Below are 57,671 nucleotides of genomic sequence, written 5' to 3' on the forward strand. Positions count from 1 at the left end.
CGTGGGACAACTTTGACAAGTTCCAGCCCGGCACCAACCTGCGGGCATGGCTTTTCACCATCCTGCGCAACACCTATTACTCCCAGCACCGCAAGCGCCGCCGCGAGGTCGAAGACCCCGAGGGCATGATGGCGGCCTCGATGTCGCAAAAGCCCGACCATGACGGGCGTCTCGCGATGACCGATTTCCGCGAAGCCTTCGCCCAGCTCACCGCCGAACAGCGCGAGGTTCTCGTCCTCGTCGGTGCCGAGGGGTTTTCCTACGAAGAGGCGGCTGATATGTGCAACTGCGCGGTCGGCACGATCAAGAGCCGGGCCAACCGGGCGCGCAAGCGCCTCGCGGAACTGATGCACCTCGACGATGACAGCGAACTGGAAATGACGGATTCTGCAACATTGGCGGTGGTCAACGGGAAACCATCGGTATGAGTGAGAAGCCGGCGGCGCGGCACCGGGGCTTCAAGCCGGGCCTCGCCTTCCGGCTTGCGATCGTCCTCAGCCTTGCCATGCTGCCGCTTGGCCTGATTTCCGTCTTCCAGACCATGAAGGTTCTCGAAGAGCGCCGCACGCTCTCCGAAACCGCCCTCCTCGAACAGACCCAACAGGCCGTCTCCGAAACCCGCGAGGTCATCCGCTCGGCCGTCAGCACCGCCCGCACGCTCGCCATTTCCGTCGAATCGGTCGCCGCCACCGATCAGGGCTGCGACCTGATCATGTCCCGCGTCGTCGACAAGACCGAACTCTACAGCTTCGCGGGCTTCGTCGACGCCAACCAGCAGCTCATCTGCGCCTCCAACGGCGAGCGGCAGGATCTCACCGAACTCGACATCATCCGCTCCGATCTCGAAAGCCTCGAACCGGGCATCATCGTCCAGCCGCTCGAATTCATCGGCCCCGGCTCGGCGGTCATCGTCACCGTTCCGGTCATTGACGAGAACATGCACCGCGGCACCGCCTGGGTCGCGATCCCGGTCGAGGCGATCAACGAGATCCTCGCCGATGTCGACACCGAGGCCGACCTAGTGGTCTTCCAGCAGGATGGCGACATCATCGCGACCGAGCATTTTGTCGACGACCGCCGCTCCGTCCTGCCCGAGAACAAAAGCCTTCAGGACCTCGTCGACGAGGGCAGGCAGACCTTCCGCGACACCAACCGCCAGGGTCTGCGCCGCCACTTCGCGGTGGTCCCCATCGTCGAGGGCCGCGTCTTCGCCCTAGGAAGCTGGCGCCCCAGAAGTCAGAACTCCTACCTCCCCGGCTACGAGGGCGCCATCTCGCTCTACTTCCCGCTGCTGATGTGGCTGATCGCCATCGCCGTGGCCTATATCGGCGTCCACCGCCTCGCCATCCGCCATGTCTGGCGCCTGCGCTCGTGGATGCGCCTCTTCGCCGCCGGCCGCACCGACCTCGACAGCGCCCGCCTCGACAACGCGCCCGAGGAATTCGAGGTGCTGGCCGACGCCTTCCGCGCCATGACCCGCCGGATCTCCGAACAGGAACGCCGCCGCGACGAGGATCTCAAGGAAAAGACCGTTCTGCTGCGCGAGGTCCACCACCGGGTCAAGAACAACCTGCAACTGATCTCCTCGATCATGAACATGCAGATCCGCAACACCGAAAGCCCCGAGGCCCGCCACCTCCTCCGCCGGGTGCAGGACCGGGTGATGGCGCTCTCCGCCATCCACCGCTACCTCTACCTCGCCCGCAAGCTCTCCAAGGTCCGCGCCGACTCCCTGCTCGACGACATCATCAAGCAGCTCGTCACCATCGGGGCGCTCGACGAGGTCGACCACCGCATCGACATCTCCACCAGCTTCGACCCGGTCGAGATCAACCCGGATCAGTCCGTCCCCCTCTCGCTTCTGGCGACCGAGGCGGCGATCAACGCGGTCAAGCATTGCGGCGTCGAACGCGGCTCGCCCTGCTGGATCAACATCGCGCTGAAACAGACCGGCACCGACACGCTCTGCCTCAGCATCGTCAACTCCCGCTCCACCGACGAGGGAACCGAGACCGACACCCGCGACACCGACGGCTCCGGCCTCGGTTCGCGGCTCATCCAGTCCTTCGTCTCGCAGCTCGACGGCACGCTCGAGACCAGCATGACCGACGACCGCTACGAGCTGCACGTGACCTTCCCGCTCTCCTGGCCCGAAGTCGATGAAGACGACGCCCTTCCGGCGAAATGAAGCGTTAACGGGAACCGTTCGGGAATTCAGGCGTTCTTAATACAGAACAACAGCCTGGAGGTATGATCATGAGACGCAAGCACTTCTCCTTGATCTCCCTGTTCGCCGTGATTGCTGTGGCAGCCTGGGATTTCACGAAGCGCATCGGCGCAAACTTCGATGGCGTACAGCCCGTAGCCGCCGGAGCAAAGGCCAAAAGCTGAAGGCCAGCGCGGTGCGAAGGTACCCGGTTTCGCGCCGCGCAAGGTTCTCCCGAAACGACCCGATTTCAAGACTGCTTTTCAAGACTCAGATCGCCGCCGCGATCGTCCCCACGGCCCCGGCCGCCCCCATCATCCCCAGAATCACCAGCAGCCCGTCGGCCATGAACATGCCCGTCGCCACCACCGCCACGACCAGCCCCAGCACGGACGAGGTGAACGGGATGAACTCCAGCACCGGCATCACCACCCCGCAGATCAGGCAAAGCCCCTGCGGCAGAACGGAGAACGGCGGATAGGTCAGCCACTGGATCCGCCGCCGCGTCACCCGATCCAGCCAGCCCGCGGGCTTGCGCAGCCAGGCCACGCCATCATGCACCCGCTTCGACGGCATGCTTGCCCGCCGCAGCCACCGGGGCAGCCACAGCCCCGGCCGGCGCACGATCTGCTGCGCCGACACCGCGGTGATCAGCACGCCACAGGCCGCCGAGAATCCCGGCACCCCGCTCAGCGGCGACGCCAGAAGCAACCCGGGCACCACCAGAAGCGGCGTATAGCTGGCCTTTCCCAGATGCGTCACCACATCATCCACCGTCACCCTCTCGCCATCCAGCGCGTCTTCCGTCGCCCTGACGATATCGACGGCCGCCATCGGCCTGGCTTTTGCGGTTGATGTCATCCCTGCCCTTTCTTCGCCGGCGCCCCCAGACCGGTAAACAACGTACGATCCACGCCCCTGTTCCGCCGGTCGCGCCGGAAACAGGCGAAAACCCGCGCGTTCCCGAGCCGGCTTTGTGCGCGGGGAACAGTTTCGCGCCCCGAACGTTGTCCGACCCTGTTCAACTGCCTTTCAAAGGACCCTGTTATGAAACATCACGTACTGAGTGCCGCCGCTGCCGTCATGCTGTTCACCACGCCCCTCGCGGCCCAGGCACAGGATGTCACCCTGTCGCGCATCGACGTCCAGACCGACCTCTCGGCCTACGCCGACAGCAACGCCAGCCAGTTCTGGCCCTCGCTCGAGGCCGATCTCGGCCGCGCCATCGCCTCGCTGGTCGAGGTTGATGAAACCGCCGAGGCCCCGGCCATCCGCGTCGAGATCAACAAGATCGCCATCTCGGGCAACACCGTCCTTCCCGACACCGGCGAATTCAACGAGATGGAAGGTACAATCGCCGTCTTCCGCGGCCTCGAGGAAGACGTGACCTCCGGCTCGCCCGAAGATGCCACCCCCAACGAGATCGAGCGCAGCTTCCCGATCAAGGTCAGCGCCGTCACCGGCGAGATGATCGTGCCGGAAGACTACATCGCCGTGCCGCCCTCGAATGAAGATTTCTACGCGGCCATGGTGGGCGGCTTCGCCCTCGAAACCGTCGAACGTCTCGACCAGTAACCGCCACTCACGACACCGGCGCGCCCCGGTCCAGACCGGGGCGCGTGTCTCAGAACGACTGCGCCTTAGTCCGCAGCGCCACCCGGTGTTCCATGAAGGCCGACACCTGGTTGCAGAACAGCCGCGTGTGCTTCTGGCTCACCTCATCCAGCCCGTCCGCATCCCGCGCCGCGATCAGGTCGATCATCTCGTCATGCTCGTTGTAGATCCGGTCGTAATAGCTGTCCGGCTCCTGCGAGGTGCGGTCCTCGTTCTCAAACATCAGGTAGGTCAGCCGCAGGCTGAAATTCAGCACCGTTTCGTAGCCTTCCTTGATGAACTCGTTCCCCGCCATCAGCGCGATCTGCTTGTGAAACTCGTGGTTCCGCTCGGTCATCGCCTGGAAGTCGCCCGAGGTCGCGGCGGCCTTGTAGCCCTCGTTGATCTCCCGCAGCACCACCAGCTGGTCCTCGGTATGCCGCCCCGCCGCCAGCCGCAGCACCGCCGCCTGGTACAGGTCCATCGCCTCGAAGATCCGCGGCACGTCGTTGAGGTTGATCACCTCCACGAAATGCCCCCGATTGGCCGAGAACCGCACCAGCCTGTCGGCCTGCAACCGGATCAGCGCCTCGCGAATGGGCGTGCGCGACACCCCGAACCGCTTCTCCAGCGCCGCCTCGTCCAGGTGGTCGCCGGGCTTCGCCACCAGCGTCAGGATCTCCTTGCGCAGCGAGTCATAGACCACCTGCGTGCCCTTGCCCCGCGGCCGCCCCCGCTTGGCCCGCTTCTCGAAGGCCTCGACATCTCCGCCGCCCAGTACCCAGGCGTCTTCTTTCTTCTTTGCCATGACGTGCTCTCAGTCCTCCCAGCCGCCCGAGATTGTCAATCTGACACTTTATCGCGAATGTCTGCAACCAATACGGGCTTGATGATTTTCTTCGTCGGCGTCATCGGCATCTCCGGAATGATCTCCAGCCGCTCGGGCCAGCGCATTTTCGCAACCCCCTGGCCGTCAAGAAAGTCGCACAGATCCTCCAGCGTCAGCGCCGTATCTGGCCTCAGCACCGCGTAAACGCAAATCCGCTCGCCCAGCACCGCATCGGGCATCGGCACCAGCGCCGACTGCACGATATCGGCATGCCCGTCCAGGATGCTCTCGATATCCGCCGGATTGATCTTGATCCCGCCGCGGTTGATGATGTCCTTGCTCCGCCCGGTGATCATGATGTTCCCGCTCTCGTCGATCGAGGCCAGGTCGCCGGTGCGAAACCAGCCATCGTCGGTGAACGAGCTCGCATTGGCATCGGGGTTGTCCAGGTACTCGGGCAAGATCGAATACCCGCTCAACTGCAATTCCCCCTCGCCGCCCTTCGTGACGTCCTCGCCCTCCAGCGTCATGATCCGCGCGGTCAGCCCCTCGGCCAGCTGCCCCACCGTCGCATGCCGGATCTCGGGGGCATCCGTCACCACCGTCTGCGTCGCCAGCAGCGCCTCGGTCATCCCGAACAGGCACCCGACCCGGCCATTGGGCAGCCGCGCCTCGAACTGCGCCGCCACCTCCGGCGGGCAGATCGAGCCGCCCACGATCACGTCGCGCACCGTCTCGGGCGGCGCCGCATCCATCACCCCGCTCTTCAGCGTCGCCGCCAGATGCGCCGGCGCCGAATACACCACCGTCGGCCGCATCGCCGTCAGGTACTCGCCGTAAGTGGGCGGCGTGAAAATGGGCACCGGCACCACCGTCGCCCCCGACATCAGCGCATTGCCCGCACAAAGCAGCCCGAACACATGCGTCAGCGGCGGCGCGATCATCACCCGGTCAGCCGGGCCCATATCCAGCATCTCGCCGAAACGCCGCGCGTTCTGCGCCATCAGCGTCTGCTTGCGGATCACCCCCTTCGGCGCCGCCGAGGTGCCGGAGGTAAAGCACAGCGCCACCTCCGCATCCGGCCCCGCGCCCTCGATCTCCGGCGCATCGACATTCTCCGCCACCAGCGCGCCGAAATGATGCTGCCCGGCGATCGTCGGCTCCGTCACGCTGATCACGTGCTCCAGGCTCCCGATCTCGCCCTCGAGCGCCTCCATCACCTCCGGCCCGTCGTATTTCCCGACCTCCGCCGTCACCACCGCCCTCGCCTTGGCAAAGGCAATCAGCGGATGCAGCTCTTCCTGCCGGTAGGGCATATGCAGCGTCGTCAGCACACAGCCCGAAATCGCACAGGCCATGTAGGTCGTCACGAATTCCGGCGACGACGGCAACTGAATCGCCACCCGGTCCCCGGGCTTCAGCCCCAGCTTCCCGAACGCCGCCGCCAGCGCATTCGCATTCCTTGCCAGCTCCGCATAGGTCAACTTACCATGGTCCGTCGTCTCGACGGCCAGCTGCTCCGGCGTCTCCGCCGCCCAGAACCGCAGGCAATCCAGGATCGTCTCCTTCCCGCGGGCCTTCGTCAGGTTGTCTTGTGCCATTTCCAGGTACCCCTCTGTCGTTGAAGGCGCCGCTCAGGCGGCGTTGTTTTCCGATTTGGCCGTGGCAAACCGCACGGCATGTTCCGCACACCGGTGCGGTCTTTGCATCTGCATCAGGTGGCCCCCGCCCTCGACGGCGGCGCACTCGAACCCGAAGGTCTGCGCAAGAAACCCCGCCGACCGGATCAGCCCCGGCAGGTCATGGCCCAGCGTCGTGCCCACCACGACCTGCACCGGCACCGTCACGGTGCCGATCGCATCCCACCACTCGCGCGGCAGCCGGATATCGAATGTATTCGCTTCGAGATCCGGATCGCAGACCAGCTCGTAGGGTGCCTCCGGGTCATTCCCGGCGTAATACAGCATCCCCGCCGCCATCCGCTCGATCACCTCGTCGGGGATGCCCCCGAACGTCGGCGACCGCCGCAGCGAGGTCACCAGCCTTTCCGGCCCCGAGAACGTCCGCCGCCGCGCCCGCGTCCGGCGCGACAGCTCCTCGTGCGAAGCCACGAACTCCTCCAGCAGCGCCTCGTCCGCCACCGGCGGCACCGGCGGCTCGTACAGGGTCAGCGACCGCCACCCCCGGGGCTCCCGCGACTGCGCCAGAAGCGTCGCCACCGAACTCAGCGAATGAAACGCCCCATGCGTCGGCTTCTCCCCGAACCGTCCTTGAATCGAATCGTATATCTCAGGGATGTCGGCCACGAAGCGCGGCCAGGGGTTGTCCATCACCTCGCCCGGCCCGCTCTGGCCGTGGCTGCGCATATCGAAGACCACGACCTCGAAATCCGCCATCAGCTCCTGCGCGAACTGGTAGAACCCGTCGATCGCAAGGCCATTGCCATGCGACAGCACGATCCGCTCGCGCTTCGCCCCACCCCAGCGCCGAATGGCCACCCGGCCGCCGTCGCTCAGCTCGAGCACCTCTTTTTCCACTTTGAAATCAAACCCTTCGGTCATTCCCTGCCTTCCGGTTCAAGCCCTTGTACGAATTGCCGTTGCAAACGAGTTGACACGATCCAGCTTTATTATACAATAAGTATTTAATAAATTTCAAGCTCGCATGACGGGGTATGGAGGACGATGTGTCAGAAATGCGCGAACCGCTGGTAGGGCAGAAGATCCTGCGCACCGAAGATCAGACCTTGCTGCGCGGCAAGGCGACCTTCATGGATGATATACCCATCGCGAAAGGCACGCTACACGCGGCCTTCCTGCGCTCGCCCCACGCCCATGCCCGCATAAAGGGCATCGACGCCACCGAAGCGCTCAAGCTCAAGGGCGTGCATGCCGTCATCACCGGCGAGGATATCAAGCCCTACACCAAGCCGCTGATCGTCGGCTTCGCCAACCCGCTCGACTATCGCGGCATCGCCATGGACAAGGTCCGCTATGTCGGCGAACCCGTCGCCATCGTCTGCGCCACCGACCGCTACCGCGCCGAAGACGCGCTCAAGCTCATCAAGGTCGACTACGAAGTGCTCGACGCCGTGGTCGACCCGGTCCGCGCCTGCGAGGAAAGCGCGCCCGTCCTGCACGAGGCCGCCGGCTCCAACCGCGTCTCCCACCGCGTCTTCAACCACGGCGAGGCCGACAAGGTGCTCGACGCGGCGAAGAACAAGACCCAGATCACAATCCGCTACCCGCGCAACTCGGTCACGCCGATGGAAACCTACGGCGTCGTCGCCGAATACAAACCCGATACCGGCGGCTACGACGTGACGTCCAACTTCCAGGGCCCCTTCTCGGTCCACACCGTGATGGCCATCGCCCTCAAGATCCCCTCCGCCAAGCTGCGCCACAAAAGCCCCGCCAACTCCGGCGGCAGCTTCGGCTCGAAACTCACCCTCTTCCCCTACATCGTCGTGCTCTGCGTCGCCTCCCGCCTCGCCGGCCGCCCCCTGAAATGGATCGAGGACCGCCTCGAACACCACGCCTCCTCCTCCGTCGCGCCCAGCCGGGTGACGACGATCGAGGCCGCCTACGACGATGACGGCACCGTCAACGCCCTCCGGATGGAGCATTACGACGACCACGGCGCCCACCTCCGCGCCCCCATGCCCGCGCCGATCTACCGGATGCACGGCCTCTCGACCAACTGCTACACCATCCCCAACGTCAAGGTGACGAACAACATCGTCCTCACCAACAAGTGCCCCACCGGCGCCGTGCGCGGCTTCGGCGGACCACAGCTCTACTTCGCCATCGAACGGGTGATGAACAAGGTCGCCAAGGAACTGGGGATGGACCCGCTCGCGCTGATGGAAAAGAACCTCATCCCCGCCGGCTCCTTCCCCTACCGCGCCCCCGCGGGCGCCCTGATCGACTCCGGTGACTACCAACAGGTCGTGAAAGACTCCGTCGAACAGGGCAAGCTCGACTGGCTGCGCGAGCGCCAGAAACAGGCCCGCGCCGAGGGCAAGCTCTACGGCATCGGCTTCGCCGCCGCGGTGGAACCCAGCCAGTCGAACATGGGCTACATCTCGACCCTGAAAACCAAGGAAGAACGCGAAAAGGCCGGCCCCAAGGACGGCGCCGTCGCCTCCTGCACCATCTCGGTCGACGCTCTCGGCTCGGTCAACGTCGTGGGCGACTCCACGCCCCAAGGCCAGGGCCACCAGACCGCCCTGGCCCAGATCGTCGCCGACGAACTGGGGCTGAAGTTCTCCGACATCACGGTGAACCTGGAAACCGACACGCAGAAAGACAACTGGTCCATCGCCGCCGGCAACTATTCCTGCCGCTTCTCGCCCGCCTCCACCTCGGCCGCGAAAACCGCCGCCGAACGGGTGCGCGTGAAGATGACCAAGGTCGCGGGCCGCTTCCTCAACGTCCCCGAGGACGATATCGAATTCGCCGACAGCATGATCCGCTCCAAGTCGAACCCCGATAACGGCCTCGAATTCCGCCGCGTGGGCGGGCTCGCCCACTGGTCGCCCTCCTCCCTCCCCGAAGGCATGGACCCCGGCATCCGCGAGGTCGCCTACTGGAACGCCCCAGAACTCACCCCCACCACCGCCAATGACGAGATCAACACATCCCTCGCCTACGGCTTCGCCTTCGACTTCTGCGGCGTGGAAATCGACCCCGACACCGGCAACGTGAAGGTCGACCATTACGTCACCGCCCACGATTGCGGCACCATCCTCAACCCCGGCCTCGCCAAGGGCCAGATCCGCGGCTCCTTCGCCAACGCCATCGGCGCCTCCCTCTACGAGGAATTCGTCTACAAGGAAGACGGCACGTTCCTTTCCGGCACCATGGCCGACTACCTGATCCCCACCGCGGCCGAGGCCATCGATCCGGTGCTGGTCGACACCGTCGCCATCCCCTCGCCCTTCACCCGCCTCGGCGCCAAGGGCATCGCCGAGGGCAACCAGTACACCACCCCCGTCTGCCTCGCCAACGCCGTGGCCGACGCGCTCGACTATGAAGACGTGACCATGCCGCTCACCCCCTCCAAGGTCTTCGGCTGGATCAACAGCGGCGAGGAGATGGCGCCCCCGGCCGACGTGGAAAAGACCGAGGAACGCCTCTCCGTCGACTTCTCCGGCGACGCGCTGCGCGGCGAGGGCGAAACCTTCGTCCCCGCCCCCCGCGAAAAGGTCTGGGAAACGCTGCTCAACCCGAAGGAAATGGCCGCCCTCATCCCCGGCTGCAGGGAACTCGACAAGCACGCCGAGGATCATTTCACCGGCACGCTCAAGATGGGCGTCGGCGCCGTGCGCGGCACGTTCGAGGCCGATATCCGGCTCAGGAACATGCGCAAACCCGAAAGCGTCGAAATCTCCGGCACGCTCGACGGTTCCCTCGGCGTCTCGCGCGGCACCGGCTGGGTGGAACTCGACGAGGTCGAGGGCGGCACCAACGTCCGCTACCGCTACGAAATCCACCTCTCGGGCACCATCGCCTCCGTCGGCGGCCGCCTCCTCTCCGGCGCGGCACGCCTTCTCATCAACCAGTTCTTCCGCGCCCTTGTCGCCCGCGCGGCCCCCGACGCCGCGCCGCGCAAGGGGCTCCTCGGCAAGATCCGCTCGAAATTCGGAGGCAATTCATGAAACCGGCCCCCTTCTCCATCCACATCCCCGACACGATCGACGAAGCCGTCGCCTGCCTTGCCGAACATGGCGAGGAGGCGCGCGTCATCGCCGGGGGCCAGTCGCTGATGGCGATGCTCAACATGCGGCTGGCCGAGCCGTCTATCCTCGTCGACGTCTCCCGCCTTGCCGACCTCAAGAAGCTCGAGATCGGCCCCGACGGCCTCACCGTCGGCGCCGCCACCACCCAGGCCGAGGTCTTTCACCACCCCGACCTCGCCACCCACATGCCCCTCGTCCGAGAGGCGCTGACCCATGTGGGCCACATCCAGACCCGCAACCGCGGTACCGTCTGCGGCTCGCTCTGCCACGCCGACCCCTCGGCGGAAATGCCCCTCCTCCTCGCCACCTTGGGCGGCACGGTGACGCTGCAATCCGCCTCCGGCACCCGCACCCTCTCGGCCAGCGAGTTCCAGACCGGCCTGCTGGAAACGGCCAAGCAACAGGGCGAGCTCTGCATCTCCGCCCATTTCCCGTCGCTCCCCTCCTCCGCCAAGTGGGGCTTCCGCGAAATCGCCCGCCGCGACGGCGACTTCGCCATCGTCGCCATGGCCTGCATCGCCGACAAGGGCACCGTGCGCCTCGGCGTCGGCGGCGTCTCCGACGCGCCCACGGTCGAGGAATGGACGGACCTCGCCACCAGTGACATCCCCGACGCCCTCAACCGGCTCGCGTGGAAGATGGGCGGCACCGACGACATCCACGCCTCCGCCCGCTACCGCCGCGAACTCGTCCGCCGCATCGGCAAGAAACTCATCGAGGAGACCCGCGCATGAAGGTCCTGCAACACGGCCAGAAACACTCGGTCGAATTCACCCTGAACGGCGAAGAGGTCGAAGGCTTCGCCGAACCCCGCATGCTGCTCAGCGATTTCCTCCGCCACGAGATCGGCGCCACCGGCACCCATGTGGGCTGCGAACACGGCGTCTGCGGCGCCTGCACGGTGATGATGGACGGCAAGGCAGTGCGCTCCTGCCTGACACTCGCGCACCAGGCCGAGGGCCGCGAGATCCGCACCATCGAGGGTCTGGAAACCCCCGACCACGAATTCAACGACCTGCAACAGGCCTTCCACGAGAACTTCGCCCTGCAATGCGGCTACTGCACGCCGGGGATGCTGATGACCCTGTCGGAGCTCGCCTCCACCGGCAAACGCTACACCGAGGCCGAGGTGCGCGACGCCCTCTCCGGCAACATCTGCCGCTGCACCGGCTACAAGGAAATCGTCGACGCGGCGATGGCGGTGCTGGGCGACAAGGGGCAGGTGGCGGCGGAGTAACCTTTACGCTTCGGCATGACGCCCTGCGCGGAATCCAGGCCGAAGGCCGCCGCGCATCGCCGGGCCGCCCCGACGGTCCGGCGATTTGGTGAGGCAAGCGCAACGTCGTGAGCGAGGAGGGACTTGGCTACCATAAAGCACCAAGCCACCCCCGTCGGTTCGCCGCCCCGCGGCCCGTCGATGCGCGGCTTAACGCCAGGACGTCACCCCGCCTTCGACCCCACCTCCGACGGCAATTCCACGTTGATCTCCAGGCTCGACATCTGCTCGCCGCGCTCCATGCGCACCTCCACATCCGTCTCGCCGATCGACACGTATTTCCGGATCGCCTCGACGATATCACGCTGCAGCATCGGCAGGTAATCGGCCTCACCGCCGCGCCCTCCGCCGCTGCGCTCATGCGCCAGCAGGATCTGCAGCCGGTCCTTCGCGGTCTCCGCACTTCTCGCGCGGCGCTGCTTGCGGGCAAATCCGAACAGGTTCATGACGCCCGCCCGAACAGCCGGTGAAACAGCCCGGGCCGCCGTTCGCCCGCGATCCGCATCTCGACCTCCTCGCCGGTCAGCCGCCGCACCGCGTCCTCATAGGCCTTCGACGCCGCCGAGGGCTGATCCAGCACCACCGGCGTCCCGATATTCGACGCCCGCAAGATCGCCTGGCTCTCCGGGATCACCCCGAGCAAAGGCACCGCCAGGATCTCCAGCACGTCCTCGACATTCATCATCTCGCCGCTCTCGACCCGGGCCGGATCATGCCGCGTCAAAAGCACCTGCGCCTTCACCGCATCGGCCCCCTCGCTCTCGGCCCGCTTGGTCTGGCTGCTCAACAGCCCCAGTACCCGGTCACTGTCGCGCACCGAAGACACCTCGGGGTTGGTCACCACCACCGCCTCGTCGGCGAAATACATCGCCATCTGCGCGCCATGCTCGATCCCCGCCGGGCTGTCGCAGATGATGTAGTCGAACTCCTGCTTCAGCTCGTCCAGAACCGTCTCGACGCCCTCCTTGGTCAGCGCATCCTTGTCCCGCGTCTGCGAGGTGGGCAGAATCGACAGGTTCTCCAACCGCTTGTCCCGAATGAGCGCCTGCTTCAGCCGCGCATCCCCCTGGATCACGTTGATGAAATCGAACACCACGCGCCGCTCGCAGCCCATCGTCATGTCGAGGTTCCGCAGCCCCACGTCGAAATCGATCACCACCGTGCGGTGCCCCTGCTTCGCCAGCCCCGCCGAGATCGCCGCGGCCGACGTGGTCTTGCCCACACCGCCCTTGCCCGACGTGATCACGATCACCCGGCCCAAGGCCGGTTTTTCCTTAAGATCGGCCGTCATCCGATCACCTCCATGCACAGTCTCTCGTTTTCCAGGTAGATATGCGTCGCGCGGTCGCGCACCGCGTCCTCCAGCGTCTCGCTGGTCTTGTAGAGCCCGGCGATCGCCAGCAGCTCGGCATCGAGGCTCCGGCAGAAGATCCGCGCGCTCTCGTCGCCATGCACCCCGGCCATCGCCCGCCCGCGCAGACGCCCGTAAATGTGAATATTGCCGCCGGCCACCACTTCGGAGCCCGAGGCAACCGAGCCGATCACCGTCAGGTCGCCGCTCTCGCAGACCACCATCTGCCCCGAGCGCACCGGCGCCTTGACCAGCTTGTTCTCGACCCCGCGCAACGCCGCCCGGCGCCGCCGCTTGGTGCTCCGCGCATCCGGCAACGGCGCATCCTTGCCCGCCAGCACCGGAATGAGCCCCATTTCCTGCAAGGCTTCTTCAGACAGCGCGCCGGGGTTCTGCACCCCGAACACCCGCAGGTTCCGTTCGCGAAGCTTCGCCACCATGGCCCGCAGCCGCTCGGGCTCTGCCATCCCCGGCACGTTGCCGAGGTCGATCACCATCGGCGCCTCGTCGAAGAACTGCGGCGAGGTCTCGCGCTGCGCGTCGAGCCGTTCATAGAACGCCGCGTCATCCGCCTCGACATCCACCCGCAGCGACAGCGCCATCAGGAACCGCCCGCGAATCTGGAAAGGAATAATCTCTCCCGGCATGCCCCCATGCCGGGTCTCGTCGTCTCTGGTGGACACGGTTTGCCACTGCTCCTGCTCTGGCGGATCGCGACTCAGGCCGGCCCGCTCTTTGTATGGCCCTCAGTGTTCCCCATCCCGACGGCGGACGAAAGCCGGTGCTCGGGCGTCAGCGGGAAAATGCCTGTGGAGTGGGGGGAAGGGTGCCGTAGGGTGGGTGCCAACCCACCTCTGACGAACTTCCCGCTACCGGACACTCACCAGCGCGGAATCCAGGCCGAAGGCCGCCGCGCATCGCTGGGCCGCCCCGACGGACCGGCGATTTGGGGAGGCCAGCGCGACTTTCTTAGGAAGGATGTACTTGGCAAGCATAAAGCGGCAGGCCACCCCCGTCGGATCGCCGCCCCGCGGCCCAGCGATGCGCGTCTCAGCGCCCTGCCTCCGACGTGCCTCGTCACGCCGCTGACGCCCCCGCCAAACGGCCCCCACACAAAATTCTAAAGACGTCCCCCCTCCGGCCAGTTTCGCCAATGGGTATTCCCGGTCTCCGGCGCAGTGTAGATCGACGCATCACCGGTCGCCAGAACCTCCGCAAGCTGCCGAAAGGTCTCCGTATCGCCCGGCAATTCTCCACCGGCAAGGTCCGGATGGTGCCAGTCATCGAGCACCATGACCTGTGCCATGTCCGCCGCGATATTCCCCCGCCGCTCGGCCCCTGTGGCCAGCACCTCTTCCCGGTGCATGGCCGAAAGGTATCGGCACAACTCAAAGACAAGGGGACGGGCCTCCAACAGGTCGATCCCCGCCGCGGCATAGGCGCCCTGCTCCGGCAAAGGTATTTCGCGCCCCCGCACGACCAAACGCCCCTCGGCGGCCACCGTTTCGGGGTCTTCCACGTCGATCCAGTCGCCGTCCGGAACGGGTCGGAATGTCTGCACCTTCCGATGCCGGCCATGCCTGTCATCCGCCGACCAAGCCGGCGCATCGATTTCACCGTCAATCGTGGTCACCGAAAGGTCGGGCACGCCCACTCTCGGCGAGAACCCGAAGACCTCGAACACCACCGCCCAATGTTGCTCCGACCGGAACAGGGACATCCGCGTCGCAGCCAGGTAGAGATACCCGTGATCCAGCATCGGAAGCACATACCCCATCGCGCTCGCATCGAGCGCCCCGAGTATCGCCCTTGCCCGCTTGGGAAACTGCCTCATGACGTCGTCACTCATGCCGGAACAGTACCCCCGGCGACGCGCAATGCAAGGAACAGCCCAACCGACCCCCGTTGCGCCCGCCACAACATCTCGCCCCACCCCCCACCGAACGCCACATGAACCCGGCCGTCCTCGGTAAAAAACACCGACGCGATACCGACAAAATACCGACGTTATACCGACATTGGGTTTCTCATGAAAATCAGCCATTTAACCATGATTCGTGCCGCCAACGCGCCCCCACCGGTTAACCCTCACAAACTCAGATGCCGCCGCGCCTCGGAGTCTGCATCCGCCAGAACCTCCGACGGCCCGGTCCAGGCGATCTCGCCCTTGCGGATCACGTGATGCCGGTCCCCCAGCTTGCACAGCGGCTTCAGGCTCTTGTCGATCACCAGGATCGTCAGGTTCCGGTCCTTCAGCCGCTTCAGGGCCCCCCAGATCTCGCGCCGCACGGCGGGCGCCAGCCCCTCCGTCGCCTCGTCGAGGATCAGGAACCGCGGCTGCGTCAGCAGCGCCCGGCCGATCGCCAGCATCTGCTGTTCACCCCCCGACAACAGGTTCCCGAACGAGCCCTTCCGCTCCGCCAATCTGGGAAACAAATCAAACACTTCCTCCAGCCCGTCGCACCCGTTCCGCGCGGTCGCCAGCAGGTTCTCCATCACCGTCAGCGTCGGGAACACCTGCCGCCCCTCGGGCACCAGCGCCACGCCCCTTTTGGCGATCTCATGCGTCGGCACCCCGTTGATCCGGTCGCCTTCCAGGTAGATATCCCCGCCGATCCGGTCGGTCAGGCCAAAGAGCGTGCGGATGGTCGTCGTCTTGCCCATCCCGTTCTTGCCCAGCAACGTCGTCACCGACCCCTCCTCCACCTCGAAACTGAGGTCGAACAGGATCTGGCTGTCCTCGTAACTGGCGCAGACATCGCGGAATTGCAGCATCAAAAATCGTCCTCTTCCGACAGGTAGGCCGCCTGCACCTCGGCCGAGTTGCGCACCTCCTCCGGCGTCCCGGTCATCAGCACCCTTCCATCCACCAGCACGGTGATCTCGTCCGCCAGGTCGAACACCGCATCCATGTCATGCTCGATCAGCAATATCGGCACATCGCCCTTCAGACGCTTGCGAATAAGGGCCACCAGCTCCGCCGCGTCCGAGGTGGAAAGCCCGGCCAGCGGCTCGTCGAGCAGCAATATCGACGGGTTGGAAATGATCGCCATCGCCAGCTCCAGCCGCCGCCGGTCGCCATGGCTCAGCGCCGAAGGCAGCGCACCCGCCTTCTCCTCCAGCCCGAAATCCTTCAGCACCTCGGCCAGCTCGCCGGCATAATGCCGCTCCGCATGGGCCCGCAGAAGCTGCATCACCGATACCTTGGGCGTATCCCGCGCCTTCAGGCTCAGCAGGATGTTCTCCCACACCGCGATATGCTGAAACAGCGCGGTAATCTGGTAAGTCCGCGTCAGCCCCAGCCGCGCCCGTTCATGGGTCGACAACCCATTCACGTTCCGCCCGTCGAAATGCACCACTCCACCATTGGGCCGCAACTCACCCGACAGCACACTCACCAGCGTCGTTTTCCCCGCCCCGTTCGGCCCGATCAGCGCGTGGATCGACCCGTGATCCAGCTGCAGGTTCACCCCCTGCAAGGCATGGATCCCCCCGAAGCTGACGGAGATATCCTCGAGTTTCAGAATATGGCTCATCCCGCCCTCGCCCGGCCCGGGATCAGGCGATCGACAAGCCCCGCCAGACCCTTGTGAAAGAACATCACGACACAGATCAGGAACGGCCCGAACAATATCGGCCAATGCGTCGTGTACCCGGCCAGAACACTCTCCAGCAGGACAAAGGCGAACGCCCCGTAGACCGGCCCGAACCGCGTGCCCACGCCGCCGAGGATCACGATCACCAGCAACTCGCCCGACCGCTGCCAACTCGCATAGCCCGGCGTCGCGAACTCCGCTTGGTTGGCCAGCAGGAACCCGGCAATGCCACAGATCACACCGGCCAGAACGAACCCCACCAGCCGCACGGCGAACACGTTGAACCCCAGCGCCGTCGCCCGTGTCGGGTTCTCCCGGCACGCCACCAGCCGCCGCCCGAAATCCGACCGCACGAGGTGGTTGACCAGCAGGATGCACAGCACCGTGATCCCCGCCACGAAGAAGTAGAAATGCCAGCTGTCGAACGGGTCATAACCCCAGAGAAGCGTGGTGCGCTCGTAGATCACCATGCCGTCATCGCCCCCGAAATAGGAGGAACTGACCGCGAGGTAATAGAAGATCTGCGCCAGCGCGAGCGTGATCATGATGAAGTACACACCCGACGTCCGCAGCACGATCAGCCCGATGAACAGCGCCACCAGGGCCGAGGCCGCCATCACCACCGGCAACTGGATCCAGATCGGCAGGATATCGGCATTCGCCAATATCCCCGTCGCATAGCACCCGATGCCGAGGTAGACGGCATGGCCAAAGCTCACCATCCCCCCGAAGCCCAGGATCATGTTGAGGCTCGCCGCCGCCACCGCGTAGATCAGAGCCCGCTCGAACACCGCCAGCTGGTAGACATCGCCCGACAGCAGCGCCACCACCGGCCCCGCCGCCACCATCGCGGCCAGCACCACGACCCCCTCGATCATGCGATAGGAACCGACCATCTCAATGCCTCCTTTGCAGGGGCAACAACCCCTCGGGACGGAAGAACAGGATCAGAGCCATCAGGATGTAAACCAGCATCGAGGCCAGCGCCGGCCCCGCCTCGCCCGCCACCTGCGGCGAGAAGAACGCGCTCAGGATATCGCGCAGGAACGCCCGGCCCATCGTGTCGATCAGCCCCACGATCATCGCCGCCAGAAGCGCGCCCCTGATCGAGCCCAGCCCGCCGATCACCACCACAACGAACGAGAGGATCAGCACCGCCTCGCCCATCCCCGGCTGCACCGACAGGATCGGCCCGGCCATCGCGCCCGCCAGCCCCGCCAGCAACGCGCCCAGCGCAAAGACCAATGCGTAGAGCAGCGAGATATTCACACCCAGGATCGACACCATCACCCGGTTCGTCGCCCCGGCCCTGACCAGCATGCCCACCCGCGTCTTCTGGATCAGCAGGAACAGCCCCAGCCCCACAAGGCCCCCCACCGCGATCACCAGCATCCGGTAGGCCGGGTAGTCGATCCCGAATGGCAGCGGGATCTGCCCCGCCAGCGCGTCCGGCACGCCGGAAAAGATCGGCACGCTCCCCCAGATCAGGATCACCGACTCGTTCGCGATCAGGATCAGACCATAGGTCACAAGCACATGGTCGAGGTGACTTCGCGCATAGAGATTGCGCACCAACAGCACCTCCAGCAGCATCCCCAGCCCGAACACCGCGATCGCCGCCAGCCCCACCGACAGGAAGAAACTCCCCGTCAACGCCTGGAACAGAACCGAGAAATACGCCCCCATCATGAACAGCGACCCGTGGCTGAGGTTGATGAAATCCATCACCCCGAAGATCAGCGTCAGCCCCGCCGCGATCAGGAACAGCAGGATCCCAAGCTGTATGCCGTTCAGAAGCTGTTCCGCGAAAAGGCTGGCCATTTGCCGGCGTCTCCTTGTCTGGCGCACATGTGGCGCGGGGTTTCGGGGGTCAGGTCCCCTTGTCGCCCAGCCGGGCGAATTGTGCCGTGGCATGGCCGCACAGCCTGTCGCCCTGCGTGGCGCGCGCGGTGCAGAACACCGTTCTCCGCCCCGCCCGCAGCGCCTCGGCGTCCACGTAAAGCGGCGCATCGGCCCGGATGGCCGACAGGAACTTCGTCTCCTGCGACACCGTCACCGCCTCGCCGCCCGTCCTGGCGACCTCGTACATCGCCACGTCGAAAAGCGAGGCCAGCGCGCCGCCATGCAATATGCCCAGCGGGTTCAGCGCGCCCTCTTTCAGCCGCACCTCGAAACACACCGCCCCGTCGTCATGCCGCACACCGATCTCGCCGATGAACGCCAACAGGCTGTCATCGTCACGGAACGGCACGAACCCGTCCGCAGCAGCGTCAGAGGGGGCCGCTAAACTCATCCCGTGGTCACATCCACGGCCAGCTTGCCCGCCACCTTGCGGTCAAGAATGTCCTGCAAGCCTTGCATCAACTGACCGAACGGCAGCACCTCGCTGACATTCGCCTTCACCTTGCCCTCGGCCAGCAGACCCAGCCACCATTCGGTGCCCGCCCGCATCTCCTCGAGCGCGTGATCGAAATGAATATCCAGCGGCGCGCCCATCACCGACAGGTTGTTGTAAAGCAGGTAATTCGCCTTGGCCGACTCGATCGACCCGCTGGCAAAGCCCACGACCACCAGCCGCCCGGCGAACCCCAAACACCGAAGACCGGCGATGAACATCGCCCCGCCCACGGTGTCGATCACCACGTCGGCGCCGGTGTCGTCGCCCCAATGTGTCCGCACCTTGTCCTTGAAGATCTGCTTGAGCGGCTCTTCCTCGCGCTCGGTCACGATCAGCGCGTCGCCGCCGCCCTCGCGCACCAGCTTCGCCTTCTCTTCGGACGACACGACGCCCAGAACCTCGGCGCCCAGCGCATGGGCCAGCTGAACAGCGGCCAAGCCAACACCGCCCGCCGCGCCGGTCACAACCACCCGGTCGCCTTTCTTGACACCCGCGCGGATCGACACCGCCACATAGGCCGTATTGAACACCGTGATGGCGCCGGCCGCATCGATGGCCGACACTGCCTCGGGCCGGTGAAACACGCGCGACAGCGGCGCGATCACCTGTTCGGAAAACGCCCCGGTAAACACCTGCGCCACCACCGGATCGCCCGGCTTGAAGTCGGTGACGCCCTCGCCCACCGCCTTGACGACCCCCGCGCAATCGCGCCCCGGACCGAACGGTGGGTTAGGACGTTTCTGATACTTTCCCTGCACCATGAGAGCATCGGGGAAATTGAGTCCGATGGCGTGGTTCTCGATTAACACTTCGTTCACACCCGGGCTCAGATCGGGCAGGTCGTGTATCCGGTGAGACGTTGGCGCACCGTACTCTTCGATAAGAAAGCCGCGCATCGCGCTCTCCTTTTTATACGTTTAGTATTTTATTAAACGTGCCACGGCCCCCGGCGTCCGTCAAGGAAAAATCCTACGGCCCTCCACCCTGCATTTTCACGGTTTACTATTTTTATACAATCTGTATATTTATATCCACCCACCGGCGCCCGCGCCGTGGGCATTCAGGAATAAAGACCGGAGAGTTCGATGATGTGGCAGTTCTGGGTCGACCGTGGCGGCACCTTCACCGATATCGTTGCCAAACGCCCCGACGGCACGCTTGAAACCCGCAAGCTGCTTTCGGAAAACCCCGAGAACTACAAGGACGCCGCCGTTCAGGGCATCCGCGATTTCCTCGGCCTCGCCCCGGGCGAACCGATTCCCCAGGGCGTCATCGACTCGGTCAAGATGGGCACCACCGTCGCCACCAACGCCCTCCTCGAACGCAAGGGCGACCGCACGCTGCTGCTGATCACCAAGGGCTTCGGCGACCTTCTCCGCATCGGCTACCAGAACCGTCCCCGCATCTTCGACCTCGATATCCAGCTCCCCGAAATGCTCTTCGAGCGCAGCGTCGAAATCCCCGAACGCCTCGACGCGTCGGGCGAGATCCTCGAACCCCTCGACGAAACCGCCGTCCGCACCGCCCTCCAGCAGGCCCATGATGACGGCATCCGCGCCGTCGCCATCGCCTTCATGCACGGCTACAAGACCCCCGCGCACGAGAACCGCACCGCCGAGATCGCGGCCGATGTGGGCTTCACCCAGATCTCCACCAGCAACGGCACCTCGCCGCTGATGAAGCTGGTCAGCCGCGGCGACACCACCGTCGTCGACGCCTATCTCAGCCCGATCCTGCGCCGCTATGTCGAACAGGTCCGCGAAGCGCTCGACGCCGGCGCCGACGGCAACGACCGCAAGCGCCTGCTCTTCATGCAATCGAGCGGTGGCCTCACCGACGCGGCGCTTTTCCAGGGGAAAGACGCCATCCTCTCCGGCCCCGCCGGCGGCGTCGTGGGCATGGTCAAGACCGCCGAACATGCAGGCCATGACAAGCTGATCGGCTTTGACATGGGCGGCACGTCAACGGATGTCTGCCACTACGCCGGCAGCTTCGAACGCAGCCTCGAGACGGAAGTCGCCGGCGTCCGCATGCGCGCGCCGATGATGAACATCCACACCGTCGCGGCGGGCGGCGGCTCGATCCTCTCCTTCCGCGACGGCCGCTTCCAGGTCGGCCCCGAAAGCGCCGGCGCCAACCCCGGCCCCGCCTGCTACCGCCGCGGCGGCCCCCTCACTGTGACCGACTGCAACGTCCTCCTCGGCAAGCTCCAGCCCGGCCACTTCCCCCGCGTCTTCGGCCCAGACGCCAACGAACCGCTCGACACCGCAATCGTCCGCGAAAAGTTCGACGCGCTGGCCCTCCAGATCGCGCAGGAGACCGGCAACCCGAAGATGCCGCTCGAAGACATCGCCGAGGGCTTCCTGCGTATCGCCGTCGAAAACATGGCCCGCGCCATCAAGAAGATCAGCGTCGAGCGCGGCTATGACGTGACCACCTACACCCTCAACTGCTTCGGCGGCGCGGGCGGGCAGCACGCCTGCCTCGTGGCCGACGCGCTCGGCATGTCCAAGGTCTTCCTGCACCCCTTCTCGGGCGTGCTCTCGGCCTACGGCATGGGCCTCGCCGAGATCCGCGCCATGCGGCAAAGCCAGTTCGACAAGCCGCTCTCCGCCGCCTCCTGTTCCGAGGCCCAAACCCTCGCCGACCGCATGGCAACCGAGGCCGAGGCCGAGCTCACCGAACAGGGCAGCGCGAAAGACGACATCACCCGCGTCACCCGCGCGCTGCTGCGCTACGCCGGCTCGCACCAGACGCTCGAGGTGACCTTCGGCCCCGAGGCCGAGATGCGCGACACCTTCGAGACCGCCCACCGCCAGCTCTATGGCTTCGCCGACCCCGAGCGCGAGGTGTATTTCGAGGCCCTCACCGTCGAAACCATCGGCGCCCAGCCCGACCTGCCCGACTGCGCCTCCCGCCCCGACCAGGGCACGCCCGCGCCCATCGACACGGTCGACATGGTGGCCAACGGGCAGGCCGCGCAAACCCCGCTCTACGACCGGGAAACCCTCGACCGCGGCCAGTCCGTCGACGGCCCCGCCATCATCCGCGAGGCCACCGGCACCGTCATCGTCGAACCCGGCTGGCGCGCCCATGTCGACGCCTTCGAAAACCTCGTCCTCGACCGCGCCGTGCCCCGCAAGGGCATGGAAGATATCGGGAAAGAGGCCGACCCTGTCATGCTCGAGGTCTTCAACAACCTCTTCATGTCCATCGCCGAACAGATGGGCGCGACGCTCGCCAAGACCGCCTATTCCGTCAACATCAAGGAACGGCTCGACTTCTCCTGCGCCCTCTTCGACCCCGATGGCGGGCTCGTCGCCAACGCGCCCCACGTGCCGGTGCACCTGGGCTCCATGGGCGAATCCGTCCGCACCGTGATCCGCGAGAACGCCGGCAAGATGAAGGCGGGCGACGTCTTCGTCCTCAACGCGCCCTTCAACGGCGGCACCCACCTGCCCGACGTCACCGTGATCACCCCGGTCTTCGACGCGGCGGGCACCGAGATCCTGTTTTACGTCGGCTCCCGCGGCCACCACGCCGATATCGGCGGCCGCACCCCCGGCAGCGCGCCCCCCGACAGCACCCATATCGACGAGGAAGGCGTGCTGATCGACGACTTCAAGATGGTCGATCAGGGCCGCTTCCTCGAGGCTGAAACGCGTGCCCTGCTCGCCTCCGGCCCCTACCCCTGCCGCAACGTCGACAACAACATCGCCGACCTGCTCGCCCAGATGGCCGCCAACGAAACCGGCGCCCGCGAGGTCCGCCGGATGCTCTCGCAATTCGGCACCGGCGTCGTGCAGGCCTACATGCGTCACGTGCAGGACAACGCAGAAGAAAGCGTGCGCCGCGTCATCGACCGCCTGCGCGACGGCCGCAACACCTACGAGATGGACAGCGGCGCGAAGATCGAGGTGCAGATCACCGTCGACCGCGACAACCGCACCGCCACCATCGACTTCACCGGCACCAGCAAACAGGACAAGGGCAACTACAACGCCCCCCTCTCGATCTGCCGCGCGGTGGCGCTCTACGTCTTCCGCACACTCGTGGGCAGCGACATCCCCCTCAACGAAGGCTGCCTCAAACCCCTCAACCTGATCATCCCCGAGGGCACCTTCATCAACCCGGTCTACCCCGCCGCCGTCATCGCCGGGAACACCGAGGTCAGCCAGTCCATCGCCGATGCGCTCTACGGCGCGCTCGGGGTGATCGCGGGCTCGCAGGGCACGATGAACAACTTCGTCTGGGGCAACGACGCCTACCAGAACTACGAAACCATCTGCGGCGGCACCGGCGCGGGCCCCGGCTTCGATGGCGCCGACGCGGTGCATTCACACATGACTAACACTCGTATGACAGACCCCGAGGTGCTGGAATGGCGCTTCCCCGTCCGGATCGAGGAATTCTCGATCCGCCGCGGCTCTGGCGGCACGGGCCAGCATCGCGGCGGCGACGGCATCCGGCGCGAGGTCCGCTTCCTCGAACCGATGACGGCAACCGTTCTGACCTCGCACCGCAAGGTGCCGCCGCGCGGCGCCGAAGGGGGCGGGCCCGGCGCCTGCGGACGCAACGCGATCCGCCGCGCAAATGGCACCGTCGAGGAACTAAGCGGTAACGATATGGTCAACGTTGGCCCGGGCGACGTCTTCCTCATGGAAACCCCGGGCGGCGGAGGCTTCGGAACGGCGGCCTGACCGGGCCGCCGCGCGCCTGCCGCATCGCAGCATTGCGCGCGCGGCAAAATTAATATACAGTGTGAATAAAAAAGAACTCAACATAGGGAGTATGACACCATGAAGACCAAAATCACCAAACTCCTGGCTGTCTCGGCACTCGCCGCCAGCAGCCTCGTCCCCCCCGCCCTTGCCGAAGAAGGCAAGGTCAAGGTCGGCCTGATCCTGTCGCTCTCCGGCCCCGGCTCGGTGCTCGGCCAGGAGATGCAGAAGGGCGCCGACCTCGCCCTCGAAATGCTCGATGGCAAGCTCGGCGGCAAGGCGGCCGAATTCATCTACGAGGACGACCAGCGCAAGCCCGATGTCGGCAAGGAAGCCGCTGAAAAGCTGACCCGCTCTGACGATGTCGACGTGGTCATCGGCTCGTCCTTCTCGAACGTGATGATGGCCATCCACCGCCCCATCACCCGCGCCGGCAAGATCGTCCTCAGCCCCAACCCGGCCCCCGCGCCGCTCGCGGGCGACAAGTGCGACCCCAACTATTTCGCCGTGCCCTTCCAGAACGACCAGCTCGCCGAGGCCATCGGCACCCACCTCTCGGCCGAGGGCGTCGGCTCCGCCTTCATCCTCGCCCCCAACTACCAGGCCGGCCGCGACCTTCTCGAAGGCTTCAAGCGCACCTACACGGGCGAGATCGTGGGCGAGATCTACACGCCGCTGGAACAGACCGACTTCTCCGCCGAGCTGACCCAGGTGAAATCCGCCGACCCCGACGCCGTCTTCGTCTTCTACCCCGGCGGGCTCGGCATCCAGTGGGTCAAGCAATACGCGCAGGCCGGCCTCAAGGACGACACCCCGCTCTACAGCGCCTTCACCTACTTCAACGGCGCCGCCCTCAACGCCATCGGCGAGGCCGGGCTGGGCCTGAAAAGCGCCGCCCAATGGACGATCGACCTGCCCAACGACGCCAACCAGGAATTCGTCGAGGCCTTCCGCGCCAAGTACGACTCGCCCCCGTCCGACTTCGCCGCCATGGCCTATGACGCCGTCCGCCTGATCGACAGCGCCGCGGCCAAGGTCGACGACGTCGACGACACCGACGCCTTCCGCGCCGCCCTGCGCGAGGCCGATTTCGCCTCCGTCCGCGGCGAGTTCAAATTCAACACCAACCAGCACCCGATCCAGGCGATGTACCTCGCCACGGTCGAGGCCGACGAGGACGGCAACTACATCGCCGTCTCCGAAAGCGTGATCGAGGAAGCCATGGAAGACAGCTACGCCAAGGACTGCTCGATGGAGTGATCCATCTCACGACCTGGCATGTCACCGACGTTACCCTCGCAGGAAACTGCGGGGGTAATTTCGTTTTGCACGATGCAAACTCAACCGACGCTCAAGTTCGATACAGAACGAACCCGTCCGTCCGCTTCTCCCAGCGCCCTTCCCGCTCTAGTTCCGCGGGCACCGGAAAGGTGGACGCCAGACCGAGAACGATTATCCTCCGCCACTGTGGGAAATGCCCCTCGATCCCCCAAACCACGTGGCACAGCGCAGTTTCGACCGAACGATATCGGTCCAGCGAAAAAATCGCGCTGTCAGGATGAAGTTGACCCTTCGCCGCCGCAAACCACTCTCGGTTGGCCGCGCTTTCGACGATCCATGCCGCCTCGACCAGTGGACCGGAATAGTTTTCATCGAAGATAGCATGGATATCCATGCCTCATGGATGGCAGTTTCCAGTTAAGTGTCAACGTCCGCTTCACTCAGGTAGCGCCAACATCTCCAGTGGTCACGTACACCGTCGGCTCAGCCACCCTCTCAAAAATCCACCATCACAGCCCGCCCCGCTTCCTGCGCCAGCTCCACCACCCGAGACGCCACCGCCAGATCCTGCAACCCCACGCCCGTGCCATCGAACAGCGTGATCTCCTCCGCACTCCGCCGCCCCGGATGCGCCCCGTTGATGACCGCCCCCAGCTGCTGAACATCCCCCTCGCCGATCAGCCCCATCGCCACCGCATGCTGCGCCTCGCCGATCGACACCGATTGCGCCACCTCGTCGGTGAACACCACCGCCCGGGCCAGCAACCCCGGCGCCACCTCCTGCTTGCCCTTCGTATCCGTCCCCATGCAGGCCACATGCGTGCCGGGCGAGACCTGATCCGCCCCGAGAATGGCCTCGAAAGACGACGTGATCGAGATGATCACATCCGCCTCCCGCATGCCCCCCAACTCGACCGCCTCGAACGGCACCCCCGCCTCCTCCGCCACCTTCTCCAGGTTCGGCAACATCTCCGGATTCAGGTTCCACCCGATCACCTTCTCGAACCGCCGCTGCTCCAGCGCCGCCCGCAACTGGAACGCCGCCTGGTGCCCCGCGCCGATCATCCCCAACACCCGCGCATCCTCCCGCGCCAGGTACCGGATCGACACCGCCGATGCCGCCGCCGTCCTCAACGCCGTCAACAGGTTGCCGCCCACCATCGCATGGACCCGGCCGGTATCCGCATCGAACAGCACCACCGTCGACTGGTGATTGATCACCCCCCGCTTTGCCAGATTATGCGGCCAATACCCCCCGGCCTTCAGCCCCAGCGTCAGCCCCGACCGGTCGAACCCGCCCTTGAAGCCATAGAGCGCATCCTCATGCCCGATCGCCTCGCGCACGACGGGAAAGTTATAGGCCTCCCCCGCCGCCATCGCCGCGAACACCCGCTCGACCGCCTCGAACGCGGCCTCCCGCGTCATCAGGTCGGCAATCTCCCGCTCCGGTACGATGATCATCCCCGGCCCCCGCTCAATACGCGAAACCGCGGGCCGAAACCGGCCAGACCACCTCGACCTTGCCGCCCCGCACGCCCACGTACCAGTCATGCACGTTGCAGGTCGGGTCACAGTGCCCCGGCACCAGCTTCAGCTTGTCATTGACGAAAAGCACGCCGCCGGGGTCGGCCACCACCCCATGCTCATCCGAGCACTTCACGTATTCCACGTCATCCCGCCCGAAGACCACCGGCAAACCGCTATCCACCGACTGCGCCTTCAACCCGGCATCGACAATCGCCTTGTCGGGCTTGGCATGGCTCATCACGCTGGTCAGCAGGAACAGCGCGTTCTCCCACTCCCCCCGGTCGATCCGCTCGCCTTTTTCGTCAAGGATCCGCCCGTAATCCGCATCCATGAACGCATACGACCCGCATTGCAGTTCGTTATAGACCCCCGACGCGCTCTCGAAATAATACGAGCCCGTGCCGCCCCCGCCGACGATATCGCACCCCAGCCCTTCGGCCTTCAGCGCCTCCACCGCGTCTTTCACCATCGCGACGGCAACATCGATCTTGGCCTTCCGGTCCTCGTAGGCGTCCAGATGCTGCATCGCCCCCTGGTACGCCTGAATGCCTGCAAATCTCAGCCCCGGCGCCGCGTCGATCGCCGTCGCAATCTCCACCACCTCCGGCGTCGTCGTCACCCCGCAACGCCCGGCGCCACAGTCGATCTCGACCAGGCACTCGATCTGCGTCCCATGCGCTTCCGCCGCCTTCGACAGATCACCCACGTTGGCCACATCATCCACACAGCACAGCACCCGCGCCCCCAGCTTCGGCATCCGCGCCAGCCGGTAGATCTTGGCCGCATCGCGCACCTGGTTCGACACCAGCACATCCTTGATACCGGCCCGGACAAACACCTCCGCCTCGCTCACCTTCTGACAACACACCCCACAGGCCCCGCCCAGCTCGATCTGCAGCTTCGCCACGTCCACCGACTTGTGCATCTTCCCATGCACCCGGTGCCGCATCCCGTGCGCCTTGGCATAATCCCCCATCTTGCGGATGTTCCGCTCCAGCGCGTCGAGGTCGAGCATCAAACACGGCGTCTGAATCTCCGCCTCGCCCATCCCCGGCTTGGCCGGAATGTCGAACCCCACGTCGAAATCATCGAGATTGGTCATGTCTTTCATGTCTCTTCTCCCTTCAGGCAGAGGGCCGGGGCAAAGGCCCGGCCAATCGTCGTATGTCCCGTAGGGCGGGCTTCAGCCCGCCATCCACGGCAGCTTGTCCAAATCAACGTTCCCGCCGGTGATGATCACGCCCACCCGCTTGCCCGCGAACCGGTCCTTGTTCTTCAAAATCGTGGCCAGCGGCACCGCACAGCTCGCCTCCATCACGATCTTCATCCGCGTCCATGTCAGCTTCATCGCGTCGACGATCTCCTCTTCCGAAGCCGTCAGGATGTCCGTCACGTGGGTCGACACGAAATGCCATGTCAGCTCCTTCAGCGGCACCTTCAGCCCGTCCGCCACCGTCTCCGGCGCGTCGTCGGCGATGATGTGCCCCGCCTTGAAGCTGCGATAGGCGTCATCGGCCTGCTCGGGCTCCGCCGCGATCACCTGCACCTCCGGCGCCAGCGTCGACAGCGTCAGGCAGGTGCCCGAAATCATCCCGCCCCCGCCAATCGGCGCCACCACCATGTCGAGCCCGTCTGTCTGCTCCATCAACTCGCGCGAACAGGTCCCCTGCCCGGCAATCACCCGCGGGTCGTTATAGGGGTGCACGAAATCGCCCTCCGTCTTCGCCTGCACCTCGGCGAACACCGCCTCGCGGCTGCTGGTCGAGGGCTCGCATTCGGTGATCGTCCCGCCATAACCGCGCACCGCATCCTTCTTGGCCTGCGGCGCCGTGCGCGGCATGACCACGTTGCACGGAATACCCCGCCGCCCCGCCGCATAGCTCAGCGACAGCGCGTGATTGCCCGAGGAATGCGTGCACACGCCCTTCTCCAGCATACCCTCCGGCAACCCGAACACCGCGTTCGTCGCACCCCGCACCTTGAACGCCCCGGCCTTCTGGAAATTCTCGCACTTGAAGAACAGCTCCGCCCCGGTCAGGTCGTTGAGGTAAGAAGATGTCAACACGGGCGTCCGATGAATATGCGGCGCGATCCGCTCATGCGCCGCCAGCATGTCGTCGAACCCCGGGATTAACGTTTTGTTAATATCCTTCATCACGCGGCGTCCTTCTGCTTGCGGGCATGGGTCGCGCGGTACACCTCCTGCGCCGCCGCCACGCCCGAACCCAGCTCGATCTTCATGCCCAGATCGGCCATGCACATCTCGGCCGTCGCAATCCCGCTCAGCGCCATGACATCGGTCAGACTTCCCAAATGCCCGATCCGGAACACCTTGCCCGCCACCTCGCCCAGCCCGGTGCCGAACGCGGTGCCATAGGCATCGGCGGCATGGGTCACGATATCGGTCGCGTTCACCCCCGGCGGAGTCCGGATCGCGCTGACCGTGTCCGACCACACATCCGGCGTCGCCGCGCACAGCTCCAGCCCCCACGCCCGAACCGCCGCCCGAACGCCATTGGCAATCCGCGCGTGCCGGGCAAAGACATCCTCCATCCCCTCCGCCAGCAGCATGTCGCAGGCCGCGTTCAGCCCGTTGATCAGCCCCACCGGCGGCGTGTACGGATACCCGCCCTGCGCATACCCCTTGTCCATGTCGCGAATATCGAAAAACGTGCGCGGCAGCCCCGCCGTCACCGACGCCGCCACCGCCTTCGGGCTGAAGGCCGTGATCGCCAGCCCGGCCGGCAGCATGAACCCCTTCTGCGAGCCGGTCACGGCAACGTCGACACCCCAGTCGTCGAACCGGAACTCCATCGACGCGATCGAAGACACCCCGTCGACAAACAGCATCGCCGGGTGCCCCGCCGCATCCATCGCCCGGCGCAGCGCCCCGATATCCGACTGCACCCCGGTCGCCGTCTCGTTATGCGTCGCCAGCACCGCCTTGAAGCTGTGCCCGGCATCCGCCGCAAGGATACCCCCCAGCCGCTCGGCCGGTATCCCCTCGCCCCACGGCACCTCGACCACGTGCACATCAAGCCCGTGGCGCTGGCACATGTCGATCCAGCGATGCGAGAACATCCCGTTCCTCGCCGCCAGCACCTTGTCACCGGGCGACAGCGTGTTGGTCAGCGCCGTCTCCCATCCGCCGGTCCCGGTCGCGGGAAAGAGGAAAATCTCCGCGCTCTCGCTTTTCAGAACCTCCCGCAGCTTCGCCCGCAACGGGTGCAATATCTCGCCGAACACCGCCGACCGATGGTCGATCGTCGGCATGTCGCACGCCTTGCGCAGCGCCTCGGGAATGTTCGTCGGGCCGGGAATGAAAACCGGGTTCTGCAAGTTCATCGTGGGCTCCTCCATCGCGTGAAGGGAAGCTATCGCCCCCACCGACAGAAGGAAATTTTTTTGAAATCGGTTTTCACAAAACCGGGATGCCCGAAAATTCCATATTGATCGGATACTTACACTTTTTCACAATACGAAGCAGTTTTTCAAAACGAGAATCGCATGCCGTCCGACACCGCTCCCGACCCCCAGAACCGCCGCGCCCGCGGCCGGCCGCGCGGATGGGACGACAAGACCGAACAGAACACCATCAAGTCGCTCGACCGGGCGATGCTCGTCTTCGAACATCTCAGCCGCTCACAGGGCAAGATGCTCACCGAACTGGCCGACGACCTGAACCAATCCCCCGCCACGGTCTACCGCGTGCTCGTCACGCTCGAGACCCGCGGCCTCGTCGAATTCGACCCCGCCGAACAGCTCTGGCATATCGGCCCGCAGGCCTTCGTCATCGGCGCCGGCTTCCTCCGCCGCACCAGCCTCGTCGAACGCGCCCGCCCGATCCTGCGTCGGTTGATGGAGGTAACAGGCGAAACCGCCAATCTCGGCCGCGAGCTGGACGGACAGGTGCTCTTCCTCAGCCAGGTCGAAACCAACGCCACCATCCGGGCCTTCTTCCCGCCCGGCACACTCGCCGAAATGCATTCCTCGGGCATCGGCAAAGTGCTTCTGGCCCAGATGTCCGAGGAACGAATTGCGCGCATCCTGGCCGACCACCCGATGCAGGCCTTCACCCCCAACACCATCACCGACCCGGCAACGCTCTCCCGTGAACTGGCCACCATCCGGGCACAGGGCTTCGCCATCGACGCCGAGGAACGCAACGAGGGCATGCGCTGTATCGCGGCCCCGGTCTTCGACCACAGCCAAAGCGCGGTGGCCGGCCTGTCCGTCTCGGGCCCGACAAGCCGGGTGTCGGAAGAAAAGACGGACGAGTTCAGCCATGCCGTCATCCAGGCCGCCCGCGATCTTTCCGCGGCCCTCGGCGGCCTTCCGTGACAGACCGCAAATCGCGGTGCTATATCTCCACCGACCCGGCCAAGCATGCCGCCCCCACGAAAGGCTGACCCGATGCGCAATGTCACCGTCGCCGCCACCCAGATGGCCTGTACCGACATCCTCGACGAAAACGTCGCCAACGGCGAAAAGCTGATCCGAGAGGCCGCCGGCCGCGGCGCCAACATCGTGCTTCTGCAGGAGCTCTTCGAAGGCCGCTATTTCTGTCAGGATGAAACCCCTGACAACTTCCAGCGGGCCAAACCCGTCCAAGGCCACCCGACGCTCGCGCATTTCCAGTCGCTGGCAAAGGAACTCGGCGTCGTCCTGCCCGTCTCGTTCTACGAACACGCGGGAAACGCCCGCTTCAACTCCGTCGCCATCATCGACGCCGACGGCAGCCACCTTGGCCTCTACCGCAAATCCCATATCCCGCATGGCGGCGGCTACCAGGAAAAGTTCTACTTCTCCCCCGGCGACACCGGCTTCAAGGTATGGAACACGGCCTTCGGCCGCATCGGCGTGGGCATCTGCTGGGATCAGTGGTTCCCGGAATGCGCCCGCGCCATGGCGCTGCAGGGGGCCGAACTGCTCTTCTACCCCACGGCCATCGGCTCGGAAGTCGGCAACGACCTTTGGGACTCCTCGGCACACTGGCAACGGGCGCAACAAGGCCACGCCGCCGCCAACATCATGCCGCTCATCGCCTCCAACCGCATCGGCCCCGAGGCCGGGCTGAACGGCACCGAGATCAACTTCTACGGCTCCTCCTTCATCGCCGACCAGTTCGGCGAGAAGGTGGCCGAGGCCGACCGCGAGACCGAAACCGTCCTGACCCACAGCTTCGACCTCGACGAGGTGGCGATGCATCGCGACTACTGGTGCGTCTACCGCGACCGCCGCCCCGACCTCTACCGCCCGCTCATGAGCCTCGACGGCTCACAGTGACGCCGCCGCGCGACTGGCCTGGTCGTACTGCCCCGACAAGGATCGCAATGTCCGGGCCAGGTCGCGAAACTGCTCTCCGGTCATCTCCGACCCGCCGGCACCCAGCAGGCATTGCCGCCGCACGTCACGATAGGCCTCGCACAGTTTCTCGCCCTTTTCCGAAGCGCGGTAGAAGACTTCCTTCCCCCGTTTCTCGGAATCGATCAATTCATGCTTCGTCAACTTCCGCAGCGAATAATTGACGGTGTGATTATCCTCGATATTCAGAAGGAAGGCGATATCGCTCAGCCGCTTGTCCCGCCCGCGATGGTTCACGTTGTGGAGAATCAGGATGTCGAGCGGGTTCAGATCGCCCTGTCCTGCCGCCGACATGCACCGGGTCATCCACCTCGAAAACGCGTTGAAGGCGATGATCAGCCCGAACTCGAATTCCGACATCTCCCACCCTTCGCCCTCGGCCAGATGCCGCGACGAAACGATCCGACGACCTGCGTCACCACCTGAAGACATGACCCTCCCTTTCCACTGAAAACGCTTACGTTTTGTTAATGTTTTCATATCGAAACGCCGATTACAACTCTGGCTCCCTCCAACGGCCGCCCGGCGTCGATTTGCCCCCGACCTTCAACGAATTCCGGTAAGGCCCACCTGATCGTCATGCGCATAAATAACAAAACGTTGACAATTTACCAACGTTACGTCAGCTTTACGCCATAATCAATCAGGGAGATACAGAATGAAACTGACCAGACTATTCAGCGCAGCCGCCCTCGCAACGGCCGTTGCCCTGCCCGCCAGCGCCGAGACATGGGACATGCCGACCCCCTACCCGGATGCCACCTTCCACACCGTCAACATCAGCGAGTTCGCCTCCGACGTGTCCGAGGCCACCGATGGCGGGCTGGAGATCACCGTGCATTCCGCCGGCTCGCTCTTCAAACACCCCGAGATCAGCAAGGCCGTCCGCAGCGGCCAGGTGCCGATCGGCGAGTTTTTCCTGTCGCTGCTGGCCAACGACAACGCCGTCTTCGGCGCCGACTCGCTGCCCTTCCTCGCCACCAGCTACGACGACGCGCAAAAGCTCTGGGATGCACAGAAGGACGTCATAACCAAGCTGCTCGACGAACAGGGCCTGATGCCGCTCTACGCCGTGCCGTGGCCGCCGCAGGGGCTGTACACCACCAAGGAAATCAACACCGTCGAAGATCTCGCCGGGCTGAAGTTCCGCACCTACAACGCCACGCTGGAAGAGTTCGCCAACCTCGCCGGCGCCGCGCCCACACAGGTGGAAGTGCCCGACATCCCGCAGGCCTTCAGCACTGGCCGGGTCGAGGCGATGATCACCTCGCCCTCCACCGGCGCCAACTCGCAGGCATGGGATTTCCTGTCGCATTACACCGACATCCAGGCGTGGATTCCGAAGAACATCGTCGTCGTGAACAAGCGCTCATTCCAGCGGCTTGACGAGGAAACCCAGCAGGCCGTGCTCGACGCCGCCGCCGAAGCGGAAACCCGCGGCTGGGAGATGAGCAAGAAGGAAACCGACGACCAGACCGCCGTGCTCGAGGAAAACGGCATCACCATCGTCGAACCCTCGGAAGAGCTGATGACCGGCCTGCGCGAGATCGGCGCGCAGATGCTCGAAAACTGGAAGGAAGAAGCCGGCGAAGACGGTGCCGCGCTTCTCGACGCCTACCAGCAGTAACGGCCACCGGCCTGCCGGGCGCCTCCCCGCGCCCGGCCTTCCCCTGACAGGAGAGAGCCCATGAGGACCATCCTGAATACCCTGTACCGCGCGGCGGGCGGGCTGGCGGCCCTGTTCATCATGGCCATCGCCCTGCTGGTCTTCGCCCAGGTCGGCCTCAACCTCGCCGACAAGATATCCGCCGCCATCGCCGGCAAGGGCGTGGGCCTGACAATCCCCTCCTATGCCGACTTCACCGGCTTCTTCCTCGCGGCCTCCACCTTCCTCGGCCTCGCCTACACGCTGCGCGAGGGCGGGCATATCCGGGTGACGCTGATCACCGGCCGCCTCCCCGACGGCGCGCGTCGTGTCACCGAGATCGCGGTCACGGCCATAGCCCTCGCAATGACGGCCTTCGCGACATGGTACGTGATCCAACTGGTGCTGGAATCGCACGAATTCGGCGACAAGAGCTCCGGCATGGTCTCCGTGCCCCTCTGGATCCCGCAGATCCCCGTCGCCCTCGGCCTCGCCATCCTGTCCATCGCGCTCGCCGACGAACTGGTCGCCCTGCTGCGCGGCCGCCCGCCCTCGTGGGAGGGCAAGGGCGAAAACCTTCTCAACGAATAGGATCGCCCAGCCATGACCGTCACCCTGCTCTCCGTCATCCTGCTGATCCTGCTCTTCGCCTTTCTCGGCGCGGGCCTCTGGGTCGCGCTGTCCCTTCTCGGCGTCGGCATCGCGGCCATGGCGCTCTTCTCCAACGCGCCCCTGGGCCTCGTGATGGCCACGACCATGTGGGGCCACAGCAACAACTGGGCCCTCGCCGCCCTGCCGCTCTTCATCTGGATGGGCGAAATCCTCTTCCGCTCGCGCCTGTCCGAGGATATGTTCGCCGGCCTCGCCCCGTGGATGAACCGCCTTCCCGGCCAGCTTCTGCACGTCAACGTCTTCGCCTGCGGGATCTTCGCCGCGGTCTCCGGCTCCTCCGCCGCCACGGCGGCCACCATCGGCAAGCTCTCCATCCCCGAACTCAAGGAACGCGGCTACCCCGAGAAAATGGTGATCGGCACGCTGGCGGGCTCGGCCACGCTGGGCCTCCTGATCCCGCCCTCGATCATCCTCATCGTCTATGGCGTCGCAACCGAGCAATCCATCGCCCGGCTTTTCGTGGCTGGCGTCCTGCCGGGGCTGATGCTGGTGGCGCTCTTCGTGGGCTTCCTCGCCGTCTGGTCCCTGCTCAACCGCCATCGCCTTCCGGATGAATCCGAGAACGTGCCCTTCCGCGAACGCCTGCGCCGCTCTCGCCGGCTGATCCCCGTGCTGCTGCTGATCCTCGGCGTCATCGGGTCGATCTATGCCGGCCTCGCCTCGCCCACCGACGCCGCGGCGGTGGGGGTCGTGCTGGCCCTCATCCTGTCGTGGAGCTCCGGCTCCCTCACCTTCCAGACCTTCAAGGACGGGCTGATGGGCGCGATGGTCACCTCCTGCATGATCGCCTTCATCCTCGCCGGCGCCTCCTTCCTGACCGTGGCGATGGGCTTTACCGGCATCCCGCGCACGCTGGCGGAATGGATCGGCTCGATGGAGCTGTCGACCTTCACCCTGCTCGCCGCCCTCACCATCTTCTTCGTGATCCTCGGCTGCTTCCTCGACGGCATTTCCGTCGTCGTCCTCACCGCCTCGGTCATCATGCCAATGGTGCTCGAGGCCGGGATCGACCCGCTCTGGTTCGGCATCTTCCTCGTCATCGTGGTCGAGATGTCGCAGATCACCCCACCGGTGGGCTTCAACCTCTTCGTCCTGCAATCCCTCACCGGCCGCGACATCCTCAGCGTCGCGGTGGCGGCCCTGCCGTTCTTCTGCCTGATGATCGTGGCGATTATTCTGATCATCATCTTCCCCGAAATCGTCACCTTCCTGCCGGGGCAGATGTGACCGAGACCATCGACGATACAAACACCGACACCGGCCCGCGCATCCGCACCGCCGGGGTCGACGGCATGCTGGTCAGCTTCGGCGACAGCCTGAGCGAACCGGCCAACCGCGCCGCGCTGGCCTTCCGCTCCGAGATCGAACAGCGAGGCTGGGACGGGGTGGAAGAGAGTACCACCTCGCTCGTCTCGACCTACCTGCGCTTCGACCCGCTGCACCTGGGCCATGCCGAGCTGAAACAGAAGCTCGACACCCTGCTGGCAGAGCGCGACTGGTACGACGCGCCGCTGCCCGCCGGCCGCAGCCTCTGGCGCATCCCGGCCGTGTTCTGCACCGACCTCGGCCCACAGCTTGAGCAGGCGGCAGAGGCCGCAGGCCTCACCCCCGAACAAGCCATCAAGGATTTCACTCAGTCCCGCGTGCGCGTCCAGACCATCGGCTTCGCCCCCGGCCAGCCCTACCTGGGCGAATTACCCGAAGCTTGGGACATTCCCCGCCAAAGCACCCTCACCAGCCGCATTCCCGAGGGCGCCCTTGCGGTCGCCATCCGGCAAATGGTGCTCTTCTCCGTCGCCACCCCCACCGGCTGGCAACATATCGGCCAGACCGCCATGCGCCTCTTCCAGCCCGAGGCCGACGAGCCCTTCCTGCTGCGCCCCGGCGACGAGGTGGAGTTCACCCAAATCGATGCCGAAACCCTTTCGAACATGCGAAACGACCCGCATGGCGGGGCCGAGCGGTCAGACCTGCCATGACCGACACCCTGACCATCCACCGCGCCGGGCCGGGCCTGACCCTGCAGGATATGGGCCGCCCCGGCTACCTCGCCCTCGGCCTGTCCCGCGGCGGCGCTGCCGACCGGCTGGCGCTGGCCGAAGGCGCGGCACTCCTCGGCCAATCGACCGACCTGACCGCCATCGAAATGACCGGCATGGGCGGCGAGTTCGAAGCCACCCGCGACACAAGCATCGCCCTCACCGGCGCGCCGATGGCCGCCGCCATCGACGGCACCCGCATCGCCTGGAACGCCAGCCACACCCTGCCCGCCCAGGCCCGCCTGACCATCGGCTCGGCCAGCGAAGGCGTCTACGGCTACCTCCATGTCGGCGGCGGCGTCCATCCGCCCGAACGGCTCGGCGCCCATTCGGCTCATTTGGCCGCGGGCATCGGCGGCCCGCTCGAGGCCGGCAACCGGATCGATCTCGGCCCCGACGACCGCACCACCACCGGCCTGATGCTCCCCAAGGACAGCCGCTTCGCCGGCGGCACCATCCGCATCCTGCCCTCGATCCACACGGACGCCTTCCCGCAAGACCTCTGCACCCGGTTCGAGGACACCGCCTTCACCCGCGACACCCGCGGCAACCGCATGGGCGTGCAACTGAAATGGGAGGGCGACGGCTTCCTCCCCGAGATCGGCCGCAAGATCGTCTCGGAAGTCATCATGCCCGGCGACATCCAGATCATCGGCGACGGCACCCCCTACGTGCTGCTCAGCGAATGCCAGACGACCGGCGGCTACCCCCGCATCGCGACCGTCCTGCCCTGCGACCTGCCCCGCATCGCGCAAGCCCCGGCAGGCGCGCCGCTGAGCTTCCGCTTCGTCACCCTAGAAGACGCGGTCGAGGCCGAGCGCAAGGCGGCACAGGCCGTCGCCGACCTGCCCAAGCGCCGCCAACCCCTGATCCGCGACCCGGCCACCATCCCGAACCTCTTGGCCTACCAGCTCATCTCGGGCATGACGGCGGGCCGCGAGCTTGACCCTGAAGGAGCATGCCAATGACACGAACCGTCGATCTGAACGCCGATATGGGCGAAAGCTTTGGCCCTTGGGTCATGGGCAACGATGCGGCGCTGCTGGATGTCGTGACCTCGGCCAACATCGCCTGTGGCCTGCACGCGGGCGACTGGGACACCATGGCTGAAACCATGAAACGGGCAGTCGCCAACGGCGTGGGCCTCGGCGCCCATCCCGGCTTCCCCGACCTTCAGGGCTTCGGCCGCCGCCGGATGCACATGCCCGCCGCCTCGCTCGCCAACCTCGTCCGCTACCAGGTCGCCGCGGCCGAGGGAATGGCGCGGGCAGCGGGCGGCACCCTCCGGCACCTCAAGCTGCACGGGGCGATGGCCAACATGGCCTCGGAAGACGAGGCCATGGCCCGCGCCTGCTACGAGGCCGCGCTCTCCGTCGCGCCTGACCTCATCGTCATGGTCCTGGCCGGCACCGCACAGGAGAAAGCCGCACGCGCCCTCGGCTGCCCCATCGCGCACGAAATCTTTGCCGACCGCGCCTATAACGACGACGCCACCCTCGTCGACCGCAGCCAGCCCGGCGCCGTTATCCACGACCCTGATCTCGCCGGGCAGCGCATGGTCGAGATGATCCGCGAAGGCGCCATCATCACCGCCAGCGACACGCGGATCGAAACCCGCATCGACACGATCTGCCTGCACGGCGATACGGCCGAAGCGGTCGACATTGCCAGGACCGTCCGGCAAACGCTGAAAGACTCCGGCATCACCCTGCGGCGGTTTCACGACACTCCGGGCTAGTTCACCGGCGGCGACAATACGGCCAACGGCGTGTCGGGCGGATAAGCGGCGATATCGGGCAGCTCGGCCATCAGATCGCAATCCTGACAGGGGTCGACCGCCCGAAAGATAACCCGCGGCGCGGTTCCGGCATATCGCAGGCGGGTCAGCTCCAGCCCACGGGTATGCGGGTTGCCCTCGCCGGCGCGCATGTCCATCAGGCTGCTGAAATCCTGCCACGAGAACGTCTCGACAAGACAGCTGTATTCCCGGCCGGACAAGGCGTCGACGAAACCGCCAGTCGTACCGACATGATCCTCGCCCGCCGCCTCGAACGTCATGCTCTCCGGGCCGGCTTCCAGGTCCGCCGCATCCCCAAGCCCAAGCGCGGCATTCCGGCAGACCGCGTTCAGAAAGGTCTCGCGATCCGGGTCGTAGCCGCCAAAGCTCAGCTGCGTCGGCTCCACCTCGATACCCCAACGGACGGCATCGCCGACCGTCTCGACCCGGGCCATGCCGGGCGCGACGGCACCAATCATCTGCGCCACCCCGTCAGAGGTCAGGAAAAGGGTCTTCTCCGCCACCGCTTGCGTCAGCCACGCGACGCTATCCGCCGCGCCCTGAACCCACGCCGCAAGCTGGCTGTCGTCAACGCTCCCCTCGGGCCGAACCGGCAAAGGCGCCTGCAACCCCAAGACGCCCTCGGGATGCAATAACGCGTTCGGGCGGTTCTCGTAGGCCGGGGTATTCTCGAACCGCAGAAACCGACCGGCCAGAAAGACCAGCGCACAGGCCCCCTCGCACCGGTCTCCCCGCGCAACCGCCGTTGGCACACCGCCCAGGGCCGCCCGCGCGTCGGCGCGCATGTACTGCACGATCTTCTTGGCCTCGGCCACCGACCCGCCGGGACTGTTCAGACAAAGCCGGTGCGTGAAGAAGAAATCGCCGTAATCGACCGCCGGCGACAGGTTGCGAAAGACGATCTCGCGGAAATCGGGATGGTCCGGCAGGATACCTTCGCCGAAATTCTGTTGCAGAACAGATCGCAGACGATCCAGATCACCCTCGGCAATCTCCCCCGTCAGCCGAACAGTGCAGCCCATCTCGCGCATCGGCTCGGTCATGTCGGTTTCAATATCCGCCGCGACCGATGCCGTGGCGACACCACAGACCACGCCCAAAACTCCCAAGGCTCGGAAGATCATCCGCCCCTCCTCCGTCAACGCCCGCTCATCTGCACCCATCCTGCGCCCTGCCCTGCACGCTGGCAAGAAAAAGCGGCCGCCGGACCCCGGCATTCACATTCCGGTTCTCCCACTTGAGTGGCGCCCGCGCCGTGGTATGATGGAGACGCACCACTGGCCTTACGGAGGCAACAGATGCATACCGAACTGAAAACACGCCGCCGCGTTCTGCTCGTCACCTACCGCCGCTATCTCGAAGCCGAGAGGGCGCTGACGGTAGCCCGTCAGGAAATGAAAGCCTGGTTCCCCGCCGCAAGCCGCCCCCTGGATACCGCCATCGGCCAGCCCGGCTCGCGGATCCGGGGCATCTACGACCGCCGCGAGCGGGCGATGCTGCAACTGGCAACGGCGAAAGCCAAGCTCGAACAGGCCCGGCGCCGTCTCGCCGCGAAACGGCCCGCGCCGCTGCAACTGGTCTGGATCAGGTAGCGATCCGCGGTCAGCTCACCAACGCGTGGCCGACCATACCGAGCGAAAAACCCAGCAGCGCCGCCAGGGATGGCGCCTGCTTGTACTTGAGATGCGCTTTCACGGCGATGTCCTGAAATGTCAGGAACAGGATGCCCCCGGCCGCAACCATCATGATCGTGCCGGTCAGGATCGGCCGCTCGGCAAGGAAGAAATACCCCAGCAACACGGCCGCCGGCCCAATCAGCGCCAGCACGAAAAAGATCCGCATCACATGGGCCCTCCGGTGATGCCGCCCGCCCCGCAACTCACGCCAGGCGTTGAACGCTTCGGGCAGGTTCTGGGCCCCGATCAGAAAGGCCAGAAGCGCCGCTTCCGGCGTCCGCGCGGCCATCATCGCCCCGAGTGACGCCGCCTCCGGCACGAAGTCGGTGAGCATCGCGATAAACTGCGCATTCTGCGAGGCCTTCTTGCTTTGCAAGTATTCAAGCAGCGCGAACAGCGCGCCCCCGCCAAAGAACGTCAGCACCGACGCCCAGATCGGCAGCAGGTCCAGCGCCTCGGGCACCAGCACGAAGGCAACCGCCGAAACAAGGATGCCCCCGCCAAACGCGATCACGCTGTGGCGGAACTCCTGCTCGAGCCAGTTGGGCTGGATACGCTCGATACTGGCCAGGTAACCGCCGGCCGGAATCATCAACCCGGCGAACAGGCCATACACAATCGCAAGAAGAACGTCGGGCATCGAAGCGGGCTTTCGAACAGTCGGAATAACGGGCTCGGGGCCGACACTATTCCAATCCCCGGCAGCTTCAAGTGAGCCTGCCTAGTCCGAGCTCTCGGTCATCTCGTCGATCTTCGCCTTGAGCGGCGCCAGAAGCCCGCGGTAATGCGCAGGCGGGTTTTCAAGCGCGCCCACCAACTGGGCCTGAAGCCTGGGCAGGATCGGCGTCATGTCCGGCACGCCGCGCACCATGTCGCCCACCATGGTGATGGTCGCGTCCCCTTCCTGCCCGGTCCCCCTCGCCGAAAGCGTCACCTCCATCCTCGCCCCCGCCGAAGTCGGAGAGATCCGGCCCCTCAGGGTGACCAGCGCCTGGTCCATCCGACGGTCCTCCATGCTCAGGACAAGGCCGCCATCCTCGCCGACACTGGCATCGGCCAATGCGAGGAACGCGGAAAGGCCGCTCTCGTCGTCGGGCAGCTGCAGCGAGATCTCCCCCTCCTCGCTTTGCCGGACGATCATGCCATAGTCGATGCCCTCGAACATCATGTCGATGACGGCAACGCCACCGAACGCCGCAACGCCGATGATCGCCAGCCCGAAACCATCGAGCGCCCCGACGGTAACCGCTTCGCCCAAAGAGCCCAGACCGCTATCGTCCTCCCTGGCCGCCGCTTCCGCCTCCTGCCGCTCGATCTCCTTCTCAAGCTCCTCGGCCATGATGGCGACCCAGCGATGCGCACAGGGCCGCGCCTCGCGACAGGTGATCGCGATGCGCGAGCCTTCCTCCACCGAGACATCGAGCTCCACATGGGTGACCTTGAACGTGCCCACCCATTCCCCCGCGACCGCGAAGGCGCCGGGCTCACCGGTCTCCTCCTCGTCGCCGCCATCGTTTTCGCCGCCGTCGGGTTCGACAGGCTCAGGCACCTCGCCCTCATCCTCCTCGCTCTCTTCCGGCGCCACGCTCGCGGTCACGAAGGTCGTCACGGTCAGCGTCACACCCTGCGTCGCCGGGTCGATCGGCGTGCCGGCCCCCGGGCTCTGTTCCAGCACCCGGTCAGGCTCCTCCCCCTCTTCGGCAGGCCGGCCGGGCACGGTGGTGACGACGATGCGCTCGTCGAGCCCCTTCAGGATCGCCCGCGCCGCCGGTTCGTCCATGCCGGTGACCGGCGGCAAGACGACAAGCCCCTCCGCCGGGTCCTCGTAGGCCGCGAGCGACACCAGCATCCCGCGCGGCACCAGCGAGGGCCGATCGGGGCTGTCATCCGGCAACGGCGCCTGAACGTAGATACGCCCGATATCCTCGTCCCGTTCCGCCACCTTCGGGCGGCTGACCTGAAACGTGAACGTCTCGCCATAGGCCTGCTCCACCTCGTCGACCGTCATGTCGACGAGGTCCGGCATCGGGATCAGGTCAAGGAACGGCTCGAACTTCAGAACCCCCATATCGAGCGTCACCGTACCGGCGCCCGCCCTGTCCGGCGCGGCGGCAGACACCGAGCCCTTGAAGCTGTTCATCCCGATCCGGGTCTTGCCCGACACCATCAGCGGCGCCCCGACCGGCACCGGGAATGAAAGATCGAACAGGAACGGCCTTCCGACGATCTCCTCCCAGTCATCCATGACCGGCTTGGCGCGAAAGCCGGTGCCGAATTGCCCGCGCGGCGCCTCGTCCGCAAAGCGCGCATCGCCAAAAGCGCTGGTTCCCGACAGCCTCAGACTTCCCGGCTGGTAGAACGGCAGGCGGATGACAATCGGGTCGGGGTCTGTCGGGTTGAGCGGATCGTCGACGATATCGGCACCGATCTTCACCGTTTCGGTCAGGTCGCCATCGGGCGTGGCATAGCTTACCAGCAACGCGCGCTCTTGCTTGCGGCCACGAAACGAGGTCCGGATCGTGAAACGTCCATTGACCTCCTCGAAGGCCGACCCGTCAAGCGTGACCCGCGCCGCGCCCGGATCAAGCAGGGTCCGCCCCGTCCAGTCCTTCAGCGTCACGGTCAGCTGAAACGTCTTGGCCCGCAGCACCTCGACACTCAGATCACCAAGATTAAGACGCCCGCCCTCGGGCAAGGCCGCTCTGCCCGGGATCGCCGCGGTCAGATAGGTCTCGACCTCGTCATCGGCATAGAGCAGCACCTCCATCGACAGCCCGTTCGCCAAGGCCACGGGCTCCGCATTGGCAAAACCGAACCCCGCCCGCCTCAGCACGGCGCCGCTATCCGGCAAGAGGTTCGACCAGATCTGCCCGCCGGCGATGCCGCCAAACCCTTCCATGTCCTCCGGCACCACGAACCGCCCGGTCACGTCGAGATTGCCCCGGGCATAGGCCGGGATCTCCACCTCAAGCTCAAGCCCGCCAACGTGCTCCGCCACCGAGAACGCCACCGGCTCCGACGTGCCGCGCGCCGTGCCACCGACAACCGTCATCTCGGCCGTGCCGGTCAACGCATCACCATCCTCGAGGTCCAGCGCCACCGGCCACGGGCCGGCATGGCTGTCATCTCCAACATGAACCCGGCTTTGCTCAGGCGTCACCTCGGCGCCAGAGGCATCCTTGGCGACGAGCGAAACCGGCACAGCCTCGGCCCGCGGAAGCACGATCTTGACCGGCGCCTTCAATCCGAACACGCCCGGCTCCATGGCAACCGATGTAACGGTATCGCTTTCGATCAGCTCAGCCGTCGCGGCATGCGGCGACGGGAAGAAGAAACCCGCCGTCTCGAGATTTCTGGCCGCCTCGGATGGCAGGTTCAGCTTCGGCGGCACCGGCTCGGTGTTCAGCATGATCTGCGAGAGCGTCCCGCAAAGCTGTGCCCGGAACAGCCCGGCCCCGTGCAAGGTCAGGATCGGATGCCGGTCGGCCTGCGCCGGCAGGTCCGCGGTTTCGCTCACCAGCTTCCGCCACGGCCGCCCGCCCACATGCAGCTCCACCTTCTCGCCCTGCGCGGTATCGATCTCCCCCCCGGTGACCTCGAGCGCCCCGCGCAACTCGGCCGGGGCAACCTCGAATTTCAGGTCCGCGCGCGCCAGCGGCACGTCATGCCGGCTCACCGCCACCGCCCGCAGGTAGAACACCCCAGGGCTGACCAGCGGCAGGTGCAGCGCATGATCCTCATCCCCGGGCAGAACGGCCACCCGCGCCTCGTAATCGCCATCCGTCCGCGACGCATCGCAGGTCATCAGCGGCGGCACATGGGCGGCCCCCGCCTCTTCCGGCAGAAGCGCAGGCGGAAACGCGATGTCGCGCTCCGGATCAACCCCGATCCGCTGAACCGGGCCCGAGAAATCGTGGTTCCGGGCGACCTCCCAATATACCCTATCGATCCACGCCGTCAGATCATCGGGCGTGACCACCGGCATCCCCTCACCCGTTCGCGGTTTGGCGGCAAAGCTCCTCTCGACGGTATTGCCGACAAAATGTGCGCTCAGGCCATCTCCCGCGACGTCGATCTCGAACAGGTCACCCGTCAAGGCAATCAGCTCCCCGGCGGACAGGATGAAGCCATCACCTGCCGCCTTCAGCTCATCGACCGACGCAATCTCCGGCGCCTTCCCCTCCGGCCCGTCCGCCTTCAGCTCCTTGCCCACTGCGGCCAGCTCCACCTCGCCCACGCGCGGGCCCTGCGCCGCGACGCGCTGCACCTTGTTGGCCTGAAACGCCTGCCGAAGGATCCGCGGGAACAGCGGATGCGCCGCGGCCAGCTCGTCGGTGTTCATCCCGACCATGACCTCGAAACGCGCCGTCTCATCCGAGTAGATCGGCGTGATCCGCGAGATCATCCACTGCTTGTCGTCCAGAAGCGTCGTCTGCATCGGCGCGATTCGCTCGCCCACCCCGTCACGCGCATCGTCCAGCGCCTGTCTATAGCTCGTCTCCCATTCCCGCAGCGCCGCCCCGACCGAGCCGTCGGAGGCAAAACTCAGGTCACCCACGTTGAGCGAGCTCAGCAACTCGTTCTCGGCACTGCCGCTGTACATGTCTTCCGTCCACGCGCCGTCCGGGAAGAGGTGATCCTCGACCTTCCCGTACCTGCCGCCGGGCGGGTCGAACCCGCCCACGCCCATGATCGCCACATGCACTGGCGCGATCCTGTAGCCCTCGGCCCGGGCCACGAATTTCTCGAACTTGGCGACACGTTTCAGTACCTTGTCGAACCCGTCCTCGTACTTGCCGACCATATCGGTGATATCCGCCAGCATGGTTTCGACCCTGGTCTGCAAAAGCGTCTGGCTTTTCCGCAAAAACTCCGTCTCGTCGCCCTGCTCGCCCATCAACGCGGCCCGGCCCGAACTGGGCGCACTGCCGGGATCGAGCGTGAACAACTGCCGGGCAACCGCCCGCCCGAGAATGTCATCGGGCACGTTGTCAGGCGTCTGTTCGCCCTCGAACCACGCGATCAGGTCACGCAGGTCGCGGCGCGGGTTGGCGGTGGCCCCGAGATAGTGATCGTAGATCGCCAGCTTCTGATCGTCCGGATAGGGCGCTCCCTCCAACTCCTCCGGGTACGGCTGGTAAGACGCGGCGAAGACCGGCCACACCTTCGCATCGAGCGCCCGCATCCGCCGGTCGAGCGAGGCCAGCCGCCCGGCCACATCACCGATATCGATGCCCTCGTAATCGTTCTTCTGGGCCTGCAACGCCGCCTGCCGGATCCACTCGTCCATCAGCACGCATTCCATCAGGTATTGCCGCCGCACCCAGTAATCGCTCGCCATGTAACCCAGCATCTTGCGCCCGCCTTCGTGCAACGACCGCCAGACACCGGCATGGATCCACATGTTGTCGCTGTCTCTCGGCCGGTCGGCGAAGTCCGACGGCTTCATCCGCACCTCGATGGGCTCACGAAGCACGAAGGACGCATCCTCCGGCGTCGGCGGATAGATCCCGTGGCTTTCCAACCGCGCCGCCGTCCACTCGCTGCCGTCGTCGAAGAAGAACCGGCGCAGCCCGTCGAAATACTCCCACCCCGTCATCGCGTTGATGGCATCGCGGTTGGCCAGCAGCAGCGGATCGGTCTGTTCAAGGCCGGACGTCTTGAAGAGCGTCAGCGCGGCCTCGCGCGGCGTCACATAGGTGGTCTCGGCCGCAGGCTCGCAAACCTTGCCGTTGATCCGCTTGCACAACGGCACACCCTGCTCCTGAAACGCCGGAATGATGCGGATCGCTTCCTCGACCCCCACAGACTTTGTCTTCGCCCTGCTGTCCCGCGCCAGCGCCGACTGCCCCCGCAAGACGCATTGCCCTTTCCGCGCCTCGGCATTCTCGGGGATCACCAGCTCGCCAAGGTGCAACGCCGTCAGCTTCGGCGGCGTGCCATCCTCCGGAAACTCCCATTCCCCGTTGCGGGCGAGCAACTGAACCATGTCCGACGTCGCCATCGACGTCGCATATTTCGTGGCGCCCCACTTGTACATCGCATGCAGGGTCATCGCCGTCGCCACATGCGGCTGCCAGACCGCCAGCAGGTCGGTCACGACTGCACCGTAAAGCGCCTCCTGCGACTCCGGGGTCTGAAAGGCGCTGCCCGCCCCTTTCAGCGCCGCACCCGCCGTGCCGCCGAATTTGCCCAGCCGCGAATTCGACCCCAGCGCGTCGTCGATCGTCTGCGCCCAGCGGTTGTCTGGGAACTGCTCGGCCAGCTTCGGCAAAAGCCCGTAGGCATCCGACGCCATCGTCGCCAGCGCACGCGCCCGGTCGGCGTCGGTCTGATCGGGACTGCCCAGCGTGAAGGAATGAAGAGTGCTGGCGAAACTGGCCATGGCCTCGACATCGCCCTTGATCCCCCAGACCTTCGTCGCGAACTCGGCCCCCCGCACGGTTTCCATCCACAACACCTGCCCGGTGCTGATCGTACCGTCGAGAAGACTGGTGCCGTTGATCTGCTTGGTGACGGTGTTGCCGTCGGAATCCGTCATCGTCACGTAATGCGTCGTCGACGCCGCCCGCTCGAACAGCCTGGAAAAGGCCAGATAGGCATCGATGGCCTTGTCGGAATAGCTCTGCCGCGGCGCCTCGCCATCCGGCAGCGGCGCGGTGGGCACCCGGTATTCCGGCCCGTTGAAATACGCCGCCAGCCGCTCGCCGAACTGCGCATCGCTCCAGCCAAGCTTCTGCCCCAGCCACATGATCCGCTTGAAATCGTTGCCGATATCCGCGGGCCGCCAGATCTGGTCCACCTCCTGAACCTTGGGCCAGCCGCCTTCCGACTCGGGCAACAGCCAGTATTTCCGCCGTGTCACCTCGCCCTGAAGGATCTTGTTGAGATAGCCATGCAGGTCGGGCTCCCCAAGATCGACCAGATGCTTGCTGATCCGCTCGCCCAGATCGCTGTTGGCCAGCGTGGCAAACCGGGCCAGCCCATCGGCATCCTCGCGGATATCCGTTCCCACGGCCCGGGCCCGCTCGGCCCCGCGTTCCAGAACCGGCAGCAATTGCAGGCGCAGCTCTGCACTGACCTGCCCCTCGCCCTGCGGCTTCAGGAAATCGCTCTCGACGAAGGCCGCGATATCGGCGGCCATGTTCTGAGCGACATCGGCGGGCAGGTTGGCATAGCCGTTGGCATAAGCGTTGATCGAGGTCTCGAAGGCGACATAGGGGTCATCCTCGCCCGCATTCGCCCCCCGCCGCCGCCCCGCCTCCGCAAGGATCCCTGCAAAATCCAGCGGAGCCTCAAGCCGCGCCTTCAACGTGCGCGCGGCGCTATCCTGCTGCAGGATCTTCGTCGCGCTCTCGGCCAGTTGCTCGAGATGCTTGCGCTGACCGGTGATCATCATCGCCTGGTTGAGGTCTTTCAGCTTGGCAATCGCCTGGTCCTTGCCGCCCGCCGCCTCGATGGCCTCCATCTTCGCATCCGCGCTCTCCGCATTTCGGATATCGCGGGCCAACGCCTCAAGCGTGTCGAACTCCGCCGCCGAAATCGGCCGGATCCCGGGGCTGTTCGCCGCAAGGTTCCGCAGCTCTTCCGGCGACAGGTTGACCGACGACCACCAGTCGATCATCCGCTCGGAATACTTGGCGAGACTGTCGAGATCGCCGTCATGGGTTACGAAGATCTGCCGGTAATTCGTGGCCATCCAACCAAACGGGTCCTTCACCCCCTTGGGAAAGACATCCGCGCCGGTGATATCCTTCAGCACGCCCTCGGTCGCGCTTTCCCGGTAAGTCTTGGTCGAGCCGTCGGCCAGGGGCTCGGACACGTTCTCGGTGACATATCCTTTCTTCATGCCCCACGCATGAAGCTGCTCCTCGGCATAAAGCCCGTTGTACTTCTCCGGATCGGCATGCACCCACGCGCCAAGGAAATGCAGCCTGGTCAGGTCGATGGGTGCTTCCCACCCCTTGGCATTGCGCTTCGCCTCTTCGCCCATGATGTTGTAGGCCTGCGTCGGCGACAGGAACTCCACCATCATCACGTCGGGCGCGACCGACCCTGCCCCGCCGCGCACGGCCTTGCGCTCGTCCGGGTCGAGCCTTCCCAATTCGTCCGCCGTGATCTCGGCAAAGATCGTCGCGGCGGCCTTGCCGTTCAGCCGTTCATTGGCCAGCGGGTCGGCCTTCCTTGCCGCCTCGCTGGCCCAGTTCGTCACGTCGTCATCGGCATTGAGCAGCTTGGCATCGATGTAGGTCTGATCGACCGGCATACCGGTGAACGTGGTCGTCCTGCCATCGTCGAACGGGTCGCGGAATGTCCACTCGCCGTCCATCGGCCGGCCCGCGGCGACCCATTGCTGCCACTGCGCGAACCGCAACCCGGTCGAGCCCACCCGCAACGACACCGCGATCCCGCCGGAAGATGCGGCCTCGGAATGAATTCTCTTGTTGGTCCGCAAAACCAGTTCGTACTTGGCGGCATCAGCCATCAGGAAGGCGTTTCGCGCCTCCTGCGCCAAGGTCCGGCGGAACAGGTCGTTCTTCTTGTCGGTGAATGTCGGGAAATGCGACAGCAGCGCAATCGCCGACCCCATCGACGGCTTTTCCTGCGCCAGCCGAAGCGCGCCCAGCGCCGCCTGCTGATCCGCCGACAGGTCACCGGCCGTCTGGCCCTGCGTCAGCACCCCGGCCGAGCGAAGCGCCGCTTCATAATCCGACGCCGCCTGCGGCGGCGGCGGCGCGAAGATGTCATAGCCCTGCGCCCCGGCGGGCGCGGCAAGGATCGTCAGCAGCGCGAGACAGGCAAGGCAGTGCGCCAGCCCGGCGATATGCCGGCCTATCCGCACCGGCACAGCGCCTTCATCGCCTTGACGGACGCCGGCCCGATGGCCCCGTCGATCGGCCCGTCGTAATGGCCACCATTCTTGAGCCGCTGCTGCAACTCCCGCGCCGTCGCGGCGTTCCAGGCCTGCGCGTTGCGGGACACGGGCCACGGCTCGCCCAGCCGCAATCCCTTGTAGTAATGTCGCGCCGCAGCGTTAGGGTCGCGCACCGAGGCGACGGTTTCGTAGATATAGCCCAGGTAAACTTCCGTGAGGCCATCCTCTTTCTTCGCCACCTCCTTCAGGCGATCGAGCCCGACCTTCAGGCTTTTCGTGGTGCCCTCACCGAAACACAGCATCCAGCCGGATTCCCGAAGCCCCCTGCGGCTTTTCCGGTTCGCGGCGCGGTTGAAATAGGTAAAGGCCTTCTTTTCATCCTTGGCGGTGCCGATCCCTGAACGGTACATGTACCCGAGTTCGACCATCGCCTCGGCCTGGCCGTCCGCCACGGCCAGGTTGAACAGGCGCATCGCCTCGGCCTCGTTCTTGGGAAGCCCCTTGCCATAGCGATAGGCCGACCCGAGATAGTACTCCGCCAGCCCGTCCCCCTTGGCCACGCCCCGGCGGTAATAGCTGATCGCCTTGGCCTTGTTCTCCGGCACCGCCACGCCGTACATGTAGAAATAGCCCAGGTCCGCCAGCGCCCGGGAACTGCCGTTATCGACCGCCTTGTGGTAATACTCGGCCGCCTTCGACTGGTTCACCCCCGCAAGATCGTCGCCCCAGCGATAGGCCTGGGCAAGCCGTTCGGCCGCATAGGCATGCCCCGCCTCGGCGGCATCGATGTAAAGCTTCCGGGCGACGAAACGGTTTGCCGAACCGCCGATCCCGTACAGGTACATGCGCGCCAGTTCGACCTTGGCCTCGACATGCCCCTGATCGCTTGCCTTGGTGAAATAGGTCCGCGCCGCCTTGGTGTCGTAGGTGACCCCCTTGCCATTGCGCAGGGCCATGGCCAGCCGGAATTGCGCCTCGGCCATGCCGCCATCGGCGGCCACGCGAAAGGCCTCGGCCGCCTTCTTGTCACTCTTCAGAACTCCCTTGCCGGCCTGGTACCGTTCTCCAAGCAGAAAGGCGGCCTCGGCATCTCCGGCCGCAAAGCCCCTCTGCAGGAACCGCACCGCCTTGATCTCGTCGCGCAGGTGCAACGGACCTTCCGAATGGATCACGGCAAGACCAAGGTTCGCGCGCACATAGCCAAGGTCGGACGCCACCGCATAGGCCTTGGCCGCTTCACCGAACGCCTCGAGCTTGTGCATCGTCCGGCCATAGTGGAACTGAACCGCCGCGTTTTCGGGGTAGAGGCCGGCGGCCAGCGTACAGGCTGCCTTTGCGGCCTCGGCATCAAAATCCTCCCAGGCAGCCCCCTTCGCATCATACGGGTTCTGGGTATCCCCATCACCGGCCGCGCGGCGCACGCATTTCTGCATCACCCCGCTGCTTTCCGGTTTGAGCAGGGCCGCGTTGATCCGGCGCAGGCGCGGCACCACCTCGACCCACGAGGGCTGCATCGCCTCGGACCATGCCCTGTCCTGGCCGACGACAAGCAAACCGCCGTCATGCGTCGACCCGAGAGCCGAGACATGCTCCTCCTGCTTGTCGCCGAACACCCGGCGGCTCACTTCCTTGCCGGCCGCGTCGTACCAGGTGATCCAGGCCACCGAATTGTCGTAGTCGTCCTTGATCCCGGCCGAGCCCGCCACGGCATATCCGCCATCCTCGAACACCTCGAGGTTGTAGGCGTACTGCTTCTGCCCGATACCGGCCGAAACCCTTGGCGCCTTGGTGCCATCGGCATCGACCCGGACGGCATAATTCTTCTCGTCGCGCGTGTAGATGGCCAGCACGTCGCCATCCGGCAGGGCCTCGAGATCGCCGGGATAAAGGTCTTGACCGGTATTGAGATCGCGGTGCCAGACCATCTCGCCATCCAGCGTGTATTTCCGAAGCCAGACCGTCGACTCCTTGAAAAGATCCTTGTCCCTTTCGGGGTCCCACATGCGCCCCAGCACGAAAATATGCCCGCCCGACCCCACGACCCGGATCGCCGCCATGGAAAACTCGGCCTCGAGTTCATGCCGCCAAACCGGCGCGCCCTCGGCATCGAACCGCATCAGGAAGGTGGCACTCACCTTCTCGCTCTCGCGGGTCTCGCTGACCAGCGCGGCGCCGCCATCCTCCAGCGGGGCCAGGCCGGCATAGGGCCAGCCCTGCGTGCCGGCCTCGATCTCGTGGTCCGATACAGGGTTGCCGTCCATGTCGAAAACGCGCGCCCGCATGAGCGGCGGCTCGTCTCCGTTGTCGGTCTTCACCTCGGACAGCATAAGGTTGCCGCTCCCCAACAGGACAAGATCGGTAAAGCCGGTGAACTCGTGGTCGGATGGCTCCGACACCTGCCACAGACGCTTGCCATCCGCATCATACCGGGCGACCCATGCCAGATCCCTGTTTTCGGCCTCATCGGTCGTAATCCCGGCAAAGACGAACCCGCCCGTCGGCAACTCCATCGCCTTCCATACCGCGGCCCCGCTGCCGTCGTCCTTGCGGAGCTGGAACCGCAGGGCGCGGGTCGGCGGAAGCTCGGGCGGCGGCGTCACCACCGGCTGCGCCTCGGGCGGCTTGGCAACCGCCACCGAGGTCTGACCTTTCAGCCGCTCGATCCGCAACGTGGCCAGCGTGACGAACACCGACTCAGGGAACGCCGCGACAAAGGCCTCCAACTCCTCGGGCGACGTGCTGTTCTTCACGTCGTTCCAGAACACCAGTTCCAGGTCGTTCGTCGCCTGTGCGGTGGCAGCCGGCCGGGCCTCGTCACCCGCAGATAGCGCGGCAGAGGCAGGCTCCGCCGGCTTGTCGGGCTCGGTCGCCTTGTCCTCGGCCACATCCGACAACCCCACATCACCCGCCTCGCTCCCGCTATCGTCCCGCGCGACGGTCTCCGCCTGCTCCCGGCTGCGATCGGCGGCGTCAGTGGCGCCGATCTGGCGCAGGGCATCCGCCATGAGGGTATTCGCCGCGGCATTGTCCGGTTGCAGCGTGATGGCCAGCCCCGCATCGGCCAGCGCGGTTTCCGCCTCACCCCCCGCAACCGCAAGCTCTGCCCGCAAAAGAAGGCTGTCCACGTGCTGCGGATCGAGATCGAGCGCCCGGCCGACCGCCTCCATGGCGTCTTCCGGTCGATCAAGCGCCTTCAGCGCCAGCGCCCTGCGGTAATGGTGCAACGTCGACGCGGCATCGAACTGGCTCAACGCATCCAGATCGGCGAGAGCCCCCGCGTGATCCGACACATCCAGCCTGTGCCCCGCCCGGGCCCGGCGATAGGCAGCAACCTCCGACGGGGTCAGGTTGGAGGGGTCGGCCAACCGAGCATCACAGGCCGCCACCCCCTCGGCACCGCTGCCGTCGAGACAGGGCCTCTCCTGCGCCTCCAAATGAAACGGTGCGCAGATGGAATACAGGAATATGGCGCCAGCAATATGCGCAACATACCAATTCATCGGACATCCCCCGAGAATCGATATTACCCCAGAAAGCCGATTTCTCATATCTGCGCCGCAGCATGGCGGTGCCGCGAACGGAACAGGACCCGATGAAGCTCAGCCTTTCGGCGCGTCCGGCATCAACAGGCAAGCCGACAGCACACGACGCGTATCGTCGAAAATGTTGGGCTTTTCCCCGCGCCAACGCCCGAAGTGCCGATGACCGGCCGGCGGGCCCTCCCCGGCGATGCCTTCCATCGTTTCGCGCGTCTCCTCGGCGAATTTCCGGCAACGCGTGCGCAGGTTGTCGTGGAAGGTCTCCCGGTGGCGCACCTCCATCCGAAGGTGAAACAGCGAGCTTCGCGCCCGTGGCCGGATCTCGACCCCGTCGATAAACGCCCCGACCCCGGCCCATTCATCAATCGCCCGCCTGATCTGCGCCTTTGCCTTGGCCGCTCTGCCCCGCTGCATATGAACACGCGCCAGGGCCGCCGGTGCCGTGGCCCGCCGCGGATCGCCCTCGTCGAAACTCATCGTCGCGATCCGGTCGCCCAGCCCGAACAGCCAGCGCGCCCGCATCACGCGCCCTTCGTCCCACGCCCGGTTGCCGGCCTCCATCACCCGTTCCCAAACCAACTCGGAGCGCCGCCATCCGGCCTCGCGTGCCAGGCGCATTTCGGTATCGCCGCGCTCAAATCCCCAGATATGCCGCACGGACATGGTCGTTCTCATGTAGCTCACTTGCCGGTCCATTCAGGTTGCAATTTCCGGTTTCGAGGACATAGGCGTGATCGGCCAGCTCAAGCGCCAGTTCGGCGTTCTGCTCGACCAGCACGACGGCCAGCCCCTGCTGCTGGTTGATCTCGCGGATGATCTCGGCGATCTCGTCGACGATGACGGGGGCAAGGCCCATCGACGGCTCGTCCATCAACAAAAGCCGCGGCTTCGACATCAGCGCCCGGCCGATGGCCAGCATCTGCTGTTCGCCGCCCGACAGGGTCTGCGCCCGCTGCCCGCGCCGTTCCTGCAGACGGGGGAATTTCCGGTAGACCGTGGACAGGTCGAACTCGATCCCGGCCGTGTCCTTCCGCAGGAAGGCGCCCGTGCGCAGGTTCTCCTCGACCGTCATGTCGGGGAAGATGCGTCGGCCTTCCGGCACATGGGCGATCCCGTGGGCGACGACCTTGCTGGCCGGCAGCCCATCGATGCGCTTGCCCTCGAAGGTGATCTCGCCCGCCGTCACCGGCAGCATCCCCGACATGGCGCGCAGGGTGGTGGTCTTGCCCGCCCCGTTCCCGCCGATGATGGTGACGATCTGGCCCTTGTCCACGGTCATCGAGATGTCTCGGATGGCGGTGATCTTGCCATAGGCGGCCGACACGCCCTTCAGTTCAAGCAACATTGCGCGACCCTCCGAGATAGGCCTCGATCACGTCGGGGTGGTTGCGGATCTCGTCGGGCCCGCCCTCGGCCAGGAACTTGCCGAAGCTCATGCATGTGATGGTGTCACAGAGGCCCATGATCGCCTGCATGTCATGTTCGACGATCAGGATGGTGATGCCCTCGTGGCTGAGCTTTTCCATGAGGTCCATCATGCGGCGGGTCTCTTCGGGGTTCATGCCGGTGAAGGGCTCATCCAACAGCATCACGTCGGGGTGGCTGGCATAGGCCACCGCCAACCCAAGCGCCCGCTGGTGGCCATGCGACAGGTCGCCGGCGCGTTCCCCTTTCAAGTGGTCGATACCGAAGAACTCCAGCGCCTCCATCGCCCGGGCCTGTGCGCCCCGCCTGTCTTCCTTGTCCCAGCCAATGATGGCAGCGAAGATGTTGGGGCGGAAGGGCATATGCGTGCCGACAAGGGCGTTTTCCATCACAGTCAGCTCGGCAAAAAGCGTCGAGTGCTGGAAGGTGCGCACCACGCCGCGGCGGGCGACCTCGTGCATCTTCAGTCCGGATATATCCTCGCCCCGCAGCAGAACCTGCCCGCCGCTGGGCTTGTAGAAGCCCGAGATCATGTTGAACGTGGTGGTCTTGCCCGCCCCGTTCGGCCCGATCAGCCCGTGGATTTCTCCGTGCTTCACCGTGAAGCCGAGGTGGTCGACGGCGGTCAGCCCGCCGAAGCGCATGGTCAGATCCTTGACTTCGAGAAGGGCGGTCATGACTTGGCCTCCTTGCGGGTGAATTTCTGCACGAGGCTTTCAAGACCATTGGGCAGGAACAGGATCGAGGCGATGAGGATGGCGCCGTAGATGAGCGGGCGCAGCTGCTCGAAGCCCATCTCGCGCAGCACGATCTCGTTCAGCACGGTCAGCAACACGCAGCCGAGGATCGGCCCGTAGAAGGTGCCTGTGCCGCCGACGATGGCCCAGGTGAGCACGAAGACCATCACCTCGACATCGAAGCTGTTGGGGTTGATGGTGCCGACGTAATGCGCCATGAGCGCGCCGCCGATCCCGGCAAAGCCGGAGGCGATGGCGAAGGCCAGCGTGCGGTAGGCGCGCAGGTTCACGCCCGACGCCTCGGCCAGCTTGTCCTGCCAGTGGACGGCGTGGAAGGTCAGGCCGACGGGGCTTTTCTCGATCCGCCAAAGGATCCAGAGGCAGAAGATCACGATGGTGCCGGCGAAGTAGTAGTAGCTGACCGGTTCGAAGAAATCGAAATCGTAGATGCCGATGGAGAAGTCGGGCATCGGGTCGATCCCCTTGATGCCCTTTGGCCCGCCGAAGGGTTCGCGGAAGCGTTTCCACAGAAGGCGGATGATCTCGCCCGCCGCGAAGCTGCCGATGAGGAAGTAGAACCCCTTCATGCGGAAGAGCGGGAAGCTGAGCAGGATGGCGATGAGGGCGGCGGTGATGCCACCCAGCAGCATCGAGACAGGCACGAAGACGCCGAATTCCTTGGTGTAGAGCGCGCTGGCATAGGCGCCGACGCCCATGATCACCACGTGGCCGAGCGACCATTCGCCGGTCAGCGTGAGCAGGCGATAGGTGCTGACCAGAAGCACGTTGATGGTCAGGAAGACGAGGATTTCCTGCTGCGAGAAGCTGAGCCCGTGGGGGAGCAGGATGAGGGCGACAAGGGCGATGGGCCAGAGGAGGTATTTAAGCACGATCCGCACTCCCGAACAGGCCGGTCGGCTTGACGATCAGCACCAGCAGCATGAGCGACAGCCCGACGATATCGGCGATCACCCCGTCATAGAAGGTGGTGACGAAGGTGTGCACGACCGCGTAGACGACCGATGCCAGCACCGCCCCTTCGAGGCTGCCGACCCCGCCGACGATGATGACGATGAAGGCGGTGACGATGACCGAGTGGCCCATATGCGGGTTGACCGACACGAGCGGCGCGGTCAGCGCCCCGGCAATGCCCGCGAGGCCTGCGCCGATGAACATGGCGATGCGGGCGGTCTGGTTGATCGAGATGCCCTGAAGCTCGGCCGCCTCCGGGTCTTGCGCCGAGGCGCGCAGGGCCCAGCCGAATTTCGTGCGCTTAAGGAAGTACCAGAGCGCACCCAGAAGGACGATGGCGGCGATGATCACGAAGAGGCGCGAGAGCGGCAGGCGGACCTTGTCGGAAAACACGATCACCTCCTGCGTCACCGGCGGGATATGCTCCATCCGGACGCCGTAGCCGAGGACGGCCAGCGCCTGCAGGATCATCAGAAACCCGATCGAGGCGACAAGCCCGCCCAGCGGATTTTCCCGTAACGGCCGGAAAAGGGCCCGTTCCATCAGCAGGCCCAAACAGCCCACGAAGACCAGCCCCAGCGCCACCGCGACAAGGAACGGGAGATGGAGGTCGGCATAGAACGTCACAACCGCGTAGGCGCCGGCCATGAACAGCTCGCCATGAGCGAAGTTGATCACGCCCATGACACCGAAGATCAGGACCAGCCCCACCGCCACCAGCGAGATATAGCTCGCGGCATAGACGGCGTTCAGGCAGGTCTGCGCCAGTAATTCAATCATCAGGGTATGTCTTTCCGTGCAGGTAGAGAGCGGCCCGGCTTCTTGTGCCGGACCGCTACCGTTTGCCACGTGAGCCGGATCAGCCGCGCTGATCCCACATCTGGCCGTAGGCCTTCATGTGCTTGACCAGCAAATCGCCGTGCTTGTCGTACCAGTCGGGGATGTTCCGGAAGCCCTTGATCACGGCCTTGCCATCCTCGATCACAACGACCGGCCAGTCGCCTACGAGCGCGTTGTCGATCCCGAAGAGGTCGGTGCCCCACCAGCTTGCGTCGCCGAAGGCGTGCTTGCCCTTGCCACCTTCCTTCATGGCCGAAATCACCGCCTCGGGGTCGGCCGAGCCCGCCTTTTCGGCGGCGGCTTTCCACAGGTCCATGATCGAGGCGTATTCCCAGCTGACCGCACCCCACTGGCCGGGGAAGCGTTTGGCATATTCCTCGTAGAACCCGTTGGGATCCTCGAAATTGACCTGGTCGGAGTTGAGCGCCGGATCGTCGAAATCAGGGAACTGGAAGATGAAACCTTCCATGAATTCCTTCGAGGTCTTCGAGATCATCTGGTCATAGAAATCCGCCGTGCAGCTGATGATCTGGCCTTCGTACCCCTGCTGGAACAGCTGTTCGCAGATCGGGTGCACGTAATCGGCATAGCAGGTGTCGAGGCACACGATGTCGGGGCTGTTGGCGATCAGCCGGGTCACCACGGGGGCAAAGTCGGTCGTGGCCGGGTCGAAGAGAAGCGGCTCTTCCTGCATCTCGATGCCGGCTGCCTCGAACGCGGCGAGATAGGTGGCGACAGAGGGCAGGCCGAGCGCGTCATCCTGCGCGCACATCACGGCGGTCTTCAGGTCGGGCTTGTTCTCGGCCAGCCACTCGACGCCCGTCACGTTGTAGATCGGGTGCACCTCGGCCGGCGCGATCAGCGTCGTCGTATCGGGCGACAGGTCAGACGGCAGCAGGGTCGAGAACAGCATGCCGGTCTTGTCGGCCACCGGCTGCACCCCCGGCCAGGTGTCGCCGCCCAGCATCATGATGAAGCTGACGCCGTCTTCGCGAATGAGCTTGGTCGCCCCGGTGCGGGCCTTGGCGGGATCGTATTCGTTGTCGTAGCTCACGAATTCGACCGGATGCGCGCCATCCGACAGCTGAATGCCGCCCGCCTCGTTGATCCGCTCGGCCCAGATTTCACAGCCATCGAGGCCGGGTTTGCCCCAGGCCGCCACGGCGCCGGTCAGCGGCGCGAGAAAGCCGATCTTGATCGGGTCACCGGCCGCAAGCGCCGCGCCGGGAAGCCCCGCGCTGACCGCCGTCGCGGCGGTGGATTTCAGGAACGTTCGGCGCGTCAGCCCGGACGACAGGATTCTGGAAAACATCTTGACACTCCCATGTTGGCACCGCTGCTTTTTCGCGGCTTATTGTGAAGCCGAATCCAACCGGGCAGAGGAAATCAGACGATTTCTGGACCACAACTGAACCAATTACCCAAAATGGTTCGATTTCGGATCAACCATAGCAGGCCAATATCGATTCCGGCAAAGGATTATTTCGGATTTCCGCCCAAAGCGGTCCTGCACGCCCGCAAACAAGACGCCCGCCACTTGTGCTTTGGCGGGCGTCAGAGCTGTTTTTTTG

The 57,671-nt window shown here is 65.4% G+C and carries 48 protein-coding genes (1 of these 48 cut by a window edge); 18 read left to right on the top strand and 30 right to left on the bottom strand.

Going from position 1 to position 57,671, the window contains the following annotated elements; genetic code table 11:
- The 3 genes from RIdsm_RS21105 to RIdsm_RS30795 all read left to right on the top strand — a co-directional run.
- Positions 1 to 428 carry the 3' portion of an RNA polymerase sigma factor gene (locus tag RIdsm_RS21105; protein ID WP_057818484.1) on the top strand. Its footprint begins 76 nt before the window's first position, so 428 of the gene's 504 nt are visible here — the last part of the coding sequence; its start codon lies beyond the left edge, outside the window; the stop codon is at positions 426 to 428.
- The gene (locus tag RIdsm_RS21110) at positions 425 to 2,188 is read left to right on the top strand and encodes a sensor histidine kinase (RefSeq protein WP_057818405.1); all 1,764 of its coding nucleotides are present in this window, start codon (positions 425 to 427) and stop codon (positions 2,186 to 2,188) included. Before RIdsm_RS21105 ends, RIdsm_RS21110 begins: the two co-directional genes overlap by 4 nt.
- Before the next feature lie 68 nt (positions 2,189 to 2,256).
- Complete coding sequence (locus tag RIdsm_RS30795) at positions 2,257 to 2,391, top strand: hypothetical protein (protein ID WP_268874604.1); 135 nt, start codon at positions 2,257 to 2,259, stop codon at positions 2,389 to 2,391.
- A gap of 85 nt (positions 2,392 to 2,476) precedes the next feature.
- On the opposite strand, the gene RIdsm_RS21115 is transcribed toward RIdsm_RS30795, so the two are convergent.
- Complete coding sequence (locus RIdsm_RS21115) at positions 2,477 to 3,040, bottom strand: exopolysaccharide biosynthesis protein (RefSeq protein ID WP_244955843.1); 564 nt, start codon at positions 3,038 to 3,040, stop codon at positions 2,477 to 2,479.
- Positions 3,041 to 3,253: 213 nt separating this feature from the next.
- Between RIdsm_RS21115 and RIdsm_RS21120 the strand changes: the two genes are divergently transcribed.
- On the top strand, positions 3,254 to 3,781 hold the full coding sequence (locus tag RIdsm_RS21120) for a hypothetical protein (RefSeq protein ID WP_236553359.1): 528 nt from the start codon (positions 3,254 to 3,256) through the stop codon (positions 3,779 to 3,781).
- Between the two features lie 49 nt (positions 3,782 to 3,830).
- On the opposite strand, the gene RIdsm_RS21125 is transcribed toward RIdsm_RS21120, so the two are convergent.
- Genes RIdsm_RS21125 through RIdsm_RS21135 form a run of 3 tightly spaced genes read right to left on the bottom strand, consistent with a single transcriptional unit; the run spans position 3,831 to position 7,189 of the window.
- Entirely contained in the window at positions 3,831 to 4,607 is a 777-nt protein-coding gene (locus RIdsm_RS21125; RefSeq protein WP_057818400.1) for a GntR family transcriptional regulator, read from the bottom strand.
- A 35-nt stretch (positions 4,608 to 4,642) separates the two neighbouring features.
- Entirely contained in the window at positions 4,643 to 6,229 is a 1,587-nt protein-coding gene (locus RIdsm_RS21130; RefSeq protein WP_057818398.1) for a class I adenylate-forming enzyme family protein, read from the bottom strand.
- Positions 6,230 to 6,262: 33 nt separating this feature from the next.
- Positions 6,263 to 7,189, bottom strand: coding sequence for an alpha/beta hydrolase (locus tag RIdsm_RS21135; RefSeq protein ID WP_057818396.1), 927 nt, complete (start codon positions 7,187 to 7,189; stop codon positions 6,263 to 6,265).
- Between the two features lie 134 nt (positions 7,190 to 7,323).
- On the opposite strand from RIdsm_RS21135, the gene RIdsm_RS21140 reads away from it, so the two are divergent.
- The 3 genes from RIdsm_RS21140 to RIdsm_RS21150 are packed head-to-tail and all read left to right on the top strand — an operon-like array spanning position 7,324 to position 11,605.
- Entirely contained in the window at positions 7,324 to 10,287 is a 2,964-nt protein-coding gene (locus RIdsm_RS21140) for a xanthine dehydrogenase family protein molybdopterin-binding subunit (protein WP_143100459.1), read from the top strand.
- Positions 10,284 to 11,102 (top strand): FAD binding domain-containing protein, encoded by an 819-nt coding sequence (locus RIdsm_RS21145; protein ID WP_057818392.1) that lies wholly within the window; start codon positions 10,284 to 10,286, stop codon positions 11,100 to 11,102. Before RIdsm_RS21140 ends, RIdsm_RS21145 begins: the two co-directional genes overlap by 4 nt.
- Complete coding sequence (locus tag RIdsm_RS21150; protein ID WP_057818389.1) at positions 11,099 to 11,605, top strand: (2Fe-2S)-binding protein; 507 nt, start codon at positions 11,099 to 11,101, stop codon at positions 11,603 to 11,605. Before RIdsm_RS21145 ends, RIdsm_RS21150 begins: the two co-directional genes overlap by 4 nt.
- Before the next feature lie 203 nt (positions 11,606 to 11,808).
- Here the strand turns inward: RIdsm_RS21150 and minE are convergent, their stop codons facing one another.
- From minE to RIdsm_RS21200, 10 genes are all read right to left on the bottom strand, one after another.
- Positions 11,809 to 12,090 (bottom strand): cell division topological specificity factor MinE, encoded by a 282-nt coding sequence (gene minE, locus RIdsm_RS21155; protein WP_057818387.1) that lies wholly within the window; start codon positions 12,088 to 12,090, stop codon positions 11,809 to 11,811.
- On the bottom strand, positions 12,087 to 12,935 hold the full coding sequence (gene minD, locus RIdsm_RS21160; RefSeq protein ID WP_057818385.1) for a septum site-determining protein MinD: 849 nt from the start codon (positions 12,933 to 12,935) through the stop codon (positions 12,087 to 12,089). Before minD ends, minE begins: the two co-directional genes overlap by 4 nt.
- Positions 12,932 to 13,678: a septum site-determining protein MinC gene (minC, locus tag RIdsm_RS21165; protein ID WP_235607998.1), complete on the bottom strand. Its 747-nt coding sequence runs from the start codon at positions 13,676 to 13,678 to the stop codon at positions 12,932 to 12,934. Before minC ends, minD begins: the two co-directional genes overlap by 4 nt.
- Positions 13,679 to 14,115: 437 nt before the next feature.
- The gene (locus RIdsm_RS21170) at positions 14,116 to 14,844 is read right to left on the bottom strand and encodes a DUF7003 family protein (RefSeq protein ID WP_143100458.1); all 729 of its coding nucleotides are present in this window, start codon (positions 14,842 to 14,844) and stop codon (positions 14,116 to 14,118) included.
- Positions 14,845 to 15,083: 239 nt separating this feature from the next.
- Positions 15,084 to 15,770, bottom strand: a complete 687-nt coding sequence (locus RIdsm_RS21175; protein WP_057818379.1) for an ABC transporter ATP-binding protein — start codon at positions 15,768 to 15,770, stop codon at positions 15,084 to 15,086.
- On the bottom strand, positions 15,770 to 16,531 hold the full coding sequence (locus RIdsm_RS21180) for an ABC transporter ATP-binding protein (RefSeq protein ID WP_057818377.1): 762 nt from the start codon (positions 16,529 to 16,531) through the stop codon (positions 15,770 to 15,772). The genes RIdsm_RS21175 and RIdsm_RS21180 overlap by 1 nt, the downstream gene beginning before the upstream one ends.
- A complete protein-coding gene (locus RIdsm_RS21185; protein WP_057818375.1) occupies positions 16,528 to 17,487 on the bottom strand; it encodes a branched-chain amino acid ABC transporter permease in 960 nt (319 codons plus the stop codon). Before RIdsm_RS21185 ends, RIdsm_RS21180 begins: the two co-directional genes overlap by 4 nt.
- 1 nt (position 17,488) lies before the next feature.
- The gene (locus tag RIdsm_RS21190) at positions 17,489 to 18,412 is read right to left on the bottom strand and encodes a branched-chain amino acid ABC transporter permease (RefSeq protein ID WP_057818373.1); all 924 of its coding nucleotides are present in this window, start codon (positions 18,410 to 18,412) and stop codon (positions 17,489 to 17,491) included.
- 49 nt (positions 18,413 to 18,461) lie between these two features.
- Complete coding sequence (locus RIdsm_RS21195; RefSeq protein ID WP_082647456.1) at positions 18,462 to 18,884, bottom strand: PaaI family thioesterase; 423 nt, start codon at positions 18,882 to 18,884, stop codon at positions 18,462 to 18,464.
- Positions 18,881 to 19,885, bottom strand: a complete 1,005-nt coding sequence (locus tag RIdsm_RS21200) for an NADPH:quinone oxidoreductase family protein (protein WP_057818369.1) — start codon at positions 19,883 to 19,885, stop codon at positions 18,881 to 18,883. The genes RIdsm_RS21195 and RIdsm_RS21200 overlap by 4 nt, the downstream gene beginning before the upstream one ends.
- Before the next feature lie 192 nt (positions 19,886 to 20,077).
- Here RIdsm_RS21200 and RIdsm_RS21205 point away from each other — a divergent pair, with 192 nt between their 5' ends.
- Together RIdsm_RS21205 and RIdsm_RS21210 are read left to right on the top strand one after the other, a co-directional pair.
- Positions 20,078 to 23,689: a hydantoinase B/oxoprolinase family protein gene (locus RIdsm_RS21205; RefSeq protein ID WP_057818482.1), complete on the top strand. Its 3,612-nt coding sequence runs from the start codon at positions 20,078 to 20,080 to the stop codon at positions 23,687 to 23,689.
- Between the two features lie 99 nt (positions 23,690 to 23,788).
- Positions 23,789 to 24,970 carry an ABC transporter substrate-binding protein gene (locus RIdsm_RS21210; RefSeq protein ID WP_057818367.1) on the top strand — a complete coding sequence of 394 codons (1,182 nt, stop codon included), beginning with the start codon at positions 23,789 to 23,791 and terminating at the stop codon, positions 24,968 to 24,970.
- A gap of 91 nt (positions 24,971 to 25,061) precedes the next feature.
- On the opposite strand, the gene RIdsm_RS21215 is transcribed toward RIdsm_RS21210, so the two are convergent.
- The 5 genes from RIdsm_RS21215 to bhcA form a co-directional block, all read right to left on the bottom strand.
- A complete protein-coding gene (locus RIdsm_RS21215) occupies positions 25,062 to 25,385 on the bottom strand; it encodes a hypothetical protein (RefSeq protein WP_057818365.1) in 324 nt (107 codons plus the stop codon).
- Between the two features lie 101 nt (positions 25,386 to 25,486).
- On the bottom strand, positions 25,487 to 26,452 hold the full coding sequence (bhcD, locus tag RIdsm_RS21220) for an iminosuccinate reductase BhcD (RefSeq protein ID WP_057818363.1): 966 nt from the start codon (positions 26,450 to 26,452) through the stop codon (positions 25,487 to 25,489).
- Between the two features lie 13 nt (positions 26,453 to 26,465).
- The gene (bhcC, locus tag RIdsm_RS21225) at positions 26,466 to 27,629 is read right to left on the bottom strand and encodes a 3-hydroxy-D-aspartate aldolase BhcC (protein WP_057818361.1); all 1,164 of its coding nucleotides are present in this window, start codon (positions 27,627 to 27,629) and stop codon (positions 26,466 to 26,468) included.
- 72 nt (positions 27,630 to 27,701) lie between these two features.
- A complete protein-coding gene (bhcB, locus tag RIdsm_RS21230) occupies positions 27,702 to 28,673 on the bottom strand; it encodes a beta-hydroxyaspartate dehydratase BhcB (protein ID WP_057818359.1) in 972 nt (323 codons plus the stop codon).
- Positions 28,673 to 29,863 carry an L-aspartate--glyoxylate aminotransferase BhcA gene (gene bhcA, locus RIdsm_RS21235; RefSeq protein ID WP_057818357.1) on the bottom strand — a complete coding sequence of 397 codons (1,191 nt, stop codon included), beginning with the start codon at positions 29,861 to 29,863 and terminating at the stop codon, positions 28,673 to 28,675. Before bhcA ends, bhcB begins: the two co-directional genes overlap by 1 nt.
- Before the next feature lie 162 nt (positions 29,864 to 30,025).
- Here bhcA and bhcR point away from each other — a divergent pair, with 162 nt between their 5' ends.
- Both bhcR and aguB read left to right on the top strand, forming a co-directional pair.
- Complete coding sequence (gene bhcR / locus RIdsm_RS21240) at positions 30,026 to 30,859, top strand: HTH-type transcriptional regulator BhcR (RefSeq protein WP_057818355.1); 834 nt, start codon at positions 30,026 to 30,028, stop codon at positions 30,857 to 30,859.
- A gap of 72 nt (positions 30,860 to 30,931) precedes the next feature.
- Positions 30,932 to 31,804: an N-carbamoylputrescine amidase gene (gene aguB, locus RIdsm_RS21245; RefSeq protein ID WP_057818353.1), complete on the top strand. Its 873-nt coding sequence runs from the start codon at positions 30,932 to 30,934 to the stop codon at positions 31,802 to 31,804.
- Here aguB and RIdsm_RS21250 read toward each other — a convergent pair.
- Positions 31,796 to 32,314, bottom strand: coding sequence for a winged helix DNA-binding protein (locus tag RIdsm_RS21250; protein ID WP_057818351.1), 519 nt, complete (start codon positions 32,312 to 32,314; stop codon positions 31,796 to 31,798). The two genes, aguB and RIdsm_RS21250, sit on opposite strands and share 9 nt — an antisense overlap.
- A 226-nt stretch (positions 32,315 to 32,540) precedes the next feature.
- Here RIdsm_RS21250 and RIdsm_RS21255 point away from each other — a divergent pair, with 226 nt between their 5' ends.
- From RIdsm_RS21255 to RIdsm_RS21280, 6 genes are all read left to right on the top strand, one after another.
- Positions 32,541 to 33,509: a TRAP transporter substrate-binding protein gene (locus tag RIdsm_RS21255; RefSeq protein WP_057818349.1), complete on the top strand. Its 969-nt coding sequence runs from the start codon at positions 32,541 to 32,543 to the stop codon at positions 33,507 to 33,509.
- 60 nt (positions 33,510 to 33,569) lie between these two features.
- Complete coding sequence (locus tag RIdsm_RS21260; protein ID WP_057818347.1) at positions 33,570 to 34,118, top strand: TRAP transporter small permease; 549 nt, start codon at positions 33,570 to 33,572, stop codon at positions 34,116 to 34,118.
- Positions 34,119 to 34,130: 12 nt separating this feature from the next.
- Positions 34,131 to 35,426, top strand: a complete 1,296-nt coding sequence (locus RIdsm_RS21265) for a TRAP transporter large permease (RefSeq protein ID WP_057818345.1) — start codon at positions 34,131 to 34,133, stop codon at positions 35,424 to 35,426.
- A gap of 65 nt (positions 35,427 to 35,491) precedes the next feature.
- Positions 35,492 to 36,178, top strand: coding sequence for a 5-oxoprolinase subunit B family protein (locus tag RIdsm_RS21270; RefSeq protein ID WP_143100473.1), 687 nt, complete (start codon positions 35,492 to 35,494; stop codon positions 36,176 to 36,178).
- Positions 36,175 to 37,206, top strand: a complete 1,032-nt coding sequence (locus RIdsm_RS21275) for a 5-oxoprolinase subunit C family protein (RefSeq protein WP_057818343.1) — start codon at positions 36,175 to 36,177, stop codon at positions 37,204 to 37,206. Before RIdsm_RS21270 ends, RIdsm_RS21275 begins: the two co-directional genes overlap by 4 nt.
- Positions 37,203 to 37,976, top strand: coding sequence for a LamB/YcsF family protein (locus tag RIdsm_RS21280; protein ID WP_057818341.1), 774 nt, complete (start codon positions 37,203 to 37,205; stop codon positions 37,974 to 37,976). The genes RIdsm_RS21275 and RIdsm_RS21280 overlap by 4 nt, the downstream gene beginning before the upstream one ends.
- Here RIdsm_RS21280 and RIdsm_RS21285 read toward each other — a convergent pair.
- Positions 37,973 to 39,199: a hypothetical protein gene (locus RIdsm_RS21285; protein WP_143100457.1), complete on the bottom strand. Its 1,227-nt coding sequence runs from the start codon at positions 39,197 to 39,199 to the stop codon at positions 37,973 to 37,975. The two genes, RIdsm_RS21280 and RIdsm_RS21285, sit on opposite strands and share 4 nt — an antisense overlap.
- A 135-nt stretch (positions 39,200 to 39,334) precedes the next feature.
- Between RIdsm_RS21285 and RIdsm_RS21290 the strand changes: the two genes are divergently transcribed.
- Positions 39,335 to 39,628: a hypothetical protein gene (locus tag RIdsm_RS21290; RefSeq protein ID WP_057818337.1), complete on the top strand. Its 294-nt coding sequence runs from the start codon at positions 39,335 to 39,337 to the stop codon at positions 39,626 to 39,628.
- 10 nt (positions 39,629 to 39,638) lie between these two features.
- Here RIdsm_RS21290 and RIdsm_RS21295 read toward each other — a convergent pair whose 3' ends face one another.
- The 9 genes from RIdsm_RS21295 to RIdsm_RS21335 all read right to left on the bottom strand — a co-directional run bounded on the left by RIdsm_RS21295 (position 39,639) and on the right by RIdsm_RS21335 (position 57,412).
- On the bottom strand, positions 39,639 to 40,352 hold the full coding sequence (locus RIdsm_RS21295; RefSeq protein ID WP_057818335.1) for a ZIP family metal transporter: 714 nt from the start codon (positions 40,350 to 40,352) through the stop codon (positions 39,639 to 39,641).
- Positions 40,353 to 40,433: 81 nt separating this feature from the next.
- The gene (locus tag RIdsm_RS21300; protein WP_057818333.1) at positions 40,434 to 48,560 is read right to left on the bottom strand and encodes a PASTA domain-containing protein; all 8,127 of its coding nucleotides are present in this window, start codon (positions 48,558 to 48,560) and stop codon (positions 40,434 to 40,436) included.
- Complete coding sequence (locus RIdsm_RS21305) at positions 48,545 to 52,087, bottom strand: SEL1-like repeat protein (RefSeq protein ID WP_057818331.1); 3,543 nt, start codon at positions 52,085 to 52,087, stop codon at positions 48,545 to 48,547. The genes RIdsm_RS21300 and RIdsm_RS21305 overlap by 16 nt, the downstream gene beginning before the upstream one ends.
- A 99-nt stretch (positions 52,088 to 52,186) precedes the next feature.
- Complete coding sequence (locus RIdsm_RS21310) at positions 52,187 to 52,801, bottom strand: tetratricopeptide repeat-containing protein (protein ID WP_143100456.1); 615 nt, start codon at positions 52,799 to 52,801, stop codon at positions 52,187 to 52,189.
- Positions 52,761 to 53,471 carry an ABC transporter ATP-binding protein gene (locus RIdsm_RS21315; RefSeq protein ID WP_057818327.1) on the bottom strand — a complete coding sequence of 237 codons (711 nt, stop codon included), beginning with the start codon at positions 53,469 to 53,471 and terminating at the stop codon, positions 52,761 to 52,763. The genes RIdsm_RS21310 and RIdsm_RS21315 overlap by 41 nt, the downstream gene beginning before the upstream one ends.
- On the bottom strand, positions 53,461 to 54,228 hold the full coding sequence (locus tag RIdsm_RS21320) for an ABC transporter ATP-binding protein (protein ID WP_057818325.1): 768 nt from the start codon (positions 54,226 to 54,228) through the stop codon (positions 53,461 to 53,463). Before RIdsm_RS21320 ends, RIdsm_RS21315 begins: the two co-directional genes overlap by 11 nt.
- On the bottom strand, positions 54,225 to 55,178 hold the full coding sequence (locus RIdsm_RS21325) for a branched-chain amino acid ABC transporter permease (protein WP_236553358.1): 954 nt from the start codon (positions 55,176 to 55,178) through the stop codon (positions 54,225 to 54,227). The genes RIdsm_RS21320 and RIdsm_RS21325 overlap by 4 nt, the downstream gene beginning before the upstream one ends.
- A complete protein-coding gene (locus RIdsm_RS21330; RefSeq protein WP_057818321.1) occupies positions 55,171 to 56,040 on the bottom strand; it encodes a branched-chain amino acid ABC transporter permease in 870 nt (289 codons plus the stop codon). Before RIdsm_RS21330 ends, RIdsm_RS21325 begins: the two co-directional genes overlap by 8 nt.
- A gap of 79 nt (positions 56,041 to 56,119) precedes the next feature.
- The gene (locus RIdsm_RS21335) at positions 56,120 to 57,412 is read right to left on the bottom strand and encodes an ABC transporter substrate-binding protein (RefSeq protein ID WP_057818320.1); all 1,293 of its coding nucleotides are present in this window, start codon (positions 57,410 to 57,412) and stop codon (positions 56,120 to 56,122) included.
- Positions 57,413 to 57,671 lie beyond the last annotated feature (259 nt).

Origin of the sequence: Roseovarius indicus, from assembly GCF_008728195.1 — a bacterium.
GTDB lineage: Bacteria > Pseudomonadota > Alphaproteobacteria > Rhodobacterales > Rhodobacteraceae > Roseovarius > Roseovarius indicus.

Coding starts and splice junctions, on each gene's coding strand:
- RIdsm_RS21110 (WP_057818405.1), top strand. CDS start 425: ATGAGTGAGAAGCCGGCGGCGCGGCACCGGGGCTTCAAGCCGGGCCTC.
- RIdsm_RS30795 (WP_268874604.1), top strand. CDS start 2,257: ATGAGACGCAAGCACTTCTCCTTGATCTCCCTGTTCGCCGTGATTGCT.
- RIdsm_RS21115 (WP_244955843.1), bottom strand. CDS start 3,040: ATGGCGGCCGTCGATATCGTCAGGGCGACGGAAGACGCGCTGGATGGC.
- RIdsm_RS21120 (WP_236553359.1), top strand. CDS start 3,254: ATGAAACATCACGTACTGAGTGCCGCCGCTGCCGTCATGCTGTTCACC.
- RIdsm_RS21125 (WP_057818400.1), bottom strand. CDS start 4,607: ATGGCAAAGAAGAAAGAAGACGCCTGGGTACTGGGCGGCGGAGATGTC.
- RIdsm_RS21130 (WP_057818398.1), bottom strand. CDS start 6,229: ATGGCACAAGACAACCTGACGAAGGCCCGCGGGAAGGAGACGATCCTG.
- RIdsm_RS21135 (WP_057818396.1), bottom strand. CDS start 7,189: ATGACCGAAGGGTTTGATTTCAAAGTGGAAAAAGAGGTGCTCGAGCTG.
- RIdsm_RS21140 (WP_143100459.1), top strand. CDS start 7,324: ATGCGCGAACCGCTGGTAGGGCAGAAGATCCTGCGCACCGAAGATCAG.
- RIdsm_RS21145 (WP_057818392.1), top strand. CDS start 10,284: ATGAAACCGGCCCCCTTCTCCATCCACATCCCCGACACGATCGACGAA.
- RIdsm_RS21150 (WP_057818389.1), top strand. CDS start 11,099: ATGAAGGTCCTGCAACACGGCCAGAAACACTCGGTCGAATTCACCCTG.
- minE (WP_057818387.1), bottom strand. CDS start 12,090: ATGAACCTGTTCGGATTTGCCCGCAAGCAGCGCCGCGCGAGAAGTGCG.
- minD (WP_057818385.1), bottom strand. CDS start 12,935: ATGACGGCCGATCTTAAGGAAAAACCGGCCTTGGGCCGGGTGATCGTG.
- RIdsm_RS21170 (WP_143100458.1), bottom strand. CDS start 14,844: ATGAGTGACGACGTCATGAGGCAGTTTCCCAAGCGGGCAAGGGCGATA.
- RIdsm_RS21175 (WP_057818379.1), bottom strand. CDS start 15,770: ATGCTGCAATTCCGCGATGTCTGCGCCAGTTACGAGGACAGCCAGATC.
- RIdsm_RS21180 (WP_057818377.1), bottom strand. CDS start 16,531: ATGAGCCATATTCTGAAACTCGAGGATATCTCCGTCAGCTTCGGGGGG.
- RIdsm_RS21185 (WP_057818375.1), bottom strand. CDS start 17,487: ATGGTCGGTTCCTATCGCATGATCGAGGGGGTCGTGGTGCTGGCCGCG.
- RIdsm_RS21190 (WP_057818373.1), bottom strand. CDS start 18,412: ATGGCCAGCCTTTTCGCGGAACAGCTTCTGAACGGCATACAGCTTGGG.
- RIdsm_RS21195 (WP_082647456.1), bottom strand. CDS start 18,884: ATGAGTTTAGCGGCCCCCTCTGACGCTGCTGCGGACGGGTTCGTGCCG.
- RIdsm_RS21200 (WP_057818369.1), bottom strand. CDS start 19,885: ATGCGCGGCTTTCTTATCGAAGAGTACGGTGCGCCAACGTCTCACCGG.
- RIdsm_RS21205 (WP_057818482.1), top strand. CDS start 20,078: ATGTGGCAGTTCTGGGTCGACCGTGGCGGCACCTTCACCGATATCGTT.
- RIdsm_RS21210 (WP_057818367.1), top strand. CDS start 23,789: ATGAAGACCAAAATCACCAAACTCCTGGCTGTCTCGGCACTCGCCGCC.
- RIdsm_RS21215 (WP_057818365.1), bottom strand. CDS start 25,385: ATGGATATCCATGCTATCTTCGATGAAAACTATTCCGGTCCACTGGTC.
- bhcD (WP_057818363.1), bottom strand. CDS start 26,452: ATGATCATCGTACCGGAGCGGGAGATTGCCGACCTGATGACGCGGGAG.
- bhcC (WP_057818361.1), bottom strand. CDS start 27,629: ATGAAAGACATGACCAATCTCGATGATTTCGACGTGGGGTTCGACATT.
- bhcB (WP_057818359.1), bottom strand. CDS start 28,673: ATGAAGGATATTAACAAAACGTTAATCCCGGGGTTCGACGACATGCTG.
- bhcA (WP_057818357.1), bottom strand. CDS start 29,863: ATGAACTTGCAGAACCCGGTTTTCATTCCCGGCCCGACGAACATTCCC.
- bhcR (WP_057818355.1), top strand. CDS start 30,026: ATGCCGTCCGACACCGCTCCCGACCCCCAGAACCGCCGCGCCCGCGGC.
- aguB (WP_057818353.1), top strand. CDS start 30,932: ATGCGCAATGTCACCGTCGCCGCCACCCAGATGGCCTGTACCGACATC.
- RIdsm_RS21250 (WP_057818351.1), bottom strand. CDS start 32,314: ATGTCTTCAGGTGGTGACGCAGGTCGTCGGATCGTTTCGTCGCGGCAT.
- RIdsm_RS21255 (WP_057818349.1), top strand. CDS start 32,541: ATGAAACTGACCAGACTATTCAGCGCAGCCGCCCTCGCAACGGCCGTT.
- RIdsm_RS21260 (WP_057818347.1), top strand. CDS start 33,570: ATGAGGACCATCCTGAATACCCTGTACCGCGCGGCGGGCGGGCTGGCG.
- RIdsm_RS21265 (WP_057818345.1), top strand. CDS start 34,131: ATGACCGTCACCCTGCTCTCCGTCATCCTGCTGATCCTGCTCTTCGCC.
- RIdsm_RS21270 (WP_143100473.1), top strand. CDS start 35,492: ATGCTGGTCAGCTTCGGCGACAGCCTGAGCGAACCGGCCAACCGCGCC.
- RIdsm_RS21275 (WP_057818343.1), top strand. CDS start 36,175: ATGACCGACACCCTGACCATCCACCGCGCCGGGCCGGGCCTGACCCTG.
- RIdsm_RS21280 (WP_057818341.1), top strand. CDS start 37,203: ATGACACGAACCGTCGATCTGAACGCCGATATGGGCGAAAGCTTTGGC.
- RIdsm_RS21285 (WP_143100457.1), bottom strand. CDS start 39,199: ATGGGTGCAGATGAGCGGGCGTTGACGGAGGAGGGGCGGATGATCTTC.
- RIdsm_RS21290 (WP_057818337.1), top strand. CDS start 39,335: ATGCATACCGAACTGAAAACACGCCGCCGCGTTCTGCTCGTCACCTAC.
- RIdsm_RS21295 (WP_057818335.1), bottom strand. CDS start 40,352: ATGCCCGACGTTCTTCTTGCGATTGTGTATGGCCTGTTCGCCGGGTTG.
- RIdsm_RS21305 (WP_057818331.1), bottom strand. CDS start 52,087: ATGAATTGGTATGTTGCGCATATTGCTGGCGCCATATTCCTGTATTCC.
- RIdsm_RS21310 (WP_143100456.1), bottom strand. CDS start 52,801: ATGAGAACGACCATGTCCGTGCGGCATATCTGGGGATTTGAGCGCGGC.
- RIdsm_RS21315 (WP_057818327.1), bottom strand. CDS start 53,471: ATGTTGCTTGAACTGAAGGGCGTGTCGGCCGCCTATGGCAAGATCACC.
- RIdsm_RS21320 (WP_057818325.1), bottom strand. CDS start 54,228: ATGACCGCCCTTCTCGAAGTCAAGGATCTGACCATGCGCTTCGGCGGG.
- RIdsm_RS21330 (WP_057818321.1), bottom strand. CDS start 56,040: ATGATTGAATTACTGGCGCAGACCTGCCTGAACGCCGTCTATGCCGCG.
- RIdsm_RS21335 (WP_057818320.1), bottom strand. CDS start 57,412: ATGTTTTCCAGAATCCTGTCGTCCGGGCTGACGCGCCGAACGTTCCTG.